The sequence below is a fragment of the Cupriavidus sp. IDO genome, assembly GCF_000812465.1.
In the GTDB taxonomy this organism is placed as follows: Bacteria; Pseudomonadota; Gammaproteobacteria; order Burkholderiales; family Burkholderiaceae; genus Cupriavidus.
Genome location: NZ_JWMA01000183.1, coordinates 57,541 through 102,627 on the forward strand (window position 1 = coordinate 57,541; position 45,087 = coordinate 102,627).

General features: G+C 66.0%; 40 protein-coding genes and 1 pseudogene (1 of these 41 only partly in view). 26 read left to right on the forward strand and 15 right to left on the reverse strand.

All coding sequences use genetic code 11. From position 1 onward, the window contains the following. The 4 genes from RM96_RS33305 to RM96_RS33320 form a co-directional block, all read right to left on the reverse strand. Nucleotides 1-607, reverse strand: partial view of a cytochrome c gene (locus RM96_RS33305; RefSeq protein WP_052279898.1) — the 5' portion only. 677 nt of this gene lie to the left of the window's left edge; 607 of the gene's 1,284 nt are visible here — the first part of the coding sequence; its start codon is at nt 605-607; its stop codon lies beyond the left edge, outside the window. Continuing rightward, nucleotides 607-1,167, reverse strand: a complete 561-nt coding sequence (locus tag RM96_RS33310) for a (2Fe-2S)-binding protein (RefSeq protein WP_039016018.1) — start codon at nt 1,165-1,167, stop codon at nt 607-609. Before RM96_RS33310 ends, RM96_RS33305 begins: the two co-directional genes overlap by 1 nt. Next, nucleotides 1,164-3,998 (reverse strand): xanthine dehydrogenase family protein molybdopterin-binding subunit, encoded by a 2,835-nt coding sequence (locus tag RM96_RS33315; protein ID WP_039016019.1) that lies wholly within the window; start codon nt 3,996-3,998, stop codon nt 1,164-1,166. The genes RM96_RS33310 and RM96_RS33315 overlap by 4 nt, the downstream gene beginning before the upstream one ends. A 462-nt stretch (nt 3,999-4,460) precedes the next feature. Beyond that, complete coding sequence (locus RM96_RS33320; protein ID WP_238587498.1) at nt 4,461-5,201, reverse strand: GntR family transcriptional regulator; 741 nt, start codon at nt 5,199-5,201, stop codon at nt 4,461-4,463. A 250-nt stretch (nt 5,202-5,451) separates the two neighbouring features. Here RM96_RS33320 and RM96_RS33325 point away from each other — a divergent pair, with 250 nt between their 5' ends. The 8 genes and pseudogenes from RM96_RS33325 to RM96_RS40440 form a co-directional block, all read left to right on the forward strand. Continuing rightward, the gene (locus tag RM96_RS33325) at nt 5,452-6,333 is read left to right on the forward strand and encodes an isocitrate lyase/PEP mutase family protein (RefSeq protein ID WP_039016020.1); all 882 of its coding nucleotides are present in this window, start codon (nt 5,452-5,454) and stop codon (nt 6,331-6,333) included. After that, nucleotides 6,333-7,733: a 3-isopropylmalate dehydratase large subunit gene (gene leuC, locus RM96_RS33330; RefSeq protein ID WP_082016829.1), complete on the forward strand. Its 1,401-nt coding sequence runs from the start codon at nt 6,333-6,335 to the stop codon at nt 7,731-7,733. Before RM96_RS33325 ends, leuC begins: the two co-directional genes overlap by 1 nt. Before the next feature lie 2 nt (nt 7,734-7,735). Beyond that, entirely contained in the window at nt 7,736-8,362 is a 627-nt protein-coding gene (gene leuD / locus RM96_RS33335; RefSeq protein WP_039016022.1) for a 3-isopropylmalate dehydratase small subunit, read from the forward strand. Between the two features lie 23 nt (nt 8,363-8,385). Further along, nucleotides 8,386-9,000, forward strand: a complete 615-nt coding sequence (locus RM96_RS38210) for a YbhB/YbcL family Raf kinase inhibitor-like protein (protein WP_193752571.1) — start codon at nt 8,386-8,388, stop codon at nt 8,998-9,000. 34 nt (nt 9,001-9,034) lie between these two features. Further along, nucleotides 9,035-10,471, forward strand: coding sequence for an MmgE/PrpD family protein (locus tag RM96_RS33340; protein ID WP_039016023.1), 1,437 nt, complete (start codon nt 9,035-9,037; stop codon nt 10,469-10,471). Between the two features lie 34 nt (nt 10,472-10,505). After that, nucleotides 10,506-11,501: a Bug family tripartite tricarboxylate transporter substrate binding protein gene (locus RM96_RS33345; RefSeq protein ID WP_039016024.1), complete on the forward strand. Its 996-nt coding sequence runs from the start codon at nt 10,506-10,508 to the stop codon at nt 11,499-11,501. Nucleotides 11,502-11,787: 286 nt separating this feature from the next. After that, nucleotides 11,788-12,903 (forward strand): porin, encoded by a 1,116-nt coding sequence (locus tag RM96_RS33350; RefSeq protein WP_039016025.1) that lies wholly within the window; start codon nt 11,788-11,790, stop codon nt 12,901-12,903. Nucleotides 12,904-13,073: 170 nt separating this feature from the next. Beyond that, nucleotides 13,074-13,256 (forward strand): annotated as a pseudogene (locus RM96_RS40440) (PLP-dependent aminotransferase family protein); the annotation flags it as partial. Nucleotides 13,257-13,261: 5 nt separating this feature from the next. On the opposite strand, the gene purU reads toward RM96_RS40440, so the two are convergent. Beyond that, nucleotides 13,262-14,158: a formyltetrahydrofolate deformylase gene (purU, locus tag RM96_RS33355; RefSeq protein ID WP_039016026.1), complete on the reverse strand. Its 897-nt coding sequence runs from the start codon at nt 14,156-14,158 to the stop codon at nt 13,262-13,264. A 14-nt stretch (nt 14,159-14,172) separates the two neighbouring features. Then, nucleotides 14,173-16,668, reverse strand: coding sequence for a GcvT family protein (locus tag RM96_RS33360; protein WP_039016027.1), 2,496 nt, complete (start codon nt 16,666-16,668; stop codon nt 14,173-14,175). Nucleotides 16,669-16,999: 331 nt separating this feature from the next. Here RM96_RS33360 and RM96_RS33365 point away from each other — a divergent pair, with 331 nt between their 5' ends. Both RM96_RS33365 and RM96_RS33370 read left to right on the forward strand, forming a co-directional pair. Further along, the gene (locus tag RM96_RS33365) at nt 17,000-17,431 is read left to right on the forward strand and encodes a universal stress protein (protein ID WP_039016028.1); all 432 of its coding nucleotides are present in this window, start codon (nt 17,000-17,002) and stop codon (nt 17,429-17,431) included. 242 nt (nt 17,432-17,673) lie between these two features. Next, entirely contained in the window at nt 17,674-18,153 is a 480-nt protein-coding gene (locus tag RM96_RS33370; RefSeq protein ID WP_039016029.1) for a RidA family protein, read from the forward strand. Here RM96_RS33370 and RM96_RS33375 read toward each other — a convergent pair. The 3 genes from RM96_RS33375 to RM96_RS33385 all read right to left on the reverse strand — a co-directional run bounded on the left by RM96_RS33375 (nt 18,126) and on the right by RM96_RS33385 (nt 20,402). Continuing rightward, nucleotides 18,126-19,037, reverse strand: a complete 912-nt coding sequence (locus RM96_RS33375) for a LysR family transcriptional regulator (RefSeq protein WP_039016030.1) — start codon at nt 19,035-19,037, stop codon at nt 18,126-18,128. The two genes, RM96_RS33370 and RM96_RS33375, sit on opposite strands and share 28 nt — an antisense overlap. Before the next feature lie 102 nt (nt 19,038-19,139). After that, the gene (locus RM96_RS33380) at nt 19,140-19,697 is read right to left on the reverse strand and encodes a thioredoxin family protein (RefSeq protein ID WP_039016031.1); all 558 of its coding nucleotides are present in this window, start codon (nt 19,695-19,697) and stop codon (nt 19,140-19,142) included. Nucleotides 19,698-19,700: 3 nt separating this feature from the next. Next, complete coding sequence (locus RM96_RS33385) at nt 19,701-20,402, reverse strand: cytochrome c biogenesis CcdA family protein (RefSeq protein WP_039016032.1); 702 nt, start codon at nt 20,400-20,402, stop codon at nt 19,701-19,703. Nucleotides 20,403-20,874: 472 nt separating this feature from the next. Between RM96_RS33385 and RM96_RS33390 the strand changes: the two genes are divergently transcribed. From RM96_RS33390 to RM96_RS33405, 4 genes are all read left to right on the forward strand, one after another. After that, the gene (locus RM96_RS33390; RefSeq protein WP_039016033.1) at nt 20,875-21,615 is read left to right on the forward strand and encodes a response regulator; all 741 of its coding nucleotides are present in this window, start codon (nt 20,875-20,877) and stop codon (nt 21,613-21,615) included. Continuing rightward, nucleotides 21,612-22,928, forward strand: a complete 1,317-nt coding sequence (locus RM96_RS33395; RefSeq protein WP_039016034.1) for an ATP-binding protein — start codon at nt 21,612-21,614, stop codon at nt 22,926-22,928. Before RM96_RS33390 ends, RM96_RS33395 begins: the two co-directional genes overlap by 4 nt. A 279-nt stretch (nt 22,929-23,207) precedes the next feature. Then, nucleotides 23,208-23,543 carry a hypothetical protein gene (locus tag RM96_RS39630; RefSeq protein ID WP_052279900.1) on the forward strand — a complete coding sequence of 112 codons (336 nt, stop codon included), beginning with the start codon at nt 23,208-23,210 and terminating at the stop codon, nt 23,541-23,543. A gap of 39 nt (nt 23,544-23,582) precedes the next feature. Next, the gene (locus RM96_RS33405) at nt 23,583-23,999 is read left to right on the forward strand and encodes an organic hydroperoxide resistance protein (RefSeq protein ID WP_039016035.1); all 417 of its coding nucleotides are present in this window, start codon (nt 23,583-23,585) and stop codon (nt 23,997-23,999) included. Nucleotides 24,000-24,357: 358 nt separating this feature from the next. Here the strand turns inward: RM96_RS33405 and RM96_RS33410 are convergent, their stop codons facing one another. After that, on the reverse strand, nt 24,358-25,749 hold the full coding sequence (locus RM96_RS33410; protein WP_039016036.1) for an aminotransferase-like domain-containing protein: 1,392 nt from the start codon (nt 25,747-25,749) through the stop codon (nt 24,358-24,360). Between the two features lie 391 nt (nt 25,750-26,140). On the opposite strand from RM96_RS33410, the gene RM96_RS33415 reads away from it, so the two are divergent. The 9 genes from RM96_RS33415 (at nt 26,141) to scpA (ending at nt 34,879) form a co-directional block, all read left to right on the forward strand. Then, on the forward strand, nt 26,141-26,623 hold the full coding sequence (locus RM96_RS33415; RefSeq protein WP_039016037.1) for an MSMEG_0572/Sll0783 family nitrogen starvation response protein: 483 nt from the start codon (nt 26,141-26,143) through the stop codon (nt 26,621-26,623). Nucleotides 26,624-26,644: 21 nt separating this feature from the next. Next, complete coding sequence (locus RM96_RS33420; RefSeq protein ID WP_039016038.1) at nt 26,645-27,661, forward strand: Nit6803 family nitrilase; 1,017 nt, start codon at nt 26,645-26,647, stop codon at nt 27,659-27,661. Continuing rightward, entirely contained in the window at nt 27,612-28,733 is a 1,122-nt protein-coding gene (locus tag RM96_RS33425; RefSeq protein WP_063926032.1) for an MSMEG_0568 family radical SAM protein, read from the forward strand. Before RM96_RS33420 ends, RM96_RS33425 begins: the two co-directional genes overlap by 50 nt. Next, nucleotides 28,730-29,275 carry an MSMEG_0567/Sll0786 family nitrogen starvation N-acetyltransferase gene (locus RM96_RS33430; RefSeq protein WP_052279901.1) on the forward strand — a complete coding sequence of 182 codons (546 nt, stop codon included), beginning with the start codon at nt 28,730-28,732 and terminating at the stop codon, nt 29,273-29,275. The genes RM96_RS33425 and RM96_RS33430 overlap by 4 nt, the downstream gene beginning before the upstream one ends. Beyond that, on the forward strand, nt 29,272-30,282 hold the full coding sequence (locus RM96_RS33435; protein ID WP_039016040.1) for a sll0787 family AIR synthase-like protein: 1,011 nt from the start codon (nt 29,272-29,274) through the stop codon (nt 30,280-30,282). The genes RM96_RS33430 and RM96_RS33435 overlap by 4 nt, the downstream gene beginning before the upstream one ends. Before the next feature lie 9 nt (nt 30,283-30,291). After that, nucleotides 30,292-30,579: an MSMEG_0570 family nitrogen starvation response protein gene (locus RM96_RS33440; protein WP_039016041.1), complete on the forward strand. Its 288-nt coding sequence runs from the start codon at nt 30,292-30,294 to the stop codon at nt 30,577-30,579. 70 nt (nt 30,580-30,649) lie between these two features. After that, nucleotides 30,650-31,936 (forward strand): MSMEG_0569 family flavin-dependent oxidoreductase, encoded by a 1,287-nt coding sequence (locus RM96_RS33445; protein WP_039016042.1) that lies wholly within the window; start codon nt 30,650-30,652, stop codon nt 31,934-31,936. 1 nt (nt 31,937) lies between these two features. Then, the gene (locus tag RM96_RS33450; RefSeq protein ID WP_039016043.1) at nt 31,938-32,765 is read left to right on the forward strand and encodes a Pnap_2097 family protein; all 828 of its coding nucleotides are present in this window, start codon (nt 31,938-31,940) and stop codon (nt 32,763-32,765) included. Next, complete coding sequence (gene scpA / locus RM96_RS33455; protein WP_082016828.1) at nt 32,762-34,879, forward strand: methylmalonyl-CoA mutase; 2,118 nt, start codon at nt 32,762-32,764, stop codon at nt 34,877-34,879. The genes RM96_RS33450 and scpA overlap by 4 nt, the downstream gene beginning before the upstream one ends. 15 nt (nt 34,880-34,894) lie before the next feature. On the opposite strand, the gene RM96_RS33460 is transcribed toward scpA, so the two are convergent. From RM96_RS33460 to RM96_RS33480, 5 genes are all read right to left on the reverse strand, one after another. Next, nucleotides 34,895-35,746 (reverse strand): EamA family transporter, encoded by an 852-nt coding sequence (locus RM96_RS33460; protein ID WP_039016044.1) that lies wholly within the window; start codon nt 35,744-35,746, stop codon nt 34,895-34,897. Nucleotides 35,747-35,971: 225 nt separating this feature from the next. Then, nucleotides 35,972-37,105: a 2-aminoethylphosphonate--pyruvate transaminase gene (locus RM96_RS33465; protein ID WP_039016045.1), complete on the reverse strand. Its 1,134-nt coding sequence runs from the start codon at nt 37,103-37,105 to the stop codon at nt 35,972-35,974. A gap of 28 nt (nt 37,106-37,133) precedes the next feature. Beyond that, entirely contained in the window at nt 37,134-38,921 is a 1,788-nt protein-coding gene (locus RM96_RS33470) for a putative 2-aminoethylphosphonate ABC transporter permease subunit (protein WP_039016046.1), read from the reverse strand. Continuing rightward, nucleotides 38,918-40,036 (reverse strand): putative 2-aminoethylphosphonate ABC transporter ATP-binding protein, encoded by a 1,119-nt coding sequence (locus tag RM96_RS33475; protein ID WP_039016047.1) that lies wholly within the window; start codon nt 40,034-40,036, stop codon nt 38,918-38,920. Before RM96_RS33475 ends, RM96_RS33470 begins: the two co-directional genes overlap by 4 nt. An 89-nt stretch (nt 40,037-40,125) precedes the next feature. Further along, on the reverse strand, nt 40,126-41,160 hold the full coding sequence (locus tag RM96_RS33480; protein WP_039016048.1) for a putative 2-aminoethylphosphonate ABC transporter substrate-binding protein: 1,035 nt from the start codon (nt 41,158-41,160) through the stop codon (nt 40,126-40,128). Between the two features lie 264 nt (nt 41,161-41,424). Here RM96_RS33480 and RM96_RS33485 point away from each other — a divergent pair, with 264 nt between their 5' ends. The 3 genes from RM96_RS33485 (at nt 41,425) to phnY (ending at nt 44,943) form a co-directional block, all read left to right on the forward strand. Then, nucleotides 41,425-42,111: a phosphonate utilization associated transcriptional regulator gene (locus RM96_RS33485; RefSeq protein ID WP_039016049.1), complete on the forward strand. Its 687-nt coding sequence runs from the start codon at nt 41,425-41,427 to the stop codon at nt 42,109-42,111. Between the two features lie 83 nt (nt 42,112-42,194). Next, nucleotides 42,195-43,460, forward strand: a complete 1,266-nt coding sequence (gene phnA, locus RM96_RS33490; protein WP_039016050.1) for a phosphonoacetate hydrolase — start codon at nt 42,195-42,197, stop codon at nt 43,458-43,460. Nucleotides 43,461-43,479: 19 nt separating this feature from the next. Continuing rightward, nucleotides 43,480-44,943: a phosphonoacetaldehyde dehydrogenase gene (phnY, locus tag RM96_RS33495; RefSeq protein WP_039016051.1), complete on the forward strand. Its 1,464-nt coding sequence runs from the start codon at nt 43,480-43,482 to the stop codon at nt 44,941-44,943. Nucleotides 44,944-45,087: the final 144 nt, after the last annotated feature.

Sequence of the window (45,087 nt, forward strand, 5' to 3'; positions counted from 1 at the left end):
TGGAGAGATAGCGGCCGCGCTGCCAGGCGTCCGATATCCCGGTGGAAGCATCGGGCAGCGTGTTCCTCAGGAACAGCAGGTTCCAGCCGGCCAGTGCGAAGCGCTGGTTGTAGGGGAACTGCAGCTCATGCGGGCGGTTCGCCACGGCGGCAGGCTTCACCTGCATCAGGTAGGCATACATCGCATCGGTGTCTGCGCGCGACAGGCCGCGGTACGAGGTGTACGGCATGGCCGGATACAGATGCTTGTCCGGCGCCACGCCATCATGCAGTGCCTTGTAGAAGTCGTCGGCGCTCCATTTGCCGATGCCGTGGTCCTTGTCCGGCGTGATGTTGGTGCCGTAGAACTTGCCGAACGGCGATGCCAGCTCCACGCCGCCGGCAAGCGGGGCGCCTTGCGGCGCGGTGTGGCACGCCGCGCAGTCCGCCGCGCGCACCAGGTAGCGGCCGCGTGCGATCTGCTCCGCGGGCGAGAGCTGGCCCCTGGGCGCCTGGTCGGCGACGGGAGCGATGGCTTCGGTGCGGTCGCCGCAGCCGGCGAGCAGCACCGCCGCGCCCAGCGCAGCAAGCGCCGGGCGTGCAAAGGTCAGACAGGCGTGGCGCATCATCACTTGGCTCCCCCTGCATCCTTGACCAGGCCCGGCGTGCTGGTGATCACGTCCTTGACCGCCTCGAAGTAGCGCACGTAGCCGGTGCAGCGGCAGATGTGGTTGTCCAGCGCGGCGGTGATGGTCTCGTCGACCTTGTCTTTCGCCACCGGCTCGCGCCTGAGCTTTTCCACGAGGATGGTCGCGCCGTTGACGAAGCCCGGCGTGCAGTAGCCGCACTGGAAGCTGAAATGCTCCAGGAACTTCTGCTGCACCGGCGTCAGCGCCACGACCTCGCCCTGCTCGTTGCGCTTGCCGTGGCCTTCCACGGTGCGTACCTTGCGGCCCTGGAACCAGTGCGCGCCGGTGATGCAGCTGCGCACTTCCTCGCTGCTGCCATCGGGTTTGTCATGGATCACCACGCAGGCGTGGCAGACGCCCTGGCCGCAGCCCAGGCGCGAGCCGGTCAGGTCCAGGTATTCGTGCAGGAAGTCGATCATCATCAGGCCTTCCGGTACCTGCATCGGGCCGACGTCCTTGCCGTTGATGTTGAGGGAAAGCGGCTTGGTGGCGATGCTCATGCCAGTACCTCCTGAATCTTTGCGGCCGTTACCGGCAAATCGGTGAAGCGGTGACCGATGGCATGCGCGATGCCGTTGACGATGGCGCCCACCACGGGAATCATCACCACCTCGGCAATGCCCTTGGGGGCGTCGGTCTCGGAGACGGGCGGCAGCACCGTCCCGCTTTGCTTCCACACCGCCACGTCGCTGGCGCGCGGCAGGTGGTAGCGGTTGAAGTTCCACGTGCCGTTGCCCGGGCCGTCCTCGTAGAGCGGCAGGAACTCGTGCAGCGCGTGGCCGATGCCCATGGCGACACCGCCCTGGAGCTGGCCGGAGACGAGTTGCGGCGACAGCTGCGAGCCGCACTCCATGATGGAGTGGTGTGACAGCACGTCCACCTTGCCGCTGGCCTCGTGCACCGACAGCTCCACCAGCGTGGCCACCGCGCTGTAGTAGGTCACGGCAGCGTTGTTGCGCTGGGTGGGCGCGATGTAGACCTTCTTGCGGTCCAGCACGTGATAGCCGCCGCTGGTGCGCATGCGGGCCTTGCGCGTTTCATCGGCGCCGTCGCCATAGCGCACGGACAGGCCGTCGACCGGCAGCCGCACCGCCTTGCCGTCAACGTCGAAGTCCGCCTCGGTCCACTGCCAGCGGTTGAAGACATGCACCGTGGCGCCGGTGACCAGGCCCAGTTCATGCGCCCTGGCTGCCAGCTGTTCATACGGCAGCGCCTGCAGGCCGCCGGCGCTGAGCTTGCCGTCGACCCAGCGCGCATCTTCCACGCGCACCACCAGCGAAGCGGCCTGGCCGCCGCCGGCGCCCTGGCTCCAGATCGCCATTGCCGCCGGCCACAGGCCGTGCATGAAGATCACGCGCGCGGCTTCGCGCGTGCTGTGCGTGAAGTAGTAGGCCGAGTTGGTCGCGCTGGCCGGCGAGGCATAGGCCGGCGACCAGCGCGGATTGGCCGACAGCTTGTCCTGCTCGGCCTGGCTCATCAGGTAGGGGTCGCCGGACGTGACCACCGGCAGGTCCGGCCAGTCGGTGACCGCCACGCGCACTTCGCCGGCGGGCTTGCCCAGCCAGCGCGCCACCGCGAGGGCCTGCGAGGTCGACATGCCCGTGCCGATCTCGGCCCCGGTGTGATGCAGCGCGATGCGGCCGTCGGCCTGCAGTTCGACCTTGGCAAACGATGCCTCCGCGCCGGTGCCGAAGTCCTTCTGCACGCAGGCAAAACCCACGCCGTAGCGGCGGCCGGGGTTGGCGGCTTCGTAGTCAGCCTTCTTCTTGCCGCGGTTCGTCCACAGCGGGTGGACCTTCGCCGCTTCCAGCACTTCATCGACGCGGATCGCGCCGGCAGGGATCGCGCCCTGCGTGTTCTTCATGCCCGAGCGCAATGCGTTCTTCAGCCGGAATTCGATCGGGTCCAGCTTGAGCTGCTCGGCGAACTCGTCGACCATCATCTCGGTCGCGGCCATGCTCTGCAGCGTGCCGTAGCCGCGCGCGGAGCCGGCGTCGATGGCGCGCGAGGCAATGGCGACGGCGGCGAGGTCGTTCTTCGGGAAGTAGTAGATCGACTGCGACGCCGTGGCACCGACCATCGCCACCGAAGGCGAGAAGTTGGCGCGGCCACCGCCGTTGGCTTCGAAGTCGCCCTGGAAGGCCTGGAACAGGCCGGTCTTCTTGTCCACGGCGATGCGGTAGCGCATCTTGAACGCGTGCCGCTTGATCGAGGTCTGGAACTGCTCGTAGCGGTCGTTGGCGAGCTGCACGGGCTTGCCATCGGCATACAACGCGGTCACCAGCCCGTAGAACGGGAAGTTGTAGTGGTCCTTGGAGCCATAGCCCACCGTATAGCAGGGATGCACGAACACCTGCTTCACCGGGAACGCACCCCTGGCCTTTGCCAGCATTTCCGCCGCGCTCTCGCCCACTTCGACCGGCGACTGGGTCGGCACGACCAGGTGCAGGGCCTGGCTGGCGCCGTCATACCAGCAGTTGGCGTTGTCGGGTTCCAGCGCGGCAGTGTCGATCGACTGCGTGTTGTACTCGCGCTCCAGCACCAGCCAGTCCTCGGGCGGGCTGGCCAGTTGCCCGCGGATCCGGGCGGCGTGGAACATGCCCTGTTCGCCGAGCTGGCCGTGGTCCTTGCCGTCCGGCCACACCGGTTCGTGCTTGCGCATCATGCTGGGGAAGACCGGGGCATTCTTCAGGCTCGAGAACACGTCGTCGTCGTAAGGCGTGTCGCCGCCCACGCGCACGAAACGGAAGGTGCCCCACGGATCGCGCTCGAGCGGCCCGGTCTGCGCGCCGTAGCGGATGATCTCGTCGCGGAACTTGAGCTTGTCCTTGGCAAAGCGGAAGCGCGCGAAGTCGTGATAGATCAGGATCGCGACCGCATGGCCGAGGTAGGCCGGCGTCTTGCCGGCGGGCAGCAGCATGTCTTCGCCATAGAAGGCGGGAAAGGCCACGCCGTCACGCGCGAGTTCCGCCGCGGTCACCACGCGGTCGGGCTTGAGGTCTTCGCCGAGCAGGCTCAGGTCGAAGCCCTCATAGGTGCGGTCGGCCTTGGTCGCGCGCAGGATGAAGGCGTGCGATTGCTGTTCGGGCCAGTGCGGCATGTCGCGGGCGCGGATGTCGCGCGCGAACACCTTGGCGCCGGTCACCTTGGCCATGCCGTCGATGCGGAACCTGGCGGCGCCGGTCTTGGGGTCCCACTGGACCGGGGTCAGGATTTTCTCTTCGAACAACGCCGCAAAGGCTTTGCCGCCGATGGGTGCGATATAGACCGACACCCCGGCCACGACGCTGGCTTTGAGGAAAGTGCGCCGTGAAGGGTTGAAGCTGGACATGAGGATTCCTCGGGAATGCGCTGCTACGCGAGCTGGCGCGCGCGATGCGGGGTCTGCGGAGGGCGTGACAAGACGGCCGGTGCGGGGCCCGGCCGTATGGGAAGCGGCCGGCCGTACGGCCGCGGCGCGGCGGCGCCGGAGATTGCGGGCGAGAGGTGGGGCAACGTTATGTAATCTGTCCTGGCGCGGTCTTGCGCGCTGACGGGGGCGATTGTGCGTTGCCGTCAGGGTATATCGCAAACCGGGGTGGCGAATAGTGGCTATCAGCCGGGACGGATTCCCATTGCTGCGGGATTGTGCATTGCATCATGCGCGGACCGCCTTGCAAGCCATGCCGGAAGCCGTTGTCTGCGCGATGAGACAGGCAGAACCCGGTCGCGCCGGTGGTGGCCGCGCGCGAAAGAATTCAGATCGGACAAGTTCGGCAATGGCTATGCCCATCGCCATTGCCGAACTGCCGCTTCAGAAATCGCTTTTAGCCAAAACATCGTGGACGACCTGGCCGGCACTCAGTGTGTTTACCTGCTCGGCAGGAATGTCCATGAGGATACGGCTTCGCTCTGGAGTCAGATAGACAGTCAGGTACTGGATCGGGTGCTCTTCGGGATCGTGGAGCAGACGTACAAGCTTGAGCAGCGGCGCCCCGACTTCGGTCTGGAGCCAGCCCGCATAGGTTGGGTCGGCCAGTTGCGCAGTGATTTCTTGGACCACGCGGCCGAACTTCACTCCCTGGGCCATCAGGATCTCAAACAAGGCGTGCTTGCGCAGCGCCGCCGCGGATACGCGTTTGCCGAGCGCTGCTGGTACCCAGGTGTCTGTCAGCATCACTGGCACACCTTCCATCTTGCGCAGCCGCAGGGCATGCACCGCGGCTTCCCCGGGCTCCAGTTGCAGCAGCGCAGCAACATCAGGTGGCGCCGGGACATGTTCGACATTTAGTACTTCGACTTCCGTCTCGCGCGCAGTCTGGCGCAATCCGTCAATGACACTCAGCGTCGGGCTGCGCCGGGTCACAAGAGTGTTCGCCTTGATGAACGTACCCAGCCCATGGCGGCGTTCTACCAGTCCCAGTGCGGCCAGGTCCGCAAGCGCGCGGCGCACGGTGATGCGCGAAACGCCAAAGCGCTCGCACAGCTTTTCTTCCTTTGGCAATGCCCCGGACTCGGCATACATACCGCGCGTGATTTCGTCACGCAGAACCATGAAGAGTTGCCGATGGAGCGAAGTGCCAGGCACGCGGGCGGGTGATGGGGCGACAGGAGACGAGCGCGGCATAACGTAATGATCCGGGAGCGTGATGAGCATAGCACACGGCGGGAGCGGGTCTTGTCACCGCATTCCAAGAAAACCGTTGACCATCGAATCCAGTTGTATCTAGAATATAAACACATAAACACAGCGCCGGCCACGACCGATCGGACGCATCCGAGACACCCCTTTCACAGGACCACCGATGACCCCCGCACAAGCTCTACGACAACGCCTGAACGCGCCCGGCATGATCGTTGCCCCTGGCGCCTACGATGCCATTGGGGCGCGGCTGATAGAACAGGCCGGATTCACGGCCTGCTACATGACCGGTGCCGGCACCTCGGCCGCGAGGGGGTTCCCCGATTTCGGCTTGCTGACGATGACTGAAATGGTCGACAACGCTGCGATCATGGCCAGGACCATCGCGATCCCGCTGATCGCGGATGCCGATACCGGCTACGGCAACGAGCTGAACGTGACCCGCACCGTGCGCGAGTACGAGTCGCGCGGGGTGGCCGCGATCCATATCGAAGATCAGGTGGCGCCCAAGCGTTGCGGCCACCTCGACGGCAAGGAAGTCATCTCACGCGAGGCGTTTGTCTCCAAGATTCATGCAGCGGTCGAGGCCCGGCGGACTCCCGGGTTCGTCATCATCGCCCGTACGGACTCGCGTGCCATGCTTGGTCTCGATGAAGCCATCTGGCGAGCCAACGCGGCGCTCGAAGCGGGTGCGGACATGGCGTTCGTGGAGGCGACCCAGACCATTGAGGAAGCCGCCCTTGTTCCCAGGGTTGTCGGTGGTCCCTGTCTGCTTAACGTTGTTCCGGGGGGGCGCACACCTGTTTCCGATCTGTGCGAGGCCGAGCAGATGGGCTACAAGCTGGCGATCCTGCCGGGGCTCATGCTCAAGGCCACCATCGAGGCTGGCGACGCCGCGCTTGCAGCGCTGGCGGCCACGCACACTGCACCGGCCGTGTCGGCCAGCGTTGCCCAGAGCTTTCGCCGCTTCGGCGCCGATGAATGGGACAACCTGCGCCAGCGCTTTAACGCGGGCGCTCGCGCCACGCATCCCGAGGGCAAATGATGCCGCGCACACTCTTCGACAAGCTATGGGACGCGCACGTTGTGCGCGAACTCGGCGATGGCTGGGCACTGCTGCATATCGATCGCCACCTGCTGCACGACTTGTCCGGTCCGCCGGCACTGATGGAAGTGGCATCTCGCGGGCTGTCGCTCCACGACCCTGCACTGGTGTTCTCCACACCCGATCATGCGGTATCCAGCCAACCGGGCCGCGACGGCAACACCTATGCGCCAGGCGGAAGGCTGTGGGCAGCGTTGCGAGAAGGGTCGCAGGCGGCTGGCATCAGGATGTTCGATCTCGGCCAGCCAGGCCAGGGCATTGTTCATGTCATGGGGCCTGAACTGGGGATCGTGTTGCCGGGGCTCACGGTCATCTGTGGTGATAGCCATACCTGCACCAACGGCGGCCTCGGAGCGATGGCCTTCGGTGTCGGGTCATCCGAGAGCACGCATGCCCTTGCGACGCAGACGCTGCGCCAGCAGAAGCCAAAGCGCATGCGCATCCGTTGCGAGGGCGAGCTGCCTCCCGGCGTGACGGCCAAGGATCTGATCCTGCATATCATTGGTCAACTCGGTGCCGCAGCCGGTGTCGGGTACGCGATCGAGTTCGATGGAACGGCGATCCGCAGGCTCGATGTGGAAGGCCGGCTGACGCTCTGCAATCTCAGCGTGGAACTTGGCGCGCGTTTTGGCATGGTGGCGCCGGACGAGAAGACCGTCGACTGGGTGCGCGGGCGCAGCTACGCGCCGACCGGCGCCCTGTTTGAGCAAGCCGCCGCCTATTGGCTCACCCTTGCGACGGACGAGGGTGCGACGTTCGACAGGGAAGAATGGATCGATGCCCGCGCCGTGGCGCCCATGATCACGTGGGGAACGAGCCCGGAGCACGCGATTCGCATTGACGGCATGACGCCGAGCCCGGCGGACGTACCGGACGTTGCCAGGCGCGACGAGATCGCGTCAGCGCTCGACTACATGGGGCTCCAGCCGGACGCGCCGATCGTCGGCACGCCAGTTGACTGGGTCTTCATCGGCTCCTGCGCCAATTCACGACTGTCCGACCTGCGGGACGCGGCCGAGGTTGCCAGGGGAAGGCATGTGGCCCCGGGCGTGACGGCCTGGGTAGTGCCTGGCTCCGAGAACGTCAAGCGTGCCGCCGAGGCCGAAGGCTTGCGCGAGGTCTTCGAGGCGGCAGGCTTCGTCTGGCGGGAGCCGGGTTGCAGCATGTGCGTGGCTGCCAATGGCGAGCAAATTCCGTCGGGACAGCGTTCCGTGTCGACATCGAACAGGAACTTCGTCGGGCGGCAGGGGCCGGGCGCCCGTACACATCTTGCGAGTCCAGCCATGGCTGCAGCAGCAGCGGTGACTGGCCGAATCACTGACGTGCGGAGCCTGAAATAGCCATGCAGCCTTTTACCGTGGTAGTGGGAGCGGCCGCCCCATTGATGCGCGCCAACGTCGACACCGACATCATCATCCGGATCGAGCGCCTCACCAGCCTGTCGCGCGATGAGCTCGGGAAGTACGCCATGGATGCGCTACGCTTTCGGCCGGACGGCAGCGAAGAGCCGGCTTGCATCCTGAACCGGCCGATGTTCCGTCAGGCCCCTGTGCTTCTTGCGGGAAGCAATTTTGGCTGCGGCTCATCGCGCGAGGGGGCCGTGGTTGCCCTGATGGGCATGGGCGTGCGTTGCGTCATCGCCCCGAGCTATGGCGACATCTTCTACAACAACTGCTTCCAGAACGGGCTCCTGCCTATTGAGCTGCCAGCGGCCGCGATCGAGGCGTTGGCGGTGCAGTGTGCGCAGGGGGCGCCTGTACGGGTGGATCTCGTCACCACGACACTGACCGCCCCGGATGGGTCAGCGATCCGGTTCACCATCGATCCGCTGCGGCGTGAAGGCTTGCTGAATGGGCTGGACGACATCGGACTGACGCTGAAGGACGACGCCTTGATCAGGGCATGGCAAGCGGAAGACCGCGCGCGCCGGCCGTGGGCGTGGCCTGCGTCCGGCGAGGCGGTGTCATGAGAGCGTGGACGAAGCATCCCTGGGTGCTCCGCTGGGCGGGTTTGCTGATGCGCGGACGTCATGCCGGTGAGCAGACGCTTGCCTGCAGGAGGCCGGCGCTGGCAGCGCTGCCCGCGAAAATCGAGTTGCGCAGCCCGGGATATGCCAACGGTGAAGCCATGGCGCGGTCAGCCGCGGGAGAAGGGGTGGGTGAGAACCGATCCCCTGCACTGATGTGGGAAGGCGTGCCGCCCGAGGCCACCCACTGGCTGCTGCTGGTCGAGGATCCGGACGTGCCGCTGGCGCGGCCCATCGTTCATGCCCTGTGCTGGGGCCCGGCTGCCATGCGTCGATTGCCGGAGGGATGTCTGACGCCGGCAACCTGCCCGGATGGCGTCACGCTCGGCGTGAACGGACTGGGAAACGCGCGGTACGACGGGCCCCGGCCACTTCCCGGGCATGGTCCGCATCGATATGTGTTCCAGTTGTTCGCATTGACCGCAGCGCCGCCAGTAGCGGACAACGACCGGTTGCTCCGTTGGCTGGATGGTAACGCCAGAGCAACAGGGTGTCTCATCGGCGTATTCCAGCGCGACTGGCGCGCCCGCGTGATCAATCCGCCTGCCGTGGCCCGTAAATCCGGAAAGTCGGCCCTATAAACCAGATTCAGTCTCAACCGAGCATTCATCGATCATGTCTGACGCAATCAGCAATATCCTGTCTCCCACCGATCCCGATGGCCCCACTGGGAAGCTGGCTTCCTGGCTTGCAGGTTTCCGCCTTGAGCACGCGCCGGCAGTCGCGCGTGAGCGGGCCAAGGCGCTGACGCTTGACGGCATTGGCTGCGCGATTGTCGGCGCACAACTGCCCTGGTCACAGACGGCGGTAGAGATCATCAGGAAGACCGAAGGCACCGGCGACCGCACGATCGTTGGCTGGGGGGAAAAGACCAGTGCACCTGGCGCGGCCCTGCTCAATGGCACCTTTATCCAGGGCTTTGAGCTGGACGACTACCACCCGCTCGGGCCCCTGCACAGTGCCTCGCTCGTACTGCCCGCGCTCTGGGCTGCTGCCGAGGGCGAGCAACGTATCAGTGGCCGGCAGTTCCTTGAGGCCGCGATGGCCGGCTATGAAGTCGGGCCGCGCGTGGGAATGGCGTTGCATGGTGGCCAGATGCTGTCCCGAGGCTGGCATTCCGGTTCGGTCTTCGGCACCCACGCGGCTGCCGCTGCCGTAGGCAAGCTGTTAGGCCTCGACGCAGCGCGGTTCGAGGATGCGCTGGGACTGGCCGGTACGCAGTCCGCAGGCCTGATGGCCGCCCAGTACGAAGCCATGTGCAAGCGCATGCACCACGGATTCTCGGCGCGCAACGGCATGTATGCGGCGATCCTGGCCGCTGGCGGCTACACCGGCATCAAACGGGTCTTCGAGCGGGAGTACGGCGGCTTCCTTTCGACCTTCGGAGAAGGGCATGACCCCGATGCCAGCCAGATCACCGACGCACTCGGCGAGCGCTGGGAGGTTGAGCGGATCGTGATCAAGCCCTATGCAGCCATGGGCGGCATTCATGCACCGCTGGACGCGTTGTTCGATGTCGACGCCAGGCGGAAGCTTTACGCCGAGGAGATCAGCCGCATCGAAGTCGACGTGACCCATGCCGTCTATCACCACGGCTGGTGGGTACCCGAGCGGCCGCTGACGCCAATCGGCGCGCAGATGAATATCGGCTACGCCCTCGCCGTTGCGGTGCTGGACGGCGCCGCGCTTGTCCCCCAGTTCTCGCCCTCCCGCATCGATAGCGACGACATATGGGCGCTCCTGCCGCGTATCGATGTCAGGCACGAGCCGTCGTTCGACGCTGGTGGCCAGCGCGGCCGCGGGCGCGTACGGCTGGTGGTCACCTTCACGGACGGCGAGCGGATCGAGGTCAATCGCCAGATGTCGCGTGCCATCGAGAGCCCGCAAACCAACGACGAGGTTGCGGAAAAGTATCGTGCATTGACGCATGACCTGATCGAGCCGGAACGGCAGGCGTCGATCGAGCACATGGTGCGCAATCTTGAAGCGCTCGATGACGTGCGTGACCTGCTGGCCTTGCTGGCTCCCCCGGTCAAGAGCCCGTTCGCATAAGGGCCAACTACCCAAATAACTATTGGAGACAGAGATGATTAGTAGACCGGCTCGAAGAAACGTTCTGGCCGGGCTGGGGATGCTCGCACTGGCGTCGACAGCCCTGCTGCCAGGGCATTTGATTGCTGCACAACCCCAATGGCCCAATAAGCCGATTCGCGTTGTGTTGCCGTTCTCCGCCGGAGGCCCAGGAGATATCACCACGAGATTCATCGCACATGCACTTGGAAAGCAACTCGGTCAGACCGTGATTGTCGACAACAGGCCAGGGGCAGGTGGCATCATCGGTTCGGAGTATGTCGCAAAGAGCCCGCCGGACGGCTACACCCTGCTGGTTGCGGGTAACGGGGCCGTTGCCAACGGGCTGCTGCGTGTCAGGATGCCCTACGCAGAAGGGGATCTGGTACCGGTTGTCAGTACCAACTCCGCGCCGTCTGTCATGGTTGCCGGATCGGCCGTTCCATTCAGGGATCTGAAGTCTCTGCAAGCCTATGGCAAAGCGAAGGGCGGCATCACGTTCGGCACGGCCGGCGCCGGAAGCACCGGACATTTCGTCGCGGAAATGGTCGGATCCGCGCTTGGCATACCGGTGACGTTGAGTCACTACAAGAGCGGTGCGGAGTCACTGAATGCCGTGATCGGGGGCCAGATCGATCTCGCCTCGGAGTCGCCTGTCGGCGTTGTGGGCTTCGTGCGCGGCGGCAAGCTGAAGCCGATTGCCGTAACGGACGACAAACGCGCTCTCGCACTTCCGGATGTTCCCACGTCAGCCGAGCAGGGGTTCCCCGCCATTCGTATGCAGCACTGGGGCGGAATCTACGCCCCGAAGGGAACGCCTGCGCAGATCATGGATCGCGTCGCCCAGGCGATGCTTGCAGCGTTCCAGGGCGATAGCGACCTCCGGGCACAGCTGGAGAAGTATGGCTATCGCCCGGAAACCGGCACCCGTGCAGATTTCACGCGATTTATCGAGACCGAGAAGAGCCGCCTCGGCAAGATCGTTCGCGATTCGCACATGACCCTCGACTAAACACGCAGGGTCGACTACCAGCAGGCCGACGCCCATACGGGCCGGCAACCTGCCACATCGCCAGCTGATACGGGGCACTGCTCTCTTCTTCCTGCCCGGGATGGCCCTGGAGCGGGAGGGCGGCGTGCGCCCTGCGCCAACGACTTGCATCCCCGGGAAAGAAGCGAATGTCCCCAATCCCTCTTTTTCGGAGGCCCGCGTACTGCAGGCTTCCGTCGCATGGCCGCGCGCCTGCAGTGCGCCGGCGTCTTAGAACGACAAATGAAACCACGAGGAGACAAGCAGGATGAAGAAGGCAATTCTATGTGTTGCGGTGTCGTGCGGGGCCGCTTCCGGCGCGGTGCAGCCGCAATCGGGCGTGACGCTGTACGGCGTGATGGACACCAATATTGAGTACGTGAACAATCTGTCGCCGGTACCGCCAACGCTGCCGGTCTTCCCGGGCCAGGCCCATTCCCGCGTGGCCCTGACGACGGGCGGCTTGTCTGGTTCGCGTTGGGGGCTTCGTGGCGTGGAGGCTCTCGGTAGCGGCACGAAAGCCGTGTTTGTCCTGGAAAGCGGCTTTACGCCAGACGATGGGAAGATGGGTCAGGGCGGTCGCCTGTTCGGTCGGCAGGCATACGTGGGTCTGCAGAAAGACGGGATTGGCCAGCTGACCTTCGGCCGTCAGTACAACACGTTCTTTGACGCAATGGCTGACTATTCCCCGACGAAATTCGGCAGCCAGTATGAGCCGATCGCCGCGCAACTGGGGCTGAACTACCGCTCGGACAATGTCGTCAAGTACGTGGGTACTTTTGGTGGGCTGACCGCCAATGCCTACTGGTCCTTCGGGAACGGTGTGGCTGGGTCGGGGGAGGCGCCGGGGCAATTCCGCAGGGATAGCGGATATGGCGGCGCGCTGAGCTATGCCGGCGGTCCATTCGGCATGACCGTTGCCTACGACCAGTTCAACCCGACGCTGGTTGCATCCACCGGCGCTACAGGCGAGGTGAAGAAGGTCGCGGCGGCTGTGAGCTATACAGTTGGCCACGCCAAGTTTATGGGCGGCTACCGATGGGGGAGGAGCAAGACCGCTACCGAAGCGACGCTACTACGTGACGACTATTACTGGGCTGGTCTGAATTACCAGGCAACCTCAGCACTGGGGCTGACGCTGGCTTACTACTACGAAGATATCAAAAGCCTGGCAGGCCAGAATCCCGGGAATCCTTGGCAAGTCACGTTCATCGCTGACTACAACCTGTCCAAGCGCACGGACGTCTATCTGACCACGGCCTATGTGAAAAACTCCGGCCTCAACTTCGATACCTCGGCAATCAGCTTCGCCAATGGCTATTTCCCGGGCGCGGGCAAGGACAACATGCTCGGGGTGGCAATTGGCATGAGGCACAAGTTCTAAGCGTCCGGCTACGTCAATGCGATTGATGGCACTTTGCGGCAATGCCTTTCGCCTTGGCGTACCAGTCATCGTCACAACAGATCTGATCGATGACCGCATATCGGCTGCCGCTCGTTCTTGACATCCTCCCTTGCCTGAAGGCAGGGGATTCCTACCGCGCATGACCACGGCCCGAAGACCTGCGCGCCGACCGTGTAGCGGCCGGCCTCGAGCGCGAGGGCGTCCTGGTGACGACTGCCGAGCCATTCGCCATCACGCCTTATGTGCCGCATGCGCTGCGGCTGGCAATCGGATCGATCTCGACGGAGGCGCTGGAAGACGCGCTGCGCAAGGTCAGGCGGGCAGTCGCTGGCCGCGCTCACCGAAACACCAGCGTCCTGCCGCCGTTGCGCAGCACACGGTGTTCGGCATGCCATTTCACCGCCCGTGCCAGCGCCACGCATTCCACATCGCGACCGATGGCGGTGAGCTGGGCGGCGTCCATGGCGTGGTCTACGCGCGCGACTTCCTGCTCGATGATGGGGCCTTCGTCGAGGTCGCCCGTCACATAGTGCGCCGTGGCGCCGATCAGCTTGACCCCGCGCTCGTAGGCCTGCGCGTAGGGGCGGGCGCCCTTGAAGCTGGGCAGGAACGAGTGATGGATATTGATGGCACGCCCTTCCAGCCGGCGGCACAGGTCGTCGGACAGGACCTGCATATAGCGCGCCAGCACGACGAGGTCGATGCGGTAGTCGCAGACCAGGTCCCACAGGCGTGCCTCCTGCGCGGCCTTGGCCTGCGGCGTGGCATTGAGCAGGGGCAGGTGGTGGAACGGGATGTCGTAGCTTGCCGCGAGCTGGTAGAAGTCCTTGTGGTTCGAGACGATGGCCGGGATCTCGATGGGGAGCTGGCCGGTGCGGTAGCGGAACAGCAGGTCGTTCAGGCAGTGGCCGATCTTCGACACCATCAGCATCACGCGAGGTTTGAGCGAGGCGTCGTGCAGCGACCAGTCCATCTCATGCTCCACGCCGACCCGCGCAAACGCTGCGCGCAACGCCATGAGCGCATCTTCCGCGCCCTGGCCCTCGGGCAGCGGGCGCTGGAAGTGCACCCGCATGAAGAAGCGCGTGCTGGCGCGGTCGCCGAACTGGGCGGAATCGACGATGTTGCCACCCGCATCCGCCAGCAGCGCGGACACGGCATGGACGATGCCCGGCCGGTCAGGGCAGGACAGCGTGAGGATGTAGCTGGCGGCTTCGGTCTGGACTGGTGACATGGCGGCTCCGTGGTTCAGGCCTTGGTCCGTTCGCTGGCCGGATCGTACGGCGCGCGCAGGTGGACGCGGGCAGGCAGCAGTTCCCCTGCCAGATCCACGTGGTAACGCCCGCCCTCGATCCAGGCCGCATCGGCCGTGCCGCCATCGCGCGCCAGCAGCCCCATGCCGACCGGGCAGCCGAGGGTGTGGCCGAAGGCGGCCGAGGTCACGAAGCCGGCCGGCCGTGTCGCGCCGTCGTCGCCCGTGCGCAGGATGGCTTCCCCTCCCCAGAGCATGGCATCGCGCGCCCCGTCCAGCGTCACCACCACAATGCGCCGCGCAACCTTCGCCGCGCCACCGGCCGCGCGCAGCTTCAGCAAGGCTTCGCGTCCGCGGAACGGAATGTCCTGGTTCAGCTTGCAGGCGAAGGAGAGGCCGGCCTCGAACGGATTGATGTCGGTGGTCAGCTCGCGGCTCCAGGCGCGGTAGCCCTTCTCGATGCGCAGCGACTCGATGGCATAGTAGCCGGCGTTGACCAGGCCGAAGCTGCTGCCGGCTTCGTGCAGCGTTTCATAGACGCCCACGGCAAACTCCATCGGCACATAGAGTTCCCACCCTAGCTCGCCCACATAGGTGAGCCGCGTGGCTCGCACCGTGGCGTAGCCGAGGTCGATCTCGCGCGAGGTGCCGAACGGAAAAGCCGCATTCGAGAAATCGGCGCGCGACACGCTCTGCAGCAGCTCGCGCGAGCGCGGGCCCATTACGGCCAGCACGGCATACTGCCCGGTGACGTCGACGATCACGCAGCGCTTGTCGGCCGGGATCAGCCGCTCGATGTAGTTGAAGTCGCGCGTGGTCTGCGCGGAGCCGGTCACCAGCAGGTACTGGTCATGGGCCAGCCGCGTCACCGTCAGGTCCGATTCATAGGCGCCGCGCTCGTTGAGCATGGCCGTGTACACGGTCTGCCCCGGCGGCACGGCCACATCATTGCTCATGATGTGCTGCAGGACGTCTTCTGCATCGGCGCCCTTGACGATGTACTTGGAGAACGAGCTCATATCGAACAGTGCCACGCCTTCGCGGCAGGCACGGTGTTCGGCGCCGCTCCACGGCAGCCAGTTCTGCTGCCCGAACGAGTAGCGGATCTCCGGCGATTCACCCGGTGGCGCGAAGAAGTTCGGCCGCTCCCAGCCCATCTTGCTGCCGAAATTGGCGCCGGCCGCCTGCAGGTGCGCATAGAGCGGCGAGCGGCGGAACGGCCGTGCCGTATCCAGCTCGCGGTTGGGCCACGGCATGGCGTAGTGCAGGCCGAGCGTTTCCTTCACGCGGTCGTGCAGCCAGCTCTCATTGCCGTTGAAGCCGGCAAAGCGGCGGATATCCACCGGCCACAGGTCCATGGTCGGCTCGCCCGCCACGATCCATTCCGCCAGCGCCATGCCGGCGCCGCCGGCCGATGCAATGCCCATCGAGTTGAAGCCCGCGCCCACGTAGAAATTGCGCAGCTCGGGCGCCTCGCCAAGGATGAAGTTGTTGTCCGGCGTGAACGATTCCGGCCCGTTGTAGAACTGCTTCACCTGCGCGCTCTCCAGCGCCGGCACGCGCAGCAGCGCGTTCTCCATCAGGATCTGGAACTGGTCCCAGTCGTCGGGCAGCAGCTGGAATTCGAATGGCTCGGGAATGCCCTGCATGCCCCACGGCTTGGCATCGGGCTCGAAGCCGCCCATCACCAGCCCGCCGACTTCCTCCTTGAAGTAGATAAAGTCGTCAGGATCGCGCATCACCGGCAGGTCCGGGTGAACGCCGGCAATGCGCTCGGTGACGATGTAGTAGTGCTCGGCCGAATGCAGCGGCACGGTCACGCCGCACATCTGCCCGACCTTGCGCGCCCACTGCCCGGCGCAATTGACCACGATCTCGGCCTCGATGCGGCCTTCCTCGCCGGCCTTGTTGCGCCAGCTCACGCCCGTGGCGCGGCCGTCGCGGCTGTGGATCGCGGTGACCTTGGTGTCCTGCGCGATGACGGCGCCGCGCGAGCGCGCGCCCCGCGCCAGCGCCTGCGTGAGATCGGTGGGATTGGCCTTGCCGTCACCCGGCAGCCAGACCGCGCCATGCAGGTCGTCGGTACGCATCACCGGCCAGAGCTCGCCCGCCTGCGCAGGCGAGATGACCTCGCACTCCACGCCGTAGGCGCGGGCAACGGCAGCGGTGCGCCGCAGCTGCGTCATCCGCTCGGTGGTGCGCGCCACCGACAGCGAGCCGCATTGCTTCCACCCGGTGCCGAGCCCGGTCTCGGCTTCCAGCTCGCTGTAGAGCTTGGTCGAGTAGCGGATCAGCTTTGTCATGCTCTCTTGCGAGCGCAGCTGTCCGACCAGCCCGGCGGCATGCCAGGTGGTGCCGCAAGAGAGCTGCCCTTGCTCAAGCAGCACCACATCCTTCCAACCCAGTTTGGTCAGGTGATAGGCGACGCTGCAGCCGATGATGCCGCCGCCGATGATGATGGCGCGGGAGTGGGCGGGGAGGGGTGGGGCCATGGTGCACCTTGTGTGGGATTGGTCAGCTCGTGCTGGATAGTATTACACAAAATGCAAAATAACAACTCAAAATGCAACATTAGGGGGATTGAATCGCCGCTGCATGGATATCTCCCTTGCCATGCCACCGGAGCCAGGTCTTGATGGACAACAAGTCCAAGTTCGCGTGGTGACCTAGTGTTGAGGAAGGCATTGCGACGACGCATTTCGGAGATCGTCCAGCTGACGAAGCGACTTACGCCGTACGGGCTGGCTTCCTGGTGCAGGGTTGCGGCTGGCGAGCCGCCAGGCTGCACGTTGAACAACACGGTTACGCTGAAGGAGATGGCGCATGTACACGAAGATGCTGGTGGCGATCGATGGGAGCCAATGCGGCGATCGGGCCCTGGACGAGGCAATCGGGATAGCCGGGGCCTGCGGTGCGGAGCTGGAAATCGTTCACGTCATTGACAGTGGTTATGAACTGGTGGAAGTGCGAGCAGGCCTGGTCAGGAGGGCGCAGGAACTGCTGGCGGCGGCACAGGCGAAGGCCGAAGCCGGGAATGTGCGCTGCCACGTCGTCTTGGTGGACGAGATCCTGGCGCTCGGTGACGTCGCGAACCAGATTCGGCAAGCCGTCGAAGCCAGCCACGCTCAAGTCGTTGTGGTCGGCACCCACGGACGTCGGGGGGTTAGCCGGCTGCTGATGGGCAGCGTGGCCGAAGGGCTTGTACGCCAGTGCACGGTGCCGGTAATGCTTGTCAGGGCGCCTCAGGAAGCCTGAGAAAAGAGGCCGGCTGCCTGATTCCCATCAGGGGATATTCCGTAAGTATTTGATTCTGAGATGAAAATTGTCCCGGCAACGTGGCGGCAGGACCCGTGGTTATTCCTCTGTGTATCAACAGATGTTCTGCACGGACGGTTTGTGGCTCGAGGCGCGGTTCGTATAGTTCCACCCAGGGCAAGCGCGGCACCGCGGCCCGATCCACGCACATGTGCAGCCATCCACGAATTCAGGAACCGGAAATGACCATTGAATCAAGACTCGCAGAACTAGGCCTGACGCTGCCGTCGCCGCCAGACCCGCTGGGCAGCTACACCGCGACCAGCGAGGCCGGCAACATGCTCTTCATCTCGGGGCAGCTGCCGCTGCAGGACGGGCGCGTGGTGTTTCAGGGGCGCGTCGGCGAAGCGCTGACGGTGCGGGAAGGCAAGCAAGCGGCAGAGCTGGCGGCGCTGAATGTGCTGGCCCAGATCAGGCGCCACCTGGGCGGCTTTGACCGGCTCGACCATATCGTCCGCGTCGAAGGGCATGTGGCCAGCGCCGAAGGGAATTTCGACCAGCCAGCGGTGGTCGACGGCGCTTCCGATCTGTTCGCGGCCGTGCTGGGAGAGAAGGCTGGTCATGCGCGCCTGGCCTTTTCGCACACCCAGTTGCCCGCCAACGCCGCGGTAGTGCTGGGCGTGATCGCGCAGATTCAGCCGGCGAACTTTTCCACGAGGTAGTCGACAAAGGCCCGCACCCGCAGGGACATGTGGCGTGCGTGCGGGTAAAGCAGGACGAAGGGCCGGGATGTGCCGCCGAACTCCGTCAGCACTTCCACCAGCGTGCCTTCGCGCAGATCCGACTCGACCACGAAGCGGTAGGTCTGGAACAGGCCGGCGCCCATGCGCACCAGTGTGGCGCAGCCCAGGATGTCCTCCGAGCAGCTGTAGCTTCCGGTAGTGGCGATATCGATATCCTCGCCTTCCAGCCTGAATGTCCAGGGCAGCCTTCGCCCGCTGCTCGGGACGTCGAACTGGATGCATTCGTGCCGGTGCAGGTCGTCGAGCGTCTTCGGCGTGCCCGCGCGGGCGAGGTAGCCCGGCGTGGCAACGACGACCAGTTCCGCATCTTCAAGCTTGCGGGCGATCAGGCTGGAGTCGTCCGGCGCCTTGCCTCGTACCGACAGGTCGTAGGCATCGTCGGCAAAGTCGACATTCCGGTTGCTGATATGGGTTTCCACCGCTACATCCGGGAAGCGCTTGCGGAATTCGGGCAGCACCGGCAGCACGCGGTAGTGCGCATACGGGGTGGGCAGGCTGATGCGCAGGAGTCCGGCCGGGCTGCCATGCTGGCCGCTCACCTGGCGCTCGGCGTCGACCAGTTGCGCCAGTGCTTCCCGGCATTGCCCGAAGTACAGGCGACCCTCGTCGGTCAGGCGGATCTGCCGGGTCGTCCTGACAAACAGGCGCACGCCCAGCCGTTCTTCAAGCCGCGACACCGAGCGGCTGACGGCTGCCGGCGTCACGCTCGCCGCGGCGGCGGCAGCGGTAAAACTGCTGAGTTCCGCCGCCAGGCAGAAGAGTTCAATGCTGCCGAGCTGGAGATCATCGAATTGACGTTTCATGGCATCCCGTTTCCGCGAGCGCTGGGTCGGACCTGTCAGGTCCGGATGTGCACGGCAAGTATATCGGCCAGCGGATCCGCAACGCGCCCGCGGAAAACGGCATTACTTGCGCTCGGCAAGCAGCTTCTGTATCGCCGCTTCCGTTTCTTCATACCGGCCTTCGCCAAAATGCGTGTAGACGATCTTGCCGCTGGCGTCGATGAGGTATAGCGCGGGCCAGTACTGGTTCCGGTAGGCGTCCCAGGTGGAATATGAGTTGTCCTGCGCGACCGGGTACCGGATGTCGAAGCGCTTGAGCGCCGCTTGTACGTTCGGCGTGGATTTCTCGAACGGATACTCGGGGGTGTGCACGCCCACCACCACCAGTCCCTTGTCCCGGTATTTGTCGTACCACTGCCTGACGTGCGGCAGCGTGCGGACACAGTTGATGCAACTGTAGGTCCAGAAGTCGACCAGCACGACCTTGCCGCGCAGGCCGGACACGGTGAGGGGTTCCGAGTTCAGCCACTTCTCGATGCCGGCAAATTCCGGTGCCTTGTCATGGTCGGCGGGTGCCGGCGGGGCTGTCGCGGCATGCGTGGCGAAAAGGGCGGTGCCGGCAAGGAAGGTGGCGACAAGCAGGGCAGTGGCGGCGAAGAAGGTGCGAATAGCGGGTTTCATGATTCAGGCTCCGGGTTGGATCGAGGGAACGAGGCCGGTCACCCAGGCAACGGCAACCGTGTCGTACTGGTAGTACATGGCAATGGCGGTCGCGACCACGAGCACGCCGAAGCCTTGTTGCAGGCGGTGCGTATACCGGGCGAGCTGGCGGACGCGGGTGGTGGCGAACTGCCCGCCGTAGGCAATCAGCAGCATCGGGATGGCCGCGCCGGCTGCGAACAGGGCGAGCAGGACGCCTGCGCGCTGCAGGTCCTGCGCCCTGGCGACCAGCGCAAGAATGGATGCCAGCACCGGCCCGGCACACGGCGTCCAGACCACGCCCAGTGTCGTGCCCAGCACAAAGCCGCCGACCAGGCCGTTGCCCAGCCCCGCATCCAGGCCGGCCGTGCGGTCGGCCAGGCTCCGGAACGGCGTCATCAGCCGTTCGAACCAGGCTGGCCAGATGCGGGCCAGCCCGGACAGCAGCAGCGTCAGGATGGCGATGTTGCGGATGACGCCGTGCGCATCGCCAAAAGCACTCGAGAGGGCGCCGAAGGCGACGCCCAGCACCGAGAAGGCCGTTACGAAGCCCAGCGCAATCGACAGCGGCCGCAGGCCATTGGCTTCGCCGATCGACGCGTTCAGCAGCATGGGCAATACCGGGAGCACGCAGGGGGAGGCGATGGTCAGCACGCCTGCAAGAAATGCGAGAAAGAGGTCGATCACGATCGTATTCCCCTGGTGTGCGGCCCCGGGCGGCAGGCGAAGCCGCCCGTGCACGGGGGCGGCGATTGCGGTTCAATGGCGGTGGCTGGCATCACGAAGGTCTCCGAGGGTTGACGCGATAGCCGCATTCAACCGCCCTCGCGTATCCGCGCTGTTTCGGCAAGCGGCGGAAATGCAATGTTTCATGTCTGTCACCGGGGCTGATACAGAGCGATACAAAGCGCCTCGCTGGCCGCAGCACAATGGCGTCACGCGCAATCCGCGCGGTAGCCCGGGAAGACCCAACGATGAAGCCTCTCCTGCTGTACGTCGCCCTGATCCTGTCCGCGCTTGCATATGAACTGCGCGGGTCCGTAGCTTGCCGATGGGCGTTTTCCGGCCCGCGCGTGGTGCGCCTGTCGGCACCTGCACGGAAAAGGCGAGTCCGCCCTATGATCAGTGATCTCTCCATTACCGAAACCGAAAGCGCCCCATGAATCAACCCGACCACATCCTGATCGTTGACGACGACCGCGAGATCCGCGAGCTGGTGGCCACCTATCTCGAGCGCAGCGGAATGCGCATCACGCTTGCCGCGAACGGGCGCGAAATGCGAACGGCGCTCGAAAAGGGCTCGGTCGACCTGGTCGTGCTCGACCTGATGCTGCCCGGCGAAGACGGGCTGACGCTGTGCCGCGACCTGCGCGCGGGCGAGCACAGGAACACGCCGGTGCTGATGCTCACCGCCCGCGACGAGGAGGCCGACCGCATCCTGGGCCTGGAAATGGGCGCGGATGATTACCTGATCAAGCCGTTCGCCGCGCGCGAGCTGCTGGCGCGCATCCGTTCGGTGCTGCGGCGCACGCGCATGCTGCCGCCGAACCTGCAGATCACCGAGGCGGCCAGCATGCTGGCATTCGGCCCATGGCGGCTGGATACGACGGCACGGCACCTGCTCGACGAGGATGATGTCATCGTTGCCCTCAGCGGCGCGGAGTATCGCCTGTTGAGAGTGTTCGTCGACCATCCGCAGCGCGTGCTGTCCCGCGACCAGCTGCTGAACCTCACGCAGGGGCGCGACGCCGAGCTGTTCGAGCGATCCATCGACCTGATGGTGAGCCGCCTGCGCCAGCGCCTGCGGGACGATGCCCGCGAGCCGCGCTACATCAAGACCGTGCGCAATGGTGGCTACGTCTTCTCGGCGAGCGTTGAAGTGCGCGAGGCGCGCTCATGAGCCGCACCGAAGTGGCATGGCGCGCCTGGCCACACACGTTGTTCGCGCGCCTGATGCTCATCCTGCTGATCGGCCTGGCCCTGGCGCAGGGGCTGTCCTTCGGCCTCGTGATGCTGGAGCGCACGACGGTTGCGGACCGCACGATGCTGGGAAATCTTGAACTCGACGTGGCCAGCTCCGTCGCCATGCTGGACATGCTGCCGGCGGACAAGCGCGCGGCCTGGCTCGACCGGCTGCAGCGGAACAACTACAGCTATCGCCTCGATGCCGGCACGCCCGGAGATCCGCCGCGCTCGCCGCTGTCGCGCAGGGCGGTCGACACGATCACGCTGGCGTTGCAGGACCGCTATGCGGTGACGGCGAACGATGTGCCCGGGAACCGCGAGCGCTTCCAGGTCCACCTGCGCCTGCACGACGGCAACCCGCTCACCATCGACGTCCGCCCGAAGCCCAATGTATTGTCGTCATGGCTGCCCGTGCTGTTGTGCGCCCAGCTGGCGCTGCTGGCCGTGTGCGCGTGGATTGCCGTGCGGCTGGTCACACGGCCGCTCAAGCAACTGGCGGTGGCGGCCGAGAATCTCGGCCCGGACCTCAAGGCCGACCGGATCCCCGAGCGCGGACCCGCCGAGGTTGCCCATGCCGCGACGGCCTTCAATGCCATGCAGGCGCGCATTGCGGGTTACCTTGCCGAGCGCGTGCAGATCCTCGCCGCGATTTCGCATGACTTGCAGACGCCCATCACCCGGATGCGGCTGCGCGTGGATCTCATGGAGCCGTCGGAGACGCAGGACAAGCTCTTCAGCGATCTTCGGGCGATGGAGCACCTGGTGCGCGAAGGCATTGCCTATGCCAGCACGCTGCACGGCAGCGCGGAGGCGCTGGCGCGCGTGGACCCCGATGCCTTGCTCGACAGCCTGGCCGGCGACTACCTGGACAGCGGCAATGCGATCGCTGTCGAAGGCAAGGCCGGCGCTGCCATCCTGACACGTCCGCAGGCCCTGCGCCGCATCCTGACGAATCTCATCGACAACGCCATCAAGTTCGGCGGCGAAGTGGACGTGGCGGTGTCGCGGCAGGCGGACGGGCACCTGGCCATTGCCGTACGGGACCGTGGACCCGGCATCCCGGAAGCGGAGCTTGAGCGGGTCATGCAGCCGTTCTACCGGCTCGAGACTTCCCGCAACCGGGGTACGGGCGGCACCGGCCTTGGCCTGGCGATTGCGCAGCAACTCTCCCAGGCCCTCGGCGGCACATTGACGCTCTCCAATCGGAAGGAGGGTGGCCTGCAGGCCATCCTTACGCTCCCCGCATAGGCCTGTTCAGGGGGCTCGGCGGTGCAATCAGCGTCGACGCTCCCGCTTCACTTTTCGTCCGTGAGGGCCGCCCGGCCCTTACCCCGGACGTCCGGCTTTGTATGCGTTTGTATCGCGCACCCCCTGCGATACGTGGACTCACCGAATTGCCGCCAGCCTGCTACGGGCCAGATACATCGGTCGGCTTAAATGCATCTCGTGGCGCGGCGGCAGGGCAAGACCAGATGACCCGCCGGCGCCGCTGTATCGGCAATCGAATCCACTACCCAGGAGCACCAAATGCAAGCCATCAACATCACCACCATTGCCCGCCACCTCATCTCCGCCGTGGCTCTCGCAGCCGCAGTCGGCGGCGCACAGGCAGCATCCGCTGTCGTCTTGCCGGCGGACCACCACGGCGGCGCCGCACGTATCGCCCAACGCGATCCGTTCACCGACGGCGCCCGCGCCGACGCTCGCGACCCCTTCACGGACGGGGCCCGTATCGGCGCACACGACGTCTTTACTGATGGCGCCCGCAATGCCGAAGCGGCCGCCACGGTCGCGCGGATCAGCAACCGCGATGGCTACGTCCCCGATGCCAGCCATAGCGACACGGCGCTTGCCGCCGCCTGACGCCCCATCTTTTACACGCTTGACAACGAGGATTTCATCATGACCCAACTCAACAACGTTCTGTACACCGGCAAGACGCACACCACGGGCGGGCGCGACGGCGCGTCGCACAGCTCCGACGGCCGCCTGGACATCCGGCTCTCGCCACCCGGAAGCGCAGGCAACGGCACCAATCCGGAGCAGTTGTTCGCCGCCGGCTGGTCGGCCTGCTTTATCGGCGCCATGGGAAAGGCGGCCGCCAGCATGAAGATCGCGCTGCCGGCCGACCTTGCCGTCGATGCGGAAGTTGACCTGTGCCTGAACGACGGTGCCTATTTCCTCCAGGCACGCCTGAACGTCAGCTTGCCGGGCCTGTCGCGCGAAGTCGCGCAGGCAGTGGTCGAGGGGGCGCACGAGCGGTGCCCGTACTCCAAGGCCACGCGCGGCAATATCGATGTTGTCCTCAACGTGGTCTGAGCCCGGCCGGGTCACTCCTGCTCGGCCTGCCTGTTCATGCCGGGCAGGCCGCCTTCCGGCTTCCCATGCCATTCACACCAGGTGCGGCCTGAGAACCCATTTCATAATGAAGAAGGGGCGCGAAGGCTGCTGCCGGGCTGCAGGGCTAGGCGCAGCCGACGCCGCGTGGTCATTCCACGCAAGGAGGCTGCAACAACGCCATGCGGCCCGGCAGCAGCCTTCCCTTCGGGTTCAAGCCAGGCGCGGCGCATGCGTCGTTGCGGGCCTTGACCTTGGAATGACCAAGGCCGGCGGCCCGCGCCTAGCCTGCGCCGCGCCTGGCTTGAACGCGTCCCCTTCTTCATTATGAAATGGGTTCTTAAAGCATCGGTGCATGCAAATGATGGGCGTGGTCGATCGTGTCCACGACGATCTGCAGCGACTCCTCGATGTCATCCCGCTCGCAGGGGCCGCCAAGGCAGATCCTGATGGCATCGGGCGGATTGCCATCCGTCGAGAAGGCCGAGCTCGACACCACGGCGACGCCCTTGCCGCGCAGGTTCAGGGCAAATTCGGATGGGCTCCATCCGCTCTCGGGCGGCACGGCCAGCCAGAGGTGGAAGCCCTCGGGGTCTGCCTCGTAGTGCCTTCCGGCGAGGACATGGCTCGCGATGGCCTGGCGCGCCGTGCACTCGGCGCGGATTGACTTCAGCATGTCGTCGGCAGTGCCGTCTCCGAGCCAGGCGGTAGCCAGCATTGTGGTGAACGGGCTGGCCATGACGGTCGTGGCACGCAAGGCGCCCGACAGCCGATCGGCCAGCCGGGCGGCGGGAGCCTGGATGTAGGCGATGCGCAGGCCAGCGCCAAAGCACTTCGACAGGCCCGTCACGTAGTAAGTCAGTTCCGGTGCCAGGGTGGCGAATGCGTCGGGTTTGCGCTGGGGCAGCATGCCGTAGGCATCGTCCTCGATCACGGGCACGCTGTAGCGAAGCGCGATGTCGGCCAGCATTTCGCGCCGGCCCTGCGGCATGGTGCGGGTGCTTGGGTTCTGCAGTGTCGGCGTACAGTACAGCGCGCTTGGCTTCTGCGTCTTGCACAGGGTCTCGAACGCCGTGGGCGAGGGACCTTCCTCATCCCCCGGCAGCGCCTGCAGGCGCACACCAAGCTGCGCGGTGATGGCCTTGATGCCCGGATAGGCAAGCGTGTCGCAACAGATAGTCTGGCCAGGCCTGGCCAGCTGGGACACCAGCGCCACCAGTGCGCTGTGAATACCGGGGCAGATCAGAAGTGTATCGGCGCGGCTGGCTGGCACGAGCCTGCGCATCCACTCCGCCGCGGCCGCACGGTCTGCCGGCGTGCCGCCGAAGTCCTGGTAGCGCAGCAGCCCGTACGGATCGGATGTCGCCATCAGCCGCGCGGCTGACTCGCGCAGCCGCGCGATCAGCGCAGGCGGCTCGGGCGGCATGTTCATCGTCATTTCGGCGCCGGTCCCTCCCCGCAATGGCAGCGAAGGAGCACGGCCGCGCACAAAGGTGCCGCTTCCGGTCTTGGCATCGATCAGCCCTCGCTTGCGTGCTTCCGCGTACGCGCGCGCGACGGTCGTGTAATTGAGCTGCAGCGCGGCAGCCAGGTCACGCAAGGCGGGCAGGCGATCCCGCGCCTGCAGGCGGCCGCTGGCAAGGTCCTCTTCGATCAGGTCGGGAATCGCCAGATAGGCGGGCTTGGTGCATTCGGACAGGCGTTTCGACCAGTGGCTTGCAGGACCGGACAAGGCGGGCTCCATTCGTTCAGGCTGAGGTGGCATGGCTATGCTGCGCAATCTTTGTGCCATGTGATTGCTTGCTGATCTGGTTCGATGATGGTGCGTGATCGCATGCACTGCACCGTGGCCGTGCGCCTGCTTGCACCGTGGCCGGTCGCCGGACGGCATGACGCCAGTGTCCGGGAGAACCGCAGGTTCGCTCGTGCGGCGGGCCAATTTCACATCGTAAGAAATCAATCATGCAATCAATCAGGTCGTCTGGCATTGATCGCCCATTGATCGCATCCGGTCGCGAAATATTTGGCACAGGCGTTGCACCAGGCATGGTGTCGGCCCCACGGCCGATCGATCGCCCGAATGATCGGACGATCGACTGACCCACCACTTTTTGGAGCGCAGCATGCCCGCAGTCAACAAACCGGCCCACCAGAAGGGCGATTTCCTGGTCGACTACGAAGAGAAGGTCTTCGAGGACGTCAAGGCGGAGCCGGGCGAGAAGGCTCTCGTCACCTTCCACACCGTAGCCTTCGAAGGCTCGATCGGCTTCGTCAATATGCTGCAGGCCACGCGCCTGCAGCGCAAAGGCTTCGCGACCTCCATCCTGTTGTACGGCCCGGGCGTGAACCTGGGCGTCCAGCGCGGCTTCCCCACGCTGGGTGACGAGGCATTCCCCGGTCACCTCAACTTCAACAGGCAACTCACCAAGTTCATGGAAGAGGGCGGCAAGGTCTACGCGTGCCGCTTCGCGCTGCAGGCCCTGTACGGCCACGGCGAAGCGTCGCTGATCGAGGGCATCCGCCCGATCAACCCGCTCGACGTGCTGGACCTGAGGCTGCTGCACCGCCAGGCCAACGCGCTGATCATCGACACCTGGACGGTCTGAGCGAAAGGGCGGGGTATCACCATGTCACAGAAGCGAATCGTCCGTGCGGCGGCCGTGCAGATCGCCCCCGATCTGGAGACTGCCGACGGCACGCTGGGCAAGGTTTGCGAGGCGATCGACAAGGCGGCGCTGGAAGGCGTGCAGTTGATTGTGTTTCCGGAAACCTTTGTGCCGTACTACCCGTACTTCTCGTTCGTACGGCCGCCTGTGCACTCCGGCACGGACCATATGCGCCTGTACGAACAGGCGGTGGTGGTGCCCGGCCCTGTCACCCATGCCGTTGCCGAGCGTGCGCGCCGGCACGGCATGGTGGTCGTGCTGGGCGTCAACGAGCGCGATCACGGCAGTCTGTATAACACGCAGCTGATCTTCGACACCGACGGGCGCCTGGCGGTCAAGCGCCGCAAGATCACGCCGACCTTCCACGAGCGCATGATCTGGGGCCAGGGCGACGCCGCCGGCCTGAAGGTCGCCGACACCGCCATCGGGCGCGTCGGTGCGCTGGCCTGCTGGGAACACTACAACCCGCTGGCGCGCTACGCGCTGATGACCCAGCACGAGGAAATCCACTGCAGCCAGTTTCCGGGATCACTGGTCGGGCCGGTCTTTGCCGAGCAGATCGAGGTCACCATCCGCCACCATGCGCTGGAGTCGGGCTGCTTCGTGGTGAACGCCACCGGCTGGCTCACGGACGAACAGATTGCATCGGTGACGACCGACCCTGCCTTGCAGAAGGCGCTGCGCGGCGGCTGCAACACCGCCATCGTCTCCCCCGAAGGCCAGCACCTGGTGCCGCCGTTGCGCGAAGGCGAGGGCATGGTCGTCGCGGATCTCGACATGTCGCTCATCACCAAGCGCAAACGAATGATGGATTCGGTCGGCCACTACGCGCGGCCCGAGCTGCTTAGCCTGGCCATCAATGACCGGCCCGCGATGACGGCCTCGCCCATGGCCGCCGCTTTCTCCAATTTCCAAGGGAGCACCCAGCATGAACTCCAGCGAGCGGATGCCGGCTTCGAGCCGGCAATTGATGACTGAGCTGCAATCGGTCGGACTGCGCCTGGTGGATCCCTCTGCCGGCGCGGCAAGCCGCCGGGGTGGCGCGGGTCCATCGGACCACAAGGCGGTGACCATTGACGGCGTGACCATCATGGTGCCTGTGCATACGAGCACCGCCTGGCATTCGCCGTTCGTGGCGGCCGCGCCGGACGCCAGTGGCGCCAGCGCGCTGATGCGCGGCACCATACCCATTGCCAATATCAGCTTCCCCAGGGCGCCGCGTTTCTATGCACTGCAGACGCTGGATGGCGTGCCGTACTCGCACATCGCCACGCTGCACGGCTCGGACGTGCTGGCGACCACGGTGCTCCAGACCTGTATCCGCTACGAGAGCCGCCGCAAGACCTGCAAGTTCTGCGCGATCGGGCAGTCGCTCGCGGCAGGGCGGACCATTGCGCGCAAGACGCCCGAGCAGCTGGCGGAAGTCGCACGCGCCGCTGTGCTGCTCGATGGCGTCAAGCACATGGTGCTCACCACCGGCACGCCCCCCACGCCAGACCGCGGCGCGGGCATCCTGTGCGAAAGTGCATTCGCGATCCGGGCCGCAGTGAACCTGCCCATCCAGGCGCAGTGCGAGCCGCCCGATGACGACCGCTGGTTTGAACGCATGAAGGCGGCCGGCGTCGATGCACTCGGCATGCACCTGGAGGTGGTCACGCCGGCACTGCGCGAGCGCATCATGCCCGGCAAGGCTGCCGTGCCCGTCAGCCGCTATATGGAGGCTTTCAAGGCAGCGGTCGCCGTGTTCGGCCGGGGGCAGGTCAGCACCTATATCCTGGCCGGCCTGGGCGATACGGCGGAGTCCATCCTGGCCATCTCGCGCGAGCTGGTGGACCTTGGCGTCTACCCGTTCGTGGTGCCCTTCGTGCCGATTTCCGGTACGCCGCTGGAGGACCACCCCGCGCCTTCGCCGGAATTCATGCAGTCCGTCCTGAAGCCGCTCGGCGCCATGGTCGGCGCGGCCGGCATGCGCTCGGCCGACATCAAGGCCGGCTGTGGCAAGTGCGGCGCGTGTTCCTCGCTGTCGTCCTATGAAGAGGTGGCGGCATGAGCAGCGATCTGTGCGTCGAGGTGCCATCGGGCATCGAGTATCGCGTCCGCTGGGCCGGCCAGGACTGGGAAGCGGAACAGGCCTTTCGCCTGCGCCGCGCCGTGTTTTGCCATGAGCAGGGCATCTTCGCCGATGATGACCGGGACGAGACCGACGACATCGCGCAACTGCTGGTGGCGGTGAAGACGGAGCCCGGCCAGGCGGATATCGTCGTCGGCACGGTGCGGATCCACGAAGCCGTGCCCGGCGTCTGGTACGGCTCGCGCCTGGCAGTCCACCCGGCCTATCGCAACCACGGGAAGATCGGCGCCACGCTGATCCGGCTGGCTGTCAGCAGTGCTCACGGGCTGGGTTGCACGCGTTTTCTTGCGCATGTCCAGAGCCAGAACGTACCGTTGTTCCGGCGCCTGCGCTGGGACGTGCTGGAAGAAGAGACCCTGCTGGGCCGGCCGCACCACCTGATGCAGGCCGACCTGGCCCACTATCCGCCGTGCCTGACGCCGCGGGCGGGGATCTTGACGTCGGGCGGGAGCCGGCCATGAGCGTGGGCGAACTCGTTGAAAGCCTGCGCGCAAGCCGCGGCTTTGGGCACAAGACCGATATCGCGGGCGTGCTCGCATCGCTGGGCAATGGCCTGCCGGGCGGCGTGCGCGACCTGGACCAGGCCGTTGCCATCGGCGACGACTGCGCGGCCATCCCGGACCAGGATGGCTATCTCCTGTTCGCGATCGAGGGCATGGTCAGCGATTTCATCCGGGCCATGCCGTGGTTCGCCGGGTACAGCGCGGTCATGGTGAATGTCAGCGATATCTACGCCATGGGCGGGCACCCTCTGGCCGTGGTGGACGCGATCTGGAGCGATGGCGTGGCGCAGGCGTCCGAGGTGCTGAAGGGCATGGCGGCGGCCGCTGCCGCCTATGGCGTGCCGATCGTCGGCGGGCACAGCAATGCGCGCAGCGACAACGGCCAGCTGGCGGTGGCGATCCTCGGCCGCGCCCGCCAGCTGCTTTCCAGCTTTGCCGCCCGGCCCGGGGACCGGTTGCTGATGGCGGTGGACCTGCGAGGAGCGTTCGTCGAGCCCTATCCGTACTGGAATGCCGCCACACAAGCGCCGTCCGCGCGGCTGCGCGCGGATCTGGAACTGCTGCCTTCGCTTGCCACGGACGGAGTCTGCCGCGCGGCCAAGGACATCAGCATGGCCGGCACGCTGGGTACCGCCCTGATGCTGCTGGAGTGCTCGGGCGTCGGCGCGAGGATCGAGCTGGACCACATCCCGAGGCCCCCGGGCGTTGCGCTGGCGCGCTGGCTGACCGCCTTCCCCAGCTACGGCTTCCTGCTCGCGGTGCGCGAGGAAGACGTCGCGGGCGTCACCGCGCGCTTCCGTGAGCGCGACATCGCCTGTGCCGGGATCGGCGTCATCGACGATTCCCGCAGGGTTACCGTCACCGGCGAGGGCGACAGCGCGCTGCTGTGGGATTTCACGCGCGACGCATTCATCGTCCCGGCCGTCGGCGGTGCGGTGCGCGGAACCGTCACCACCGAGACCTGAGAGGCAACCATGCCAGTCACACATTTCCGCATACGCTGGCCAGACCAGACCGAGGAAACCTGCTATTCGCCGTCTTCGATCGTTCGCGACTACTTCGTAGCCGGGGAAGACTACGCCATGGAAGCGTTCCTCGCACGCGCCAGGCAGGCGCTCGGCACCGCTTCAGATCGTGTGCGTGCGAAGTACGGCTACGCGTGCTCGTCCGCCACGGACCAGCTTGAACGGATAGAGACCGCCGCGGCCAGCTTCGACGGACAGCCGGAGGCGCGCGTGGTTTTCCTTGGCTTCGACCATTAGCGCGGGCATCACCGTTTCCACCGGCTTCACCAAATCACTGTACACCACAGCTTTCCAGGAAGGACGCACCATGTCGAATATCTCCAGCCAGGCCGGAAGCGCCGGCTCCTCGCCCCAGCACTACAGTGTCGTCGTCGTTGGCGGCGGCCAGGCTGGCCTGTCCATGAGCTACTACCTCAAGCAGGCCGGCATCGATCACCTGGTGATCGAGAAGCACACCGTGACCCACACCTGGCGCAACCAGCGCTGGGATGCCTTCTGCCTGGTCACGCCGAACTGGCAGTGCGCGTTGCCCGGCTACCCCTACCGCGGCGACGATCCGCACGGCTTCATGAAGAAGGACGAGATCATCGCCTATCTGGACGGCTTCATCGGCATGGTCAACGCGCCGGTGCTGGAGAACACGGAAGTCAGGCGCGTCAGGACGCGGGAACAGGGCGGCTATCTAGTTTCCACCACGCACGGCGAATTCAGCGCCGACCAGGTGGTGGTGGCCTCGGGCGGCTACCACGCGCCGATCGTGCCGCGCATGGCCGAGCGGTTGCCGGCAGCGATCCGGCAGCTCCAGTCCTCCGAGTATCGCAACCCGCAGGCGCTGCCCGAAGGCGGCGTGCTGGTCGTGGGCTCGGGTCAGTCCGGCGCGCAGATTGCCGAAGACCTGCACCTGGCCGGGCGCAAGGTGTTCCTTGCCGTGGGCGAGGCGCCGCGCTGCGCGCGCTTTTACCGCGGCCGCGACGTGGTGGACTGGCTGGCGGACATGGCCTACTACGACATGCCCGTGCAGGAGCATCCGCTGCGCGAGGGCGTGCGCGACAACACGAATCACTACGTGACGGGCCGTGACGGCGGACGCGACATCGACCTGCGGAGGTTCGCCACCGAAGGCATGGAGCTGTACGGCGTGCTGGAGGACTACCGGGACGGAGAGCTGCGCTTCGCTCCGACCCTGCGGGCGAACCTGGATGATGCGGACGATACCTACAACCGCATCAACGCCAGCATCGACAAGTACATCGACAAGCACGGCATTGCTGCCCCGCCGGCCAGCGTCTACGAGCCCGTATGGGCGCCTGCCGGGGAGCGCACGGCCGTCGGTCTCTCGCAGGCGGGCATCGGCAGCATCATCTGGTGTATCGGATTCCGGCCCGACTTCAGCTGGCTCGAGGTCCCGGTCTTCAACGGACGCGGTTATCCGGCGCACGTGCGTGGCGTCACCGCGAATGAGGGGCTGTATTTCCTCGGTCTGCCGTGGCTGCACACATGGGGATCGGGACGCTTCTCCGGGATCGCGCGCGATGCCGAGCACCTGGCAGGGATCGTCCGTGCCAGACTGGGCAAAGAAGCTCTGGCAGCCTGACATGCATCGCTGGCGAACCGACTACATCGCAGGCATGCCGCAGCTGGCCTACACCGGCCTGTCGGAGAACTGGTTGCTCAAGGAATGCGGTGACCTGCACTGGCGCGGCCTGGCTGCGCTGGCGGGCCACGAGAAGCCCGAGTTTCGCGACGCGGATGGCCGCAAGGCCTACGCGGCGTTCCTGGCTGTCCGCCTGCGCGAGGCAAGGCTGGAATCGCTCGCGGAGAACACGGCGTTCGCCATCGACTCGTCGCTGGCGCGCGTTGCCGGCGCCCGCCATGTCAGCCGGCACCTGCTGAGTGACGGGCAGGGCAGGCGTGCCGAAGTCTCGATGCTGTCGACCTTCGTGCGCCGCGAGCGCGACCGCGACAACAGGTCCGTGGTGCGGGCGGCATTTGCCGAGTCGTCGGACGCCCTGTCTTTGCCGGACGCCGCGGAGATGGGAGCGCTCGCCAGGCGCTTTCGCGCCGGCGACTGGGGCTGCCATCTGGGCCTGGAGCGGGGGCGCGACGATGCCGGCCACACGGTCGACTATTTGCCGTGCCCGTACGCCGACTTCAACGGCGCGGACCTGCTCTATTTCGCCAGCTTTCAGGCAATCGTTGACCGCGCCGAATGGCATTGGCGGCCCGCCGACGATCCACCGGTGGTTGCCGAGCGCGACCTGTTCTTCCACGGCAATGTGAATGTGGGCGAAGCCCTGGAGCTGTCGTTTTCCGCCATGCGGGCCTTGCCGGACGGGCTGGCCCACTGGTGCGAGGTCCGGCGAGGCAGCGATGGCGGCAAGATCGCCGATGTGGTCACGAGAAAGCGTTGGAGAGTGCGATGACCGGTACCGGAAATGCAGCGGAAGCGGCTGCCAGGACTTTCGCCGACAGCCAGATGCCGCCACGGAAGCCCGTCTACACCCAGGCTGACCTGGGCACGGTCCGTCACCTGGGCAGCCTTCCGGGCGAGACGCCGTACGTGCGCGGCCCCTATCGTTCGATGTACCGGGGCAAGCCCTGGACCATCCGCCAGTATGCCGGGTTTGCCGACGCGGTGGCTTCCAACCTCGCGTTCCGCAATGCGCTGGCGCAGGGCGCGCAGGGCCTGTCGGTGGCCTTCGATCTCCCGACCCACCGCGGCTACGACTCCGATCACCCTCTGGCCAGTGCCGATGTCGGCATGGCCGGCGTGGCGATTGATTCGGTCGAGGACATGAAACGGCTGTTCGAGGGGATTGCCCTGGACACCGTTTCGGTGTCGATGACCATGAGCGGAGCGGTGCTGCCCGTGCTGGCCGCGTTCCTCGTGGCCGCCGAGGAAGCCGGCGTGTCGCCCGACAAGCTCGGCGGGACGATCCAGAACGACATCCTCAAGGAGTACATGGTCCGCAATACCTGGATCTTTGCGCCAGGGCCGTCGATGCGGATCTGTGCCGACGTGGTCGCGTACCTGGCGAAGTACGTCCCTCGCTTCAACGGCATGTCGATTTCCGGCTACCACTTCCAGGAAGCGGGCTCGGATCCGGCCCTTGAGCTCGCGCTGACGCTGGCGAATGGCCGGACCTATGTCCAGGAGATCCGCGATCGTGGCCTGGATGTGGACGAGTTCTGCGGGCGCCTGAGCTTCTTCTTTGGCATCGGCACCGACTTCTACCTGGAGATCGCCAAGTTGCGCGCGGCACGCCTGCTCTGGTGCGAGATCGTCCGCGAGGCTGGCGGCAGCACCGCGCGAGCCATGATGCTGCGGACCCACTGCCAGACGTCCGGCTGGTCCCTGGCCGCCAGCCAGCCATTCAACAACGTGGTACGCACCACGGTCGAAGCCATGGCGGCGGTATTTGGCGGGACACAGTCACTGCACACGAACGCCTACGACGAAGCGCTGGCGCTACCCAGCGCGGACTCGGCCAGGCTGGCGCGCGACACCCAGCTGATTCTGCAGCATGAGATGGGGCTTTGCGATGTGGCGGATCCCTGGGCCGGTTCCTACATGATGGAGTCCCTGACTGCGGAGATGGCTGCCTGCGTTCGGGCGCTGCTGGCGGAAATTGATGCGCAGGGCGGGGTGCTGGCCGCGATCGAGTCTGGCTGGGTGCATGATCGCATTCACGGTGCGGCGCTTCGCACGCAGGCAGGCATCGACAGCGCGGAGCGCGTCATCGTCGGGGTCAACCGCTACCAGGCTGCCGAGGACGAGGCGACGGCTTGCCTCGAAATCGACGCCAGGGCGGTTCGCGCACGTCAGCTGGAGCGGCTGGCGGTGTTGAAGGCCGCACGGGACGAAAGCGAGCTGGAGCGGTCCTTGCAGGCCCTGACAGAGGCCGCCCGCCACGGAACGGGCAACCTGCTGGCGCTGACTGTCGGGGCGATCCGTTGCCGGGCGACCATCGGCGAGTGCACGCGCGCCCTGGAATCGGTATGGCCCCGCCATGCGATAGCGCCGACGTTTGGCCGGTCGCACTATGGTCGTGCACGAGGCGAAAGCCCGGCCTGGACGCATGCCTGCACGCAGGTGCGGCAACTGGCCGCACGTCTGGGCAGGCAGCCGAGCATCCTGGTCGCCAAGCTGGGCCAGGACGGGCACGACCGCGGCGCCAGGGCGGTCGCCGCGGCGCTGTCGGACGCTGGTTTTGCCGTCGAGCTGGGGCCGCTCTTCCAGACGCCGGAGGCGGTTGCCGACCTGGCGATACAGGGCGGCTTCGATGTGCTCGGCATCTCCACACTTGCCGGCGCGCATCTGGAACTGGTGCCGGACCTGATCGCCATGCTACGGCGGCGCGGTCAGGCGATGCCGGTGGTGGCCGGCGGCGTGATGCCGCCCGGCCATGCCCGGCAACTGCTTGCAGAGGGTGTGAGCGCGCTGTTCGGGCCGGGCACGTCGATGGAGACGATCATCGAGTCCCTGGTCGACACGATCACCGCGCACATCGACCAGCGAGACGCTGCCATGGCTTGACGAAGCGTGCACCCGCTACCGCGCCATCTGCAGCGTCACGATGCCCACCAGCACTAGCGCCGTAGCAATCAGCCGCCTGCGGTCAAAGGGCTCCCGCAGCAGGAAGTGCCCGAGCAGGGCGGCAAAGATCACGCTCGATTCCCGCAGCGCCGCGAGCTTGGTGACCGGCGCCATTGTCATCGCCCACAGCATCAGCGCATACGAACCCACGCGGTTGATGCCGCCGATCCAGGCACGCTTCCATTCCGTGCGCATCAGCGCCACCAGTGCGGTGCCGCGCCGGCTGAAGGCGTAGCCCGGCATGAAGACGTGCGACATCGCCTGCAGCCAGACGATGTAGGTAAGCACGTCGCCGTAGCGCTTGACCGCGGTCCCGTCGATGACGGTGCCGCCGGCCAGGCACGCGCCGGCCAGCAGCGCAAAGCCCAGCAGGTCGGGCGCCTGCCGGCGCCAGCGCACCAGGCTGACCAGCCCGCAGCAGATCAGCGCAATGCCGGCATAGCCGCCGGGGCCGAGCTTCTCGCTGCCGCTCAGCAGCAGGATGATGGCCACCATCATCGGCGCCGAGCCGCGCATCAGCGGATAGGCCTGGCTGAAGTCGCCGCGGTTGTAGGCGGCGACCAGCGACAGCTTGTAGCCGACCTCAAGCGTCACCGTTGCCAGCAGGAAGGACCAGACCTGTGGGGCGGGCAGCGGCACCAGGAACAGGAAGGGGAGCGCCACCAGCAGGCAGAAGGTGTCGATCAGCGCCATCGACGACAGCCGGTCGCCCCCGATCTTGACGATGGCGTTCCAGGAGGCGTGCATCAGGGCGGACAGCATGACGGCGGCGAAGGCGAGGCCGTGGAAATCCGGGGGGAGGGACATGAAGGGGTGTCGAAGGAGAGCCGCTTGTTTGCTCCCCTCTCCCGCTTGCGGGAGGGGGGCGGGGGAGAGGGCAGGAGTGTGAGAGAGCGACGGCGGTCGTTTCGCCGGTTGCCAATGCTGGTGGCGTTTTGGCCGGTCGCAGTACTGCAAGCTCCCGCCCTCTCCCCCACCCCTCTCCCGCAGGCGGGAGAGGGGAGCCTGCTGCCTAGCGTTTGGGGATCTTCCTCACGCCGCCCGCGCCAGCTTCGGCTGCATCACGATCCCCATCTCCCGCAGCGCCTCGCCAACGGCCGTCACCACATTGCGCATCTCGTTGTCGTCGATCGCCCCGATGCAGCCCACCCGGAAGGTCTCGACCTGGGTCAGCTTGCCGGGATACAGGATGTAGCCGCGCTCGCGCACCTTGCTGTAGAAGGTCTTGAAGTCGTAGCGCGCATCGGTGGGCGCGTGGAAGGTGACGATGATCGGCGCCTGCACGTCCGGCGACAGGAAGGGGCGGAAGCCGATTTCCGCCATGCCCTGCACCAGCGCTTCATAATTCTTGCGGTAGCGCGCGCCGCGTACCGGCTGCCCGCCTTCTTCCAGGAACTGGTCCAGCGCCGCGCGGAAGGCCGCCACCACGTGCGTGGGCGGCGTGAAGCGCCACTGGGTAGTCTTCTGCATGTAGACGTACTGGTCATACAGGTCCAGCGCCAGCGAATGGCTGTTGCCCTGGCTGGCCTCCAGCACGCTCTTCTTCACCAGCACGAAGCCCATGCCCGGCACGCCCTCGATGCATTTGCCGGTGGCCGCCACCAGCGCGTCGAACGGCATGGTGCGGGCGTCGATCTCCAGCGCGCCGAAGGAGCTCATGGCATCGACGATCAGGCCCTTGCCAAGGCGCGCGCACAGCGCGGCGATTTCCGGCAGCGGATTGAGCACGCCGGCGCCGGTCTCGCAGTGGACCTGCGCGACATGCGTGATCGACGGATCGCGCGCCAGCGCGGCTTCGATCAGCGCGGCGGTGGCGGGCTGGTCTTCGGGGATCGGCAGTTCCACGCTGGCGCGGCCCAGCACCTTGCAGATCTTCAGGATGCGCTGGCAGTAGGCGCCGTTCTGCGGCACCAGGATCTTGCCGTCGCGCGGCACCACGTTGGCGATGGCGGCTTCCACCGAGAAGGTGCCGCTGCCCTGCATCGGCACGCAGACGTGGGTGCCTTCGCCGTGGACGATGCGCACCAGGTCATCGCACAGGCTGCGCGTGATGGCGTTGAAGCTGGCGTCCCACGATCCCCAGTCGCGCAGCATGGCCTGCTTGGTGGCGAGCGAGGTGGTCAGGGGGCCGGGGGTAAGAAGGATCGGGTCGTTGCCGCGAATCATGAGGAGCTCCTGATTGGGAAGGAGAAAGTCAGTCGTTGGATTGCCCTTGCCGCCACGCCTGCGTCTTGCGGTCGAGCACGCGCTGCAGCACGTAGTACAACAGGCAGGCAAAGGCGGAGGTCAGCACTACAAGGGTGGCCATGGCAGCCGCGGGGCCGATGTCGCCGGTCTCGTCGAGGTTGACGATCTCCACCGAGGCGAGCTTGGTATCCGCGCCATAGAGGAACACCACGGCCGACACGGTGGTCATGGCGTTGATGAACAGGTAGCGCGAGATTTCCAGGATGGCCGGCAGGCAGGCCGGGACGGTGACCTTGAAGAAGGTCTTGTAGAAGGGCACCTTGAGCGAGGCGGAGACGGCTTCGAACTCGCTGTCGAGCTGCTTGAGCGCGGTGACCGCGGTCAGGTGGCACGAGGCGTAGTAGTGCACGATGGTCACCAGCACCAGGATGCCGATGGTCTGGTACAGGCCATGCAGCGGGTTGCCCTCCGGCACGAAGAAGAAGATGTAGCCGAGACCCAGCACCAGACCCGGCACGCCCATCGGCAGCACCGCCATCAGCCGCACGAAGCTGCGCAGCCAGTCGAGCCCGCGGGTTTTCTCGAGCAGGTAGGCGGTGGCGAAGATAAAGACCGGGCCCAGCACCGCGCACAGCGCGGCCAGGCGCAGGCTGTTCACGTAAGACTCCAGCACGCCGCCTTCCACCAGCCCGACCCGGTAGTGGTTGAGCGAGAGCGAGAAGTTGTACGGCCACAGCTTCACGAACGAGGCGTAGACCGCCATGCCCATCACCGCCACCATCAGCGCGGCCATCAGCCAGCAGAACGCGGCCATGGCCAGGTCGAAGCGGCGGCTGCGGCGCGGCACGTAGGGCACGGAGCGTGCCGACATCAGCGCCATCTGCCGGCGCTGCACGCGGGCATCGACGCAGTAGGTGACGGCCACGGGCACCAGCAGCATCAGCGACACCACCGCGCCCTGCGAGAAGTCCTGCATGCCGATCACCAGCTTGTAGATATCGGTCGCCAGCATGTGGAAGTTGCCGCCGATCACCTTGGGAATGCCGAAATCCGAGATCGCATAGGTGAACACCACCATCGCCGCGCTGACCAGGCCGTAGCGCGCACCGGGCACGGTGATGGTGAGGAACTTGCGCAGCGTGGAGGTGCCGAGCGCATCGGCCGCCTCATACAGCCGCGCATCGGTCAGCGACAGTGCCGTGATCAGGATCATCAGCGCATGCGGGAAGGTCGCGAATACGAGCGAGGCGACGATGCCGAGCGCGCCATAGATCTGCGTCTCGCCCATATACGGCTTGAACAGCCCCTGGTTGCCGAACCAGAAGATGAACGAGATTGCCGCCAGCAGCGAGGGCGCCAGCAGCGGTATCAGCGCCAGGTTGCGCAGCAGGCCCTTGGCCGCGATGCGGCTGCGCGTCAGCGCGTAGGCGAAGGTGAACGCCAGCGGCACGGTGATGAAGGTGGCTAGCGCCGATACCCACAGGCTGTTCCACACCGAGCGCAACAGCGCGGGCGTTTCGAAGTAGGCGCGGAAGTGGGCGATGCCGGCCAGGCTGCCGTCGCGGTTCTGCACGCTCTTGGCCAGGATCATCACGATCGGCGCCAGCACGAAGCACAGCAGGGCGAGCGCCGCCAGCGCCAGCAAGGCATGCGCGAGGCGATCGGTCCAGTGAGCGCGCACGGCGGTCACCACGGGGGAGGGCGGCGCGGCGGGGCCGGCCGGGCTGGTGGCGCTGGTGGCGCTGGCGGCCGGGGCGGGCGCCGTTGCCGGGGTGCTGGATAGGCTGAGGCTCATGCGTGACGGAAGATGCGGATGCGGTCAGCGGGAATGGCCACGCGCAGCAGGTCGCCGGTGTTCGGGCGCAGCTCGTGCAGGTCATTGAGCGAAAGATCGGCATACAGCGTGCCGCAGGACTGCGGGGCGGCGCCGGCCGTTGGCGGCAGCCGCAGCGTGAGGCGCGAGAAGGCGCCGAGGAATTCGATCTTGTCCACCGTGGCTTCCAGCACATTGGCACCGTGCGCTTCCAGGCCGCGCACGCAGACATCTTCCGGACGGAAGAACACCTGCACCGGCTCATCGGCGCAACAGCCCGGCGGCGGCGCACAGCGCATGCGCACGCCACCCAGGTGCAACTCGCCTTCGCCGTTGAAATGGGCGCCGAGCATATTGGTCTTGCCGACGAAATCGGCGGCGAACGGCGTAGCCGGACGCTGGTAGATCTGCGCTGGCGTGCCGACCTGCTCGATCGCGCCCTGGTTCATCACCACGATGCGGTCCGCCATCGACAGCGCTTCTTCCTGGTCGTGCGTGACCAGGATGGTGGTGATGTTCAGCCGCTGCTGCAGCGCGCGGATCTCGCCGCGCAGGCGCACGCGCACGCGCGCATCGAGCGCGGACAGCGGTTCATCGAGCAGAAGCAGGCCGGGCGAGGTGGCCAGCGCGCGCGCAATCGCCACGCGCTGCTGCTGGCCGCCGGATAGCTGGGCCGGATACTGGCCGCCGCGGTCGGGCAGGCCCACCAGCGTCAGCAGTTCCGCCACCCGCGCGCGGCGCTGGTCGCGCGGCATGCGCCGGTTGACCAGGCCGTAGGCGACGTTGTCGGCGACGGTCAGGTTGGGAAAGAGCGCGTAGGACTGGAACACGATGCCATAGTCGCGCTCCATCGGCGGCAGCGTGGAGATATCGCGGCCGGCCTGGTGGATGGTGCCCGCGCTCTGCGACTCCAGCCCGGCGATGATCCGCAGCAGCGTGGTCTTGCCGCAGCCGGACGGGCCGAGAAAGCACAGGAGCTCGCCCCGGCGCACGTCCAGGTCGATGTTCTGGAGCGCGACAAAGCCGCCGGCGCCAAACCGCTTGTGAATGCCGTGCAGGCTGAGGTAGTCCTCGGCCTGGGGAGTGGGAGTCTGCATGACGTGGGGCTCTGTCTGTTCTGATACTTGATGGGGACGTACTGTCACGGCGGCGCGCGGAGGGCAGGCTCCGCGCGCGCTGCAGAGACTCAGGGCTGCTTTTCCGACTTGCTGGCGTAGCGCTTCTGCCATTCATTCAGCACGCGCTCGCGGTTCTTGGCGATAAAGCTGAAGTCATTCTTGACCAGCATCTTTTCGTAGTTGGCCGGAATGGTCTCCACCTTCCTGGCCACGCCCGGATAGGCGACGATGGCCCAGTCCTTTGCATACAGCTCGTTGGCTTCCTTGCTGGCCAGCCAGTCCATGTAGCGCTGCGCGGCTTCCAGCTTCTTTGTGCCCTTGACGATGCCGGCGGCCTCGATGTCATAGCCCAGGCCCTCCTTGGGGAAGATCATCTCGATCGGCGCGCCCGAGGCCAGCGTCTTGTGCGCGCGCAGCTCGAACGAGATGCCGATCGGGAATTCGCCGGCGCCTGCCTGCTTGCACGGCTTGGAGCCCGAATGCGTGTACTGGGCGATGTTGTCGTGCAGGGCGTCCATGTATTTCCAGCCTTCCTGTTCGCCATATAGCTGCAGCCAGGCCGTCACGTCGAGGAAGCCGGTGCCCGAGGAGGCCGGGTTGGGCATTACGATGGTGCCCTTGTAGATGGGTTTGGCGAGGTCCTTCCAGGTTTCAGGCCGGGGCAGGTTGCGCTTCCTGGCCTCGACCGTGTTGAAGCAGATGGTGGCGCCCCAGACATCCAGCCCCACCCAGGACGGCGGCGTGGCCTTGTCGCTGTAGTCGCGCGTCAGCTTCTCGAAGCCCTTGGGGGTGTACGGCGCGAGCATGTTTTCCTGCTTGAGCAGTTCCAGGCTCGATGCCGCCAGCCCGGCGATCACGTCGGCCTGCGGGTTGGCCTTTTCGGCCAGCGCCTTGGCGGTGATGACGCCGGTGGAGTCCCGCACGTACTTGATCTCGATGTCCGGCGCCACCCTGGCAAAGCCCTCGGCGTACGGCTTGAGGGTCTCGATCTCCCACGCCGTATAGACCGTGAGGGTGGTTTTCTGCGCCAGCGCCGAACCGGCGATGGCCAGCGCAATCATGCCGGCGGTGGTCTGCAGGGTGAACTTCAAGGACGTCTTCATGGGGAACTCCTTGTGGCATTGTAGTGGTGATATGTGTCATTCTGGTGAATATGTTGCAACGCGATGAGGCGTGCTGCACAACATTGAATCACCTTGAAACCATTGTGCTACAACACTTTCAAGACATGTGCCTGGCACTTATCGGTGCCTGGTGTTCACTTGCTTGTTCATCCGATGTCTTGATTGTTGACAATATACAAAGTGGTTGCTTTAATGGCAACCAGGAATTTCGATGATGTTTGCAGTCTTGAATCAGGAGCCCTCATGTCACGCCCAGCCCCTCTGGCGAGCGAAATCTCGATCCTGCAGAGCCAGTCGCTGACCACCGTGGTCCAGCGCGAGCTGGAGATGCGGATCATGTCGGGCGGGCTTGCCCCCGGCGCCAAGCTGAATGAAATCGAGGTGGCGGGGCAGCTCAATGTGTCGCGCGGCCCGGTGCGGGAGGCGTTCCGTGCACTCGAGCAGGCTGGCCTGTTGCGTACCGAAAAGAACCGCGGCGTGTTTGTGCGGGCGATCTCCGTGCAGGAAGCCGACGAGATCTACGAGCTGCGCGCGGTGCTGGACGAATTCGTGGGCCGCACGCTCGCGGCCCGCATCACGTCCGAGGGCCTGCGCGAACTGCGCGCGCTGGTCGAGGCGCTGGGCGCCGCCAGCGCGGCGCGCGACCTCGACGAATACACCCGCCTGAACCTTGCCTTCCACGACCGCATGGTCGAGCTGACCGGCAACGGCAAGCTGGTGGAGACCTATCGCCGGCTGGTCAAGGAACTGACGCTGTTCCGCCGCGAGGCGCTTTCGGGCAGCACCGGCGCCTTGCCGGATTCCACGCGCGAGCACCGCGAGATCGTTTCGGCCATTGCCGCGCGCGACGCGGAGCTGGCCGGCCGCCTGATGCGCGAGCACGTCGAGCGCGGCCGCGCCCGCATGCACGCCGCCGTGGACCCTGCCTGACCTGACAAGACACAACACCGGCCGGGTGCGACCGTGCGCCCGGCCCTCGAACCCGGACCCTTCCTCTGCACAGGACCGCCAACATGCCTGATACCAATGCCTCCCGCACCATCACCGTCAACCAACGCACCTACCGCTGGATGCAGCAGCCCGTGGTGGTGGTCTGCGTGGATGGTTGCGAGTTCGATTACCTGGAAGCCGCCGCCGCCAGCGGCCGCGCCCCATACCTGAAGCGGCTGCTGGCCGCTGGCTCGGCGTTCCGCGGCGCCTGCGTGGTGCCTACCTTTACCAATCCCAACAACCTGTCGATCGTGTGCGGCGCGCCGCCCGCGGTGCATGGCATCTGCGGCAACTATTTCTTCGACCGCAGCGCCAACGGCGGCCGCGGCGAAGAGGTCATGATGAACGACCCCAAGTACCTGCGCGCGGGCACCATCCTGGCAGCGTTTGCCGATGCGGGCGCGAGTGTGGCCGTCGTCACCGCGAAGGACAAGCTGCGCCGCCTGCTTGGCCATCGCATGCAGGGCATCTGCTTCTCGTCGGAGAAGGCTGACCAGGCCACCGTGGAAGAGAACGGCATCGACGGCGTGGTGGAACTGGTCGGCATGCCGGTGCCCGATGTGTACAGCGCCGAGCTGTCCGAGTTCGTCTTCGCGGCCGGCGTGCGCCTGATGGAAACGCGCCGCCCGGACCTGATGTACCTGTCCACCACCGACTATATCCAGCACAAGTTCGCCCCGGGCTCGGACGGCGCCAACGCGTTCTACGCGATGATGGATAAGTACCTCGCGCGCCTGGACGAACTGGGCTGCGTGGTGGCGCTGACCGCCGACCACGGCATGAACGCCAAGCATGACGATGGCACCAAGGCGCCCAACGTGATCTACCTGCAGGACCAGCTCGACGCCTGGCTCGGCCGCGGCCTGGAAGCCGGCGGCGCCCGCGTGATCCTGCCGATCACCGACCCGTACGTGGTCCATCACGGTGCGCTCGGTTCCTACGCCACCATTTACCTGCCCGAGGATGTTGACCGCGCCGCCATCAAGGCGAAGCTGTCGGACCTGCAGGGCGTGGAAAGCGTGCTCGACAACGCCGAGGCCTGCGCGCGCTTCGAGCTGCCGCCCGATCGCGTGGGCGACCTGGTGGTGATCAGCGGCAAGCACGTGGTGCTCGGCACCAGCCGCAGCCGCCACGACCTGTCGGGGCTTGATGCGCCGCTGCGCTCGCACGGCGGGGTCTCGGAGCAGACCGTGCCGCTGGTGTTCAACCGCGCCACCGCGGGCATCCCCGGCAAGCCGTTGCTGCGCAACTTCGACATCTTCGACGTGGCGCTGAACCACCTGCACTGATCCATACCGGAGTCCAGACATGAATGCCCCGAAGTTTCCCGCCGACAACCTTAGCCCGCATTTCCGCGCCGAAGCGCTGCGCATCGATGGCCAGAGGGTGGTGCGCGAGCGCGTGATCGAAGTGCGCAACCCGTATGACGGCACGCTGGTCGGCACCGTGCCCAAGGCCACGCTGGAAGATGTGCGCCGCGCCTATGAAGTGGGGCAGGCCTACCGCGCCACGCTGACGCGCTTCGAGCGCGCCGCCATCCTCAACCGCGCCGCGGCGCTGCTGCGCGAGCGCACCGAAGAGGCGTCGGACCTGATCACGCTGGAGTCGGGCCTGTCGAAGAAGGATTCGGTGTACGAGATCGGCCGCGTGGCCGACGTGCTGGGCTTTGCCGCGACCGAAGCGCTGCGCGACGACGGCCAGCTGTTCTCGTGCGACCTGACCCCGCACGGCAAGAAGCGCCGCGTGATGACGCAGCGCGAGCCGCTGCTGGGCGTGATCTGCGCGATCACGCCGTTCAATCACCCGATGAACCAGGTCGCGCACAAGGTGGCGCCGTCCATCGCCACCAACAACCGCATGGTGCTCAAGCCGTCGGAAAAGGTGCCGCTGTCGGCCTATTACCTGGCCGACCTGCTGTACGAGGCTGGCCTGCCGCCGCAGATGCTGCAGGTGCTGACCGGCGACCCGCGCGAGATCGCCGACGAACTGATCACTCATCCTGCCGCCGACCTCATCACCTTCACCGGCGGCGTGGCCATCGGCAAGTACATCGCCAGCAAGGCCGGCTACAAGCGCGTGGTGCTGGAACTGGGCGGCAACGACCCGCTGATCGTGCTGGCCGACGCCGACCTCGACCGCGCCTCGGACCTCGCCGTGCAAGGCTCGTACAAGAACTCCGGCCAGCGCTGCACCGCGGTCAAGCGCATGCTGGTGCACGAAGCCGTGGCCGCGCGCTTCACCGAGCTGGTGGTGGAAAAAACCCGTGCCTGGAAATACGGCGACCCGATGGACCGCGGCGTCGACATGGGCACCGTGATCGACGAGCAGGCCGCGCAGCTGTTCGAGGCCCGCGTCAACGAGGCGGTGGCGCAGGGTGCGCGGCTACTGGCCGGCAACCAGCGTAATGGTGCGAGCTACTCGCCGACGGTGATTGACCGCGTCGATCCGGCGATGACGGTGGTGCGCGAGGAGACCTTCGGGCCGGTGTCGCCGATCATCACGTTCCGCGATGTGGATGACGCCATTCGTATTTCCAACGGCACCGCGTTCGGGCTGTCGTCGGGCGTCTGCACCAACGATATCGAGGCGTTCACCAAGATCGCCAGTGCGCTGCACGTCGGCACAGTCAACCTGTGGGAGGTGCCCGGTTACCGGATCGAGCTGACGCCATTCGGCGGCATCAAGGATTCGGGGCTGGGGTACAAGGAAGGCGTGCAGGAAGCGGCCAAGAGCTTTACCAACCTGAAGACGGTCACGTTCCCTTGGAGGTGAGGTACCGGGGAACTGAATTTACCGCTGGTTTGCTCCCCTCTCCCGCTTGCGGGAGAGGGGCAGGGGGTGAGGGCAGGCGGTGGCATACCGATAGCGCTGTACTTCGTCGACACACCCGGGCCCCCCCCCCACCCCCCCCCCCCC

What these genes read in the sequence shown, in the direction of transcription:
- RM96_RS33310 (WP_039016018.1), bottom strand. Translation starts at nt 1,167, where the DNA reads ATGAGCATCGCCACCAAGCCGCTTTCCCTCAACATCAACGGCAAGGAC.
- RM96_RS33315 (WP_039016019.1), bottom strand. Translation starts at nt 3,998, where the DNA reads ATGTCCAGCTTCAACCCTTCACGGCGCACTTTCCTCAAAGCCAGCGTC.
- RM96_RS33320 (WP_238587498.1), bottom strand. Translation starts at nt 5,201, where the DNA reads ATGGTTCTGCGTGACGAAATCACGCGCGGTATGTATGCCGAGTCCGGG.
- RM96_RS33325 (WP_039016020.1), top strand. Translation starts at nt 5,452, where the DNA reads ATGACCCCCGCACAAGCTCTACGACAACGCCTGAACGCGCCCGGCATG.
- leuC (WP_082016829.1), top strand. Translation starts at nt 6,333, where the DNA reads ATGCCGCGCACACTCTTCGACAAGCTATGGGACGCGCACGTTGTGCGC.
- leuD (WP_039016022.1), top strand. Translation starts at nt 7,736, where the DNA reads ATGCAGCCTTTTACCGTGGTAGTGGGAGCGGCCGCCCCATTGATGCGC.
- RM96_RS33340 (WP_039016023.1), top strand. Translation starts at nt 9,035, where the DNA reads ATGTCTGACGCAATCAGCAATATCCTGTCTCCCACCGATCCCGATGGC.
- RM96_RS33345 (WP_039016024.1), top strand. Translation starts at nt 10,506, where the DNA reads ATGATTAGTAGACCGGCTCGAAGAAACGTTCTGGCCGGGCTGGGGATG.
- RM96_RS33350 (WP_039016025.1), top strand. Translation starts at nt 11,788, where the DNA reads ATGAAGAAGGCAATTCTATGTGTTGCGGTGTCGTGCGGGGCCGCTTCC.
- purU (WP_039016026.1), bottom strand. Translation starts at nt 14,158, where the DNA reads ATGTCACCAGTCCAGACCGAAGCCGCCAGCTACATCCTCACGCTGTCC.
- RM96_RS33360 (WP_039016027.1), bottom strand. Translation starts at nt 16,668, where the DNA reads ATGGCCCCACCCCTCCCCGCCCACTCCCGCGCCATCATCATCGGCGGC.
- RM96_RS33365 (WP_039016028.1), top strand. Translation starts at nt 17,000, where the DNA reads ATGTACACGAAGATGCTGGTGGCGATCGATGGGAGCCAATGCGGCGAT.
- RM96_RS33370 (WP_039016029.1), top strand. Translation starts at nt 17,674, where the DNA reads ATGACCATTGAATCAAGACTCGCAGAACTAGGCCTGACGCTGCCGTCG.
- RM96_RS33375 (WP_039016030.1), bottom strand. Translation starts at nt 19,037, where the DNA reads ATGAAACGTCAATTCGATGATCTCCAGCTCGGCAGCATTGAACTCTTC.
- RM96_RS33380 (WP_039016031.1), bottom strand. Translation starts at nt 19,697, where the DNA reads ATGAAACCCGCTATTCGCACCTTCTTCGCCGCCACTGCCCTGCTTGTC.
- RM96_RS33390 (WP_039016033.1), top strand. Translation starts at nt 20,875, where the DNA reads ATGAATCAACCCGACCACATCCTGATCGTTGACGACGACCGCGAGATC.
- RM96_RS33395 (WP_039016034.1), top strand. Translation starts at nt 21,612, where the DNA reads ATGAGCCGCACCGAAGTGGCATGGCGCGCCTGGCCACACACGTTGTTC.
- RM96_RS39630 (WP_052279900.1), top strand. Translation starts at nt 23,208, where the DNA reads ATGCAAGCCATCAACATCACCACCATTGCCCGCCACCTCATCTCCGCC.
- RM96_RS33405 (WP_039016035.1), top strand. Translation starts at nt 23,583, where the DNA reads ATGACCCAACTCAACAACGTTCTGTACACCGGCAAGACGCACACCACG.
- RM96_RS33415 (WP_039016037.1), top strand. Translation starts at nt 26,141, where the DNA reads ATGCCCGCAGTCAACAAACCGGCCCACCAGAAGGGCGATTTCCTGGTC.
- RM96_RS33420 (WP_039016038.1), top strand. Translation starts at nt 26,645, where the DNA reads ATGTCACAGAAGCGAATCGTCCGTGCGGCGGCCGTGCAGATCGCCCCC.
- RM96_RS33425 (WP_063926032.1), top strand. Translation starts at nt 27,612, where the DNA reads ATGAACTCCAGCGAGCGGATGCCGGCTTCGAGCCGGCAATTGATGACT.
- RM96_RS33430 (WP_052279901.1), top strand. Translation starts at nt 28,730, where the DNA reads ATGAGCAGCGATCTGTGCGTCGAGGTGCCATCGGGCATCGAGTATCGC.
- RM96_RS33435 (WP_039016040.1), top strand. Translation starts at nt 29,272, where the DNA reads ATGAGCGTGGGCGAACTCGTTGAAAGCCTGCGCGCAAGCCGCGGCTTT.
- RM96_RS33440 (WP_039016041.1), top strand. Translation starts at nt 30,292, where the DNA reads ATGCCAGTCACACATTTCCGCATACGCTGGCCAGACCAGACCGAGGAA.
- RM96_RS33445 (WP_039016042.1), top strand. Translation starts at nt 30,650, where the DNA reads ATGTCGAATATCTCCAGCCAGGCCGGAAGCGCCGGCTCCTCGCCCCAG.
- RM96_RS33450 (WP_039016043.1), top strand. Translation starts at nt 31,938, where the DNA reads ATGCATCGCTGGCGAACCGACTACATCGCAGGCATGCCGCAGCTGGCC.
- scpA (WP_082016828.1), top strand. Translation starts at nt 32,762, where the DNA reads ATGACCGGTACCGGAAATGCAGCGGAAGCGGCTGCCAGGACTTTCGCC.
- RM96_RS33460 (WP_039016044.1), bottom strand. Translation starts at nt 35,746, where the DNA reads ATGTCCCTCCCCCCGGATTTCCACGGCCTCGCCTTCGCCGCCGTCATG.
- RM96_RS33465 (WP_039016045.1), bottom strand. Translation starts at nt 37,105, where the DNA reads ATGATTCGCGGCAACGACCCGATCCTTCTTACCCCCGGCCCCCTGACC.
- RM96_RS33470 (WP_039016046.1), bottom strand. Translation starts at nt 38,921, where the DNA reads ATGAGCCTCAGCCTATCCAGCACCCCGGCAACGGCGCCCGCCCCGGCC.
- RM96_RS33475 (WP_039016047.1), bottom strand. Translation starts at nt 40,036, where the DNA reads ATGCAGACTCCCACTCCCCAGGCCGAGGACTACCTCAGCCTGCACGGC.
- RM96_RS33480 (WP_039016048.1), bottom strand. Translation starts at nt 41,160, where the DNA reads ATGAAGACGTCCTTGAAGTTCACCCTGCAGACCACCGCCGGCATGATT.
- RM96_RS33485 (WP_039016049.1), top strand. Translation starts at nt 41,425, where the DNA reads ATGTCACGCCCAGCCCCTCTGGCGAGCGAAATCTCGATCCTGCAGAGC.
- phnA (WP_039016050.1), top strand. Translation starts at nt 42,195, where the DNA reads ATGCCTGATACCAATGCCTCCCGCACCATCACCGTCAACCAACGCACC.
- phnY (WP_039016051.1), top strand. Translation starts at nt 43,480, where the DNA reads ATGAATGCCCCGAAGTTTCCCGCCGACAACCTTAGCCCGCATTTCCGC.